Origin of the sequence: Pseudonocardia sp. NPDC049154 (assembly GCF_040648315.1) — a bacterium.
Lineage (GTDB): Bacteria > Actinomycetota > Actinomycetes > Mycobacteriales > Pseudonocardiaceae > Pseudonocardia.
Genome location: NZ_JBEZDN010000065.1, coordinates 1 through 44,821 on the forward strand (window position 1 = coordinate 1; position 44,821 = coordinate 44,821).

40 protein-coding genes and 1 pseudogene are annotated in these 44,821 nt (G+C 74.4%); 25 read left to right on the plus strand and 16 right to left on the minus strand.

Features of this window, described 5'->3' with window-relative positions; translation table 11 throughout:
* Both AB0B41_RS26275 and AB0B41_RS26280 read left to right on the plus strand, forming a co-directional pair.
* Positions 1-1,615 (plus strand): metallophosphoesterase family protein (locus AB0B41_RS26275; protein WP_358207847.1); only part of this gene is annotated, 1,615 nt, incomplete at its 5' end.
* Positions 1,616-1,848: 233 nt separating this feature from the next.
* Positions 1,849-2,946: a TerC family protein gene (locus tag AB0B41_RS26280; protein ID WP_358207849.1), complete on the plus strand. Its 1,098-nt coding sequence runs from the start codon at positions 1,849-1,851 to the stop codon at positions 2,944-2,946.
* Between the two features lie 56 nt (positions 2,947-3,002).
* Here AB0B41_RS26280 and AB0B41_RS26285 read toward each other — a convergent pair whose 3' ends face one another.
* Together AB0B41_RS26285 and AB0B41_RS26290 are read right to left on the minus strand one after the other, a co-directional pair.
* Positions 3,003-3,515: a metallophosphoesterase gene (locus AB0B41_RS26285; RefSeq protein ID WP_358207919.1), complete on the minus strand. Its 513-nt coding sequence runs from the start codon at positions 3,513-3,515 to the stop codon at positions 3,003-3,005.
* A gap of 8 nt (positions 3,516-3,523) precedes the next feature.
* A complete protein-coding gene (locus tag AB0B41_RS26290) occupies positions 3,524-3,898 on the minus strand; it encodes an FKBP-type peptidyl-prolyl cis-trans isomerase (protein ID WP_358207851.1) in 375 nt (124 codons plus the stop codon).
* A 101-nt stretch (positions 3,899-3,999) separates the two neighbouring features.
* Here AB0B41_RS26290 and AB0B41_RS26295 point away from each other — a divergent pair, with 101 nt between their 5' ends.
* Together AB0B41_RS26295 and AB0B41_RS26300 are read left to right on the plus strand one after the other, a co-directional pair.
* The gene (locus AB0B41_RS26295; protein ID WP_358207853.1) at positions 4,000-4,911 is read left to right on the plus strand and encodes an MOSC domain-containing protein; all 912 of its coding nucleotides are present in this window, start codon (positions 4,000-4,002) and stop codon (positions 4,909-4,911) included.
* 124 nt (positions 4,912-5,035) lie between these two features.
* Positions 5,036-6,571 carry an MFS transporter gene (locus AB0B41_RS26300; protein WP_358207855.1) on the plus strand — a complete coding sequence of 512 codons (1,536 nt, stop codon included), beginning with the start codon at positions 5,036-5,038 and terminating at the stop codon, positions 6,569-6,571.
* A 13-nt stretch (positions 6,572-6,584) separates the two neighbouring features.
* Here AB0B41_RS26300 and AB0B41_RS26305 read toward each other — a convergent pair whose 3' ends face one another.
* Complete coding sequence (locus AB0B41_RS26305) at positions 6,585-8,720, minus strand: prolyl oligopeptidase family serine peptidase (RefSeq protein ID WP_358207857.1); 2,136 nt, start codon at positions 8,718-8,720, stop codon at positions 6,585-6,587.
* Positions 8,721-8,800: 80 nt separating this feature from the next.
* Between AB0B41_RS26305 and AB0B41_RS26310 the strand changes: the two genes are divergently transcribed.
* The 3 genes from AB0B41_RS26310 (at position 8,801) to AB0B41_RS26320 (ending at position 11,356) form a co-directional block, all read left to right on the plus strand.
* On the plus strand, positions 8,801-10,306 hold the full coding sequence (locus AB0B41_RS26310; protein WP_358207859.1) for an AMP-binding protein: 1,506 nt from the start codon (positions 8,801-8,803) through the stop codon (positions 10,304-10,306).
* On the plus strand, positions 10,306-11,049 hold the full coding sequence (locus AB0B41_RS26315; RefSeq protein WP_358207861.1) for an enoyl-CoA hydratase/isomerase family protein: 744 nt from the start codon (positions 10,306-10,308) through the stop codon (positions 11,047-11,049). The genes AB0B41_RS26310 and AB0B41_RS26315 overlap by 1 nt, the downstream gene beginning before the upstream one ends.
* A 118-nt stretch (positions 11,050-11,167) precedes the next feature.
* Positions 11,168-11,356: a hypothetical protein gene (locus AB0B41_RS26320; protein ID WP_358207863.1), complete on the plus strand. Its 189-nt coding sequence runs from the start codon at positions 11,168-11,170 to the stop codon at positions 11,354-11,356.
* Here AB0B41_RS26320 and AB0B41_RS26325 read toward each other — a convergent pair.
* Positions 11,353-12,654: an LCP family protein gene (locus AB0B41_RS26325; protein WP_358207865.1), complete on the minus strand. Its 1,302-nt coding sequence runs from the start codon at positions 12,652-12,654 to the stop codon at positions 11,353-11,355. The two genes, AB0B41_RS26320 and AB0B41_RS26325, sit on opposite strands and share 4 nt — an antisense overlap.
* 240 nt (positions 12,655-12,894) lie before the next feature.
* Here AB0B41_RS26325 and AB0B41_RS26330 point away from each other — a divergent pair, with 240 nt between their 5' ends.
* From AB0B41_RS26330 to AB0B41_RS26375, 10 genes are all read left to right on the plus strand, one after another.
* Positions 12,895-13,179 (plus strand): hypothetical protein, encoded by a 285-nt coding sequence (locus AB0B41_RS26330; RefSeq protein WP_358207867.1) that lies wholly within the window; start codon positions 12,895-12,897, stop codon positions 13,177-13,179.
* A gap of 123 nt (positions 13,180-13,302) precedes the next feature.
* A complete protein-coding gene (locus tag AB0B41_RS26335; protein ID WP_358207921.1) occupies positions 13,303-14,550 on the plus strand; it encodes an AI-2E family transporter in 1,248 nt (415 codons plus the stop codon).
* Between the two features lie 53 nt (positions 14,551-14,603).
* Complete coding sequence (locus AB0B41_RS26340) at positions 14,604-15,287, plus strand: GAP family protein (RefSeq protein ID WP_358207869.1); 684 nt, start codon at positions 14,604-14,606, stop codon at positions 15,285-15,287.
* A 145-nt stretch (positions 15,288-15,432) separates the two neighbouring features.
* The gene (locus AB0B41_RS26345; protein ID WP_358207871.1) at positions 15,433-15,798 is read left to right on the plus strand and encodes a hypothetical protein; all 366 of its coding nucleotides are present in this window, start codon (positions 15,433-15,435) and stop codon (positions 15,796-15,798) included.
* Positions 15,799-15,850: 52 nt separating this feature from the next.
* Positions 15,851-16,525, plus strand: a complete 675-nt coding sequence (locus tag AB0B41_RS26350; RefSeq protein WP_358207873.1) for an MBL fold metallo-hydrolase — start codon at positions 15,851-15,853, stop codon at positions 16,523-16,525.
* 432 nt (positions 16,526-16,957) lie between these two features.
* The gene (gene uvrA, locus AB0B41_RS26355; RefSeq protein ID WP_358207875.1) at positions 16,958-19,888 is read left to right on the plus strand and encodes an excinuclease ABC subunit UvrA; all 2,931 of its coding nucleotides are present in this window, start codon (positions 16,958-16,960) and stop codon (positions 19,886-19,888) included.
* Between the two features lie 292 nt (positions 19,889-20,180).
* A complete protein-coding gene (locus AB0B41_RS26360) occupies positions 20,181-21,302 on the plus strand; it encodes an ABC transporter substrate-binding protein (RefSeq protein WP_358207877.1) in 1,122 nt (373 codons plus the stop codon).
* Positions 21,303-21,351: 49 nt separating this feature from the next.
* The gene (locus AB0B41_RS26365) at positions 21,352-22,206 is read left to right on the plus strand and encodes an ABC transporter ATP-binding protein (RefSeq protein WP_358207879.1); all 855 of its coding nucleotides are present in this window, start codon (positions 21,352-21,354) and stop codon (positions 22,204-22,206) included.
* Positions 22,206-23,066, plus strand: coding sequence for an ABC transporter permease subunit (locus tag AB0B41_RS26370; RefSeq protein WP_358207881.1), 861 nt, complete (start codon positions 22,206-22,208; stop codon positions 23,064-23,066). The genes AB0B41_RS26365 and AB0B41_RS26370 overlap by 1 nt, the downstream gene beginning before the upstream one ends.
* On the plus strand, positions 23,063-23,977 hold the full coding sequence (locus AB0B41_RS26375) for an ABC transporter permease subunit (RefSeq protein ID WP_358207883.1): 915 nt from the start codon (positions 23,063-23,065) through the stop codon (positions 23,975-23,977). Before AB0B41_RS26370 ends, AB0B41_RS26375 begins: the two co-directional genes overlap by 4 nt.
* 3 nt (positions 23,978-23,980) lie before the next feature.
* On the opposite strand, the gene AB0B41_RS26380 is transcribed toward AB0B41_RS26375, so the two are convergent.
* From AB0B41_RS26380 to AB0B41_RS26395, 4 genes are all read right to left on the minus strand, one after another.
* On the minus strand, positions 23,981-24,805 hold the full coding sequence (locus AB0B41_RS26380) for an SWIM zinc finger family protein (protein ID WP_358207885.1): 825 nt from the start codon (positions 24,803-24,805) through the stop codon (positions 23,981-23,983).
* The gene (locus AB0B41_RS26385) at positions 24,802-27,858 is read right to left on the minus strand and encodes a DEAD/DEAH box helicase (protein ID WP_358207887.1); all 3,057 of its coding nucleotides are present in this window, start codon (positions 27,856-27,858) and stop codon (positions 24,802-24,804) included. Before AB0B41_RS26385 ends, AB0B41_RS26380 begins: the two co-directional genes overlap by 4 nt.
* Positions 27,859-28,336: 478 nt before the next feature.
* On the minus strand, positions 28,337-28,645 hold the full coding sequence (locus AB0B41_RS26390; RefSeq protein WP_358207888.1) for a GNAT family N-acetyltransferase: 309 nt from the start codon (positions 28,643-28,645) through the stop codon (positions 28,337-28,339).
* Positions 28,642-29,628 (minus strand): pirin family protein, encoded by a 987-nt coding sequence (locus AB0B41_RS26395; RefSeq protein ID WP_358207890.1) that lies wholly within the window; start codon positions 29,626-29,628, stop codon positions 28,642-28,644. Before AB0B41_RS26395 ends, AB0B41_RS26390 begins: the two co-directional genes overlap by 4 nt.
* Positions 29,629-29,717: 89 nt before the next feature.
* On the opposite strand from AB0B41_RS26395, the gene AB0B41_RS26400 reads away from it, so the two are divergent.
* The 3 genes from AB0B41_RS26400 (at position 29,718) to AB0B41_RS26410 (ending at position 31,657) form a co-directional block, all read left to right on the plus strand.
* Positions 29,718-30,239 carry an N-acetyltransferase family protein gene (locus AB0B41_RS26400; RefSeq protein WP_358207892.1) on the plus strand — a complete coding sequence of 174 codons (522 nt, stop codon included), beginning with the start codon at positions 29,718-29,720 and terminating at the stop codon, positions 30,237-30,239.
* A gap of 91 nt (positions 30,240-30,330) precedes the next feature.
* The gene (locus AB0B41_RS26405) at positions 30,331-31,218 is read left to right on the plus strand and encodes an SMP-30/gluconolactonase/LRE family protein (protein WP_358207894.1); all 888 of its coding nucleotides are present in this window, start codon (positions 30,331-30,333) and stop codon (positions 31,216-31,218) included.
* Between the two features lie 16 nt (positions 31,219-31,234).
* Entirely contained in the window at positions 31,235-31,657 is a 423-nt protein-coding gene (locus AB0B41_RS26410; RefSeq protein WP_358207896.1) for a TIGR03668 family PPOX class F420-dependent oxidoreductase, read from the plus strand.
* Here AB0B41_RS26410 and AB0B41_RS26415 read toward each other — a convergent pair.
* Positions 31,635-32,099, minus strand: coding sequence for an ester cyclase (locus tag AB0B41_RS26415; protein ID WP_358207898.1), 465 nt, complete (start codon positions 32,097-32,099; stop codon positions 31,635-31,637). The genes AB0B41_RS26410 and AB0B41_RS26415 overlap by 23 nt on opposite strands.
* A gap of 86 nt (positions 32,100-32,185) precedes the next feature.
* On the opposite strand from AB0B41_RS26415, the gene AB0B41_RS26420 reads away from it, so the two are divergent.
* Positions 32,186-33,235, plus strand: coding sequence for a LuxR C-terminal-related transcriptional regulator (locus AB0B41_RS26420; RefSeq protein ID WP_358207899.1), 1,050 nt, complete (start codon positions 32,186-32,188; stop codon positions 33,233-33,235).
* Between the two features lie 51 nt (positions 33,236-33,286).
* Here the strand turns inward: AB0B41_RS26420 and AB0B41_RS26425 are convergent, their stop codons facing one another.
* From AB0B41_RS26425 to AB0B41_RS26440, 4 genes are read right to left on the minus strand one after another with little or no spacing between them, the layout of a single operon-like run.
* Complete coding sequence (locus AB0B41_RS26425) at positions 33,287-34,030, minus strand: alpha/beta hydrolase (RefSeq protein WP_358207901.1); 744 nt, start codon at positions 34,028-34,030, stop codon at positions 33,287-33,289.
* Positions 34,027-34,380 carry an MmcQ/YjbR family DNA-binding protein gene (locus AB0B41_RS26430; RefSeq protein ID WP_358207923.1) on the minus strand — a complete coding sequence of 118 codons (354 nt, stop codon included), beginning with the start codon at positions 34,378-34,380 and terminating at the stop codon, positions 34,027-34,029. The genes AB0B41_RS26425 and AB0B41_RS26430 overlap by 4 nt, the downstream gene beginning before the upstream one ends.
* 5 nt (positions 34,381-34,385) lie before the next feature.
* Complete coding sequence (locus tag AB0B41_RS26435) at positions 34,386-34,760, minus strand: VOC family protein (protein ID WP_358207903.1); 375 nt, start codon at positions 34,758-34,760, stop codon at positions 34,386-34,388.
* A 10-nt stretch (positions 34,761-34,770) separates the two neighbouring features.
* On the minus strand, positions 34,771-35,625 hold the full coding sequence (locus AB0B41_RS26440; protein ID WP_358207905.1) for an AraC family transcriptional regulator: 855 nt from the start codon (positions 35,623-35,625) through the stop codon (positions 34,771-34,773).
* Between the two features lie 53 nt (positions 35,626-35,678).
* On the opposite strand from AB0B41_RS26440, the gene AB0B41_RS26445 reads away from it, so the two are divergent.
* Both AB0B41_RS26445 and AB0B41_RS26450 read left to right on the plus strand, forming a co-directional pair.
* Positions 35,679-38,093 (plus strand): SpoIIE family protein phosphatase, encoded by a 2,415-nt coding sequence (locus AB0B41_RS26445; RefSeq protein ID WP_358207907.1) that lies wholly within the window; start codon positions 35,679-35,681, stop codon positions 38,091-38,093.
* 37 nt (positions 38,094-38,130) lie between these two features.
* Positions 38,131-38,754 carry a nucleoside/nucleotide kinase family protein gene (locus AB0B41_RS26450; protein WP_358207909.1) on the plus strand — a complete coding sequence of 208 codons (624 nt, stop codon included), beginning with the start codon at positions 38,131-38,133 and terminating at the stop codon, positions 38,752-38,754.
* Between the two features lie 45 nt (positions 38,755-38,799).
* On the opposite strand, the gene AB0B41_RS26455 is transcribed toward AB0B41_RS26450, so the two are convergent.
* Both AB0B41_RS26455 and AB0B41_RS26460 read right to left on the minus strand, forming a co-directional pair.
* Positions 38,800-39,018, minus strand: a complete 219-nt coding sequence (locus AB0B41_RS26455; protein ID WP_358207911.1) for a hypothetical protein — start codon at positions 39,016-39,018, stop codon at positions 38,800-38,802.
* Positions 39,019-39,054: 36 nt separating this feature from the next.
* Positions 39,055-41,463 (minus strand): transglycosylase domain-containing protein, encoded by a 2,409-nt coding sequence (locus tag AB0B41_RS26460; RefSeq protein ID WP_358207913.1) that lies wholly within the window; start codon positions 41,461-41,463, stop codon positions 39,055-39,057.
* A 739-nt stretch (positions 41,464-42,202) separates the two neighbouring features.
* Between AB0B41_RS26460 and AB0B41_RS26465 the strand changes: the two genes are divergently transcribed.
* Entirely contained in the window at positions 42,203-43,423 is a 1,221-nt protein-coding gene (locus tag AB0B41_RS26465; protein WP_358207915.1) for an alpha/beta hydrolase, read from the plus strand.
* Between the two features lie 67 nt (positions 43,424-43,490).
* Here the strand turns inward: AB0B41_RS26465 and AB0B41_RS26470 are convergent, their stop codons facing one another.
* Positions 43,491-43,856 carry a nuclear transport factor 2 family protein gene (locus AB0B41_RS26470; RefSeq protein ID WP_358207917.1) on the minus strand — a complete coding sequence of 122 codons (366 nt, stop codon included), beginning with the start codon at positions 43,854-43,856 and terminating at the stop codon, positions 43,491-43,493.
* Between the two features lie 326 nt (positions 43,857-44,182).
* Here AB0B41_RS26470 and AB0B41_RS26475 point away from each other — a divergent pair.
* Positions 44,183-44,821: pseudogene (locus AB0B41_RS26475) on the plus strand (hypothetical protein); the annotation flags it as partial.

Here is a 44,821-nt window from a genome sequence, read left to right on the forward strand (position 1 = left end):
CGGGGCGCTGGCCGGGCTCGCGCTGGCCCGCGGCCCGTGGACCGGTGTGGCGCGGGCGGCGGGGACCGGGCTCGTCGGCCGGCACCTCGCGTTCGGCGACGACCCCCGCACCTCGATGGCGATCACGGGGGAGCTCACCGGGAAGCCCGCCGGCAAAGTCCTCCTCGATCTCGGCCTCGACACCGGCTACGGCGCGACCGTGCCCGTCGAGCTGCGCGAGCTGGTCAGCCAGGTGCCGCGGGGCGAGGACGTCCGCGGCGGGGAGCAGCTCTTCGCGCACGCCCGGGCCGAGGGGCTGACCGCCGGCACCACCTACCACTACCGCTTCCGCCTGCCCGACGGCTCGACCACCCCCGACGCCACCTTCCGCACCGCACCGGCGAAGGGCGACCGCAGGCCGTTCACGTTCACCGCGTTCGCCGACCAGGGCGTCGCCTCCGGCGACGGCGACGGCAACGGCGGCGCGGCGCCCCCGAACGCGCTGACCGCGCTGATCGCCGAGGACGCCCCGGCCTTCCACCTGCTGGCCGGCGACATCTGCTACGCCGACCGGGCCGGCCGCGGCGAGCGGGACGACTCGTTCAACCCCGGTCTGTGGACGCAGTACTTCGCCGCGATCGAGAAGAGCGCCGCCCACACGCCCTGGATGTTCGCCACCGGCAACCACGACATGGAGGCCCTGTACGACGACGGCGACTCCGACCACGGCTACGGCGGCCACGCCGCCCGGCTGGACCTGCCGCGGACCGGGCCGTCGGGCTGCCCGTCGGTCTACGCGTTCACGCACGGCTGCGTCGGGGTGGTCAGCGTCGACGCCAACGACCTCTCCACCGAGATCCGCGCCAACACCGGCTACAGCCGCGGCGCGCAGGTCGAGTGGCTGAGCGACACGCTCGCGGCCTTGCGCGCCGACCCCGACATCACCTTCGTGGTGGTGTTCTTCCACCACTGCGCCTACTCGACCAGCGACTCGCACGCCTCCGACGGCGGCGTCCGGTCCGCCCTGACGCCGTTGTTCGACCGCTTCTCGGTCGATCTCGCCGTGCAGGGCCACAATCACCAGTACGAGCGCACGGACCCGATCCGCGGCGGCGAGGCGACCCGCGAGGCCCCGGACAAGGCGACCGTCCGCCCCGCCACGGACGGCACGACCTACATCTGTGTCGGCTCCGGCGGGCGGCGGAGCAACGGCTGGCTCGACGACGGTGGCGACCGCTACCGGGGCCGGACCGGCGAGGACCGGGAGATCCGCAGCCGTGTCACGGGCAAGGACGGCGAGAAGTCGGAGACGGTCGGCTGGTCCCGGGTGCGCTACGCCGGCTACGCCTACCTGCGCGTCGAGGTGCAGCCGGAGGTGCCGGGGCGGATCGCGACCATGCGGGTCCACGCCGTGACCGACGACGGCGAGGAGATCGACCGGATCGACCTCGCCCGGCCCGTCCCGGGCGTCCCCGCCGTGCCGCCGCCCGCCGTGCCGTCCGTGTCGCCCGCGCCGCCACCTGCCGTCCCGACCACGCCCGCGGTCCCAGCGGTGCCGGCCGGCTGGTCGCGGACACCAACCGGCTTGTCGGTTCCTGCCGGTTCGACCGGTTCGTCCCCGGTTCGGGGCCTCTGACCGGTGTGGTCGGTCACCCCCGCTGGCGGCCGGTGCGACGGGGCGGGCAGACTGAGCAGGCACCGTAGGGGAGTATCCCGGTCACGGTGGCGCCGTCAGCACGGAGAAGGGCCCGCAGCCCAGGATCGACAATCATGCGGGTCCCGAACCCGGCGCCGTCGATCCGCAGCTGAGCGGAGGGGAGAGACCTCGGGGCAGTCCTGCGCTGCCCGAGACCCCTGGAGGCTCCCCACGTGAACGTGCCCGTCTGGCTCTGGTTCGCCACCATCGGTGGCCTGGTGGCCATCATCCTGGCCGACCTGTTCCTGGTCGACCACAAGCCGCACGCCGTGACGATCAAGGAAGCCACCCGCTGGGTGCTCTTCTACATCGCGCTCGCCGTGCTGTTCGGCCTCGGCATCTGGTACTTCGCGGGCGCCCAGTACGCCGGGGAGTTCTTCGCCGGCTACATCACCGAGTACTCGCTCTCGGTCGACAACCTGTTCGTCTTCGTGATCATCATGTCGAGCTTCGCCGTGCCGGCGATCCACCAGCACCGCGTGCTGCTGGTCGGCATCGTGATCGCGCTCGTGATGCGCGGCCTGTTCATCGCCGTCGGCGCCGCCGCGATCAACGCCCTGAGCTGGGTGTTCTACCTCTTCGCCGCGTTCCTGATCTACACCGCCGTGAACATGGTCCGGCAGGGCATGGGCGGCGACGAGGACGAGTGGAAGGAGCCCAAGGTCGTCGGGTTCGTGCGCCGCGTGCTGCCGGTGACGGACCAGTTCCACGGCTCCAGGACCACCGTGAAGCTCGACGGCAAGCGCTGGGTCACCCCGATGCTGATCGTGATGATCGCGATCGGGCTCACCGACCTGCTCTTCGCGCTCGACTCCATCCCGGCCATCTTCGGCCTGACCCAGGAGCCGTTCCTGGTCTTCACGGCCAACGCCTTCGCCCTGATGGGCCTGCGCCAGCTGTACTTCCTGCTCGGCGGGCTCCTCAAGAAGCTGATCTACCTGTCGTACGGCCTGGCCGTGATCCTCGCCTTCATCGGTGTCAAGCTGGTGCTGCACGCCCTGCACGAGAACGAGCTGCCCTTCCTCAACGGCGGCCAGCCGATCCCGGTGCCGGAGGTCAGCATCGCGGTGTCGCTGCTGGTCATCGTGGGTGTCCTGGCGATCACGACGGTGGCCAGCCTGGTTGCGGTGCGGCGGCGGCCCGAGCTCGCCGAGGCGCACGGCTCCGTCGCGGTGCCCGTCGCGCACACCCGCGAGGAGGCCGAGGCGATGGACCGGCACGACCGGGAGATCGACGAGGAGATGGCCCGCTACGACCGCGAGCACTCCTGACCCGTGACCGTGCGCGGGACGTGGTGCCGGGGCACCGCGTCCCGCGCACGGTCATGTCATGGCAGGTTCTCCAGGTGGACCAGGTCCACCCAGCGCAGCTCGCCCTCCTGCACCCGCGCCGTCATCCACGTGTGCGTGGGCTGACGCCGGCGGTCGGTGGGGGAGCCGGGGTTCAGCAGGCGCAGGCCCGAGGGAGCCGTCGTGTCCCACGGGATGTGGCTGTGCCCGAACACGAGCACGTCGACGTCGGGGAACCGGGCGGCCATCCGCCGCTCCCGGCCCTGCGCCGCACCCGTCTCGTGGGTGACGGCGAACCGCAGTCCGCCGGCCTCGAACCGCGCCACCTCGGGGAGGCGTTCGCGCAGTTCGGGGCCGTCGTTGTTGCCCCACACCCCGACGACCCGGGGGGCCCGCGCCTCCAGCGCGTCGAGGAGCCCGGGGTCCATCCAGTCGCCGGCGTGGACGACCAGGTCGTCCGCGCGGAGCGACTCCACCGCCTCCCACAGCGGTGCGGGCAGGTCCTTGGCCCGCACCGGGACGTGCGTGTCGGAGAGGATCAGCAGCCGCACGGGCGGTGTCACTGCACCGCGAGCAGGTCCACCACGAAGATCAGGGTCTCGCCGCCCTTGATGACGCCCCCGGCGCCGCGGTCGCCGTAGCCCAGGTGCGGCGGGATGACCAGGCGGCGGCGCCCGCCGACCTTCATGCCCTGCACGCCCTGGTCCCAGCCCTGGATGACCTGGCCCGCGCCGAGGCCGAACTGCAGCGGCTGGCCGCGGTTGTAGGAGGCATCGAACTCCTCGCCGGTCGAGTGCGCCACGCCCACGTAGTGCACGGCCACCCGGTGGCCGGCGGTCGCCTCCTCGCCCTCGCCGACGGTGATGTCGGTGATCTCGAGGTCGGTCGGGGCCGGGCCGTCGATCGGGTCGACGTCGGGCTTCTGCGGTGCCATCGTCGGGTTCCTCCTGGGTCTCGCGTCGGTCGCCGCCACCCTGCCAGACCCCCGCCTTCCGGAGGTGGCGCGGGGCCCCGCGCGCCCGCTACGAAGGGATCATGTCCGCACCAGCGTCACAGGCGACGACGATCCACGCGACCGTCACCGCCCTCCACCGTTTCCCGGTCAAGTCGATGCAGGGGGAGCGGGTCGACGCCCTCGACCTGCTGCCCGGCGGGGCCCTCGGCGACCGTGCCTACGCCGTGGTCGACGCCGAGGACGGCACGGTGGCCAGCGCCAAGTACCCCCGGAAGTGGGGCGCCCTGCTCGGCTGCAGCGCCACCTTCCTCGCCGAGCCGGAGCCCGACGCCGCCCCGCCGCCCGTCGCCGTCACGTTCCCGGACGGCCGGATCCTGCGCAGCGACGAGCCCGGGCTCGACGCCGCCCTCTCCGACCTGCTCGGCCGCGCGGTCGTGCTGTCGGCCGACCCGGCGGCCGGGGCCGAGTTCGAGGAGCAGTGGCCGCAGATCGAGGGGCTCGCACCCCAGGCGTTCATCGACGACACCACGGTCGAGCACAGCGAGGAGGGCGAGCCGGTCAGCCGGATCGGCACGGCCGGGCTCACCCCGACCGATTCCTTCCTCGACCTCGGCGTGCTGCACCTGATGACCGGCTCCACGCTGGCCGCGCTCTCCGCGGCCGCCCCCGGTTCGACGTTCGACGCCCGCCGCTACCGACCGAACCTGCTGCTGGACACCGCGCAGGGGCCCGGGTTCGTCGAGGACGGATGGGTCGGGGAGACCCTCGCCGTCGGCGACGCCCGCATCACGGTCACCATGCCGACCATGCGCTGCGTGATGACGACGCTGGCGCAGGAGGGCCTGCCGGAGGATCGGGACACGCTGCGCACGATCGCGAAGGTCAACCGGCGGCGCATCCCGGGCATGGGGACCTGGGCGTGCGCGGGCGCCTACGCCGACGTCGTCGCGCCGGGCGCGGTCCGGGTCGGCGACCGCGTCGGGCCCGCCTGACCACACGGGGCCGTCCCGCCGGCGTCGGCGACTCGGTGGTCCGGCGCTCGGAAGGCGGGTCGCCGGGGCCGGCGGTAACGTCCGACGTCGTGCCCGACCGCTCCCACCCCGTCCGCACCCCCTGATGACCTCGGCCCCGGCCCGCACGGGCGCCGAGGAGGAGTACACCCCCGACCCGCGCCGCTGGCGGGCCCTGTCGGTCACGCTCGCCGCGGGGTTCATGACCCTGCTCGACGTCAGCATCGTCTCGGTGGCGCTGCCGTCGATCCAGCAGGGGCTCGGCACGGACCCGGCGGGCGCGCAGTGGGTGGTCTCGGGGTACGCGCTGACCTTCGGCCTCGCGCTCGTCCCGGCCGGCCGGCTCGGCGACGCGTTCGGCCGCCGCCGGATGTTCCTCGTCGCGCTCACGGCGTTCGTCGCGTTCAGCGCCCTGTGCGGCGCGGCGCCCACGATCGAGCTGCTCGTGGTCGCCCGGCTGCTGCAGGGTTTCGCCGCGGGGTCGCTGGCGCCGCAGAACTCCGGGCTGATCCAGAGCCTGTTCCGCGGCGCCGAGCGGGGCCGGGCGTTCGGGTTCTTCGGTGCCACGGTCGGCATCTCGACGGCGGCCGGCCCGATCGTGGGCGGGCTGCTGCTCGCGGCCTTCGGGGAGCCCGACGGCTGGCGGTGGATCTTCTACGTGAACGTCCCCATCGGGGTGCTGGCGGTGGTGCTGGCGGCACGGCTGCTGCCCAGGGCGCAGACCGGCGAGCGGCCGCACATCGACTGGGCCGGCGCGGCGCTGCTGGGCGGGGCGGTGCTCGCGCTGCTGCTGCCCTTGGTGCAGGCCGAGTCGGGCGGGATCGCGCGGCTGTGGTGGCTGTTCCCGATCGGGGTGGCGCTGGCGGTGCTGTTCCTGTGGTGGGAGCGCCGCGAGGTGCGCCGCGGCGCCGAGCCGCTGTTCGACATCCGGCTGGTCACCGAGACCTCCGGCTACGCGCCCGGCGCCCTGCTCGGGCTCGTCTACTTCACCGGGTTCTCCGGCGTCTGGATCGTGTTCGCACAGTTCTTCCAGTCCGGCCTCGGCTACACGCCGCTGCAGTCCGGGCTCTCGGTCACCGCGTTCGCGGTCGGCTCCGCGGTGTCCGCGGTGGTGGCCGGGCGGCTCGTCGAGCGCTTCGGCCGCTGGCTCACCGTGGTCGGCCTGTCGCTGGTCGCGGTGGGCGTGGCCGCCACCGCGGCGATCCTCGCGCTGGTCCCGGGGGAGATCGCAGGGATCGCCGCCGCGCCGGCCCTGCTGCTCGGCGGGATCGGCGGCGGCTTCGTGATCTCGCCGAACATCACCATGACCCTGCGCAACGTGCCGGTGCGGATGGCCGGCTCGGCCGGCGGAGCCCTGCAGACCGGCCAGCGCGTGGGCGCGGCGATCGGGACCGCCGTCGTCGCCGGGGTGTTCTACGGCGTGCTGGGCGCCGCCGGCGACTCGTACCGGGCCGCCATCGCCGGGGCGCTGGGCGTGGCCGTGCTGACCACGCTCGTCGCGCTCGGCGTGGGCATCCACGACCTGCGCAACGAGCGCCGCCGCGCGGCGGGCGTCGGCGCGCCCGACCCCGACGCCCCGGACACCCGCGACGGCGGGACCTCGTCCGACGACGGGACGCCCCACCACATCTCGCACGACTGAGCGCGCCGGGCGGTCACGCCGGCGGCGCGGGCACCCCCAGCGCGTCGCGGAGGAACTGCACCTGCAGGAGCAGCAGGTTCTCGGCGACGACCTCCTGCGGCGTCATGTGCGTGACGCCGGAGAGCGGCAGCACCTGGTGCGGGCGGCCCGCGGCGAGGAGCGCCGAGGACAGGCGCAGGGTGTGGGCGGCCACGACGTTGTCGTCAGCGAGCCCGTGGACGATCATCAGCGGCCGGTTCGGGCGGTCGTCGGAGGCCGGGGTGGCGGCGTCGGCGAGCAGCGAGGAGCGCTCGTAGGACGCCTTCTCCACGGCCGGGTGCCCGAGGTAGCGCTCGGTGTAGTGGGTGTCGTAGAGCTCCCAGTCCGTGACCGGCGCGCCCGCCACCGCGGCGTGGAAGACGTCCGGCCGGCGCAGCACCGCGAGCGCCGCGAGGAACCCGCCGAAGGACCAGCCGCGGATGCCGACCCGGGTGAGGTCGAGGTCCGGGTTCTCGACGGCGAGGGCGCGCAGGGCGTCGACCTGGTCGTCGAGCACGGGCTGGGCGAGGTCGAGGTGCACGGCACGCTCGAACTCCGGCCCGCGGCCGGGCATCCCGCGGCCGTCGACGACGACCACCGCGAAACCCTGCTCGGCGAACCACTGGCTGGTCAGGTGCGGGTTGCGGGCGGCGTAGACGCGCTGGCCGTGCGGCCCGCCGTACGGGTCCAGCAGCACGGGCAGCGGCACGCCCGGCTCCCACCAGGAGGGCAGCAGCAGCGCGGTCTGCAGCCGTCGTTCGCCGGCGCGGTGCAGCGTGATCCGCAGGTCGACGTTCGGCTCGGCGGCGAAGGAGGCGATCTCCCGCTCGACGTCCGCGGTCCGGGCCGTGGTCGCGGCCGGCGAGGCGAGGTCGGTCGAGGTGCGGACGAACGTGCCGCCCGAGAGACGGCCGGAGTGCACGCCCTCCTCGGGCGACGCGGGCACCAGCCCGCCCGCGGCGTCCCACGTCCACAGCCGGACCGAGGCGGGCGTGGTCGAGCCGCTGATCAGCAGGGTGTCGCCGTCGACGTCGAGCAGGCTGCGGACCTGCAGCTCCGGCGGGGTGACGGGCTCGCCGTCGACCAGCACCCGGTGCGCCCCGTCGCGGTGGGCCACCTTGACCAGCGCGCCGGAGGCGGTGTGCACCCGCAGGCCCGGCGTCGCGTCGACCCACACCGGGTCGGTCTCCTCGTCGACGAGCGTGGTCGCGCCCGTCGCCGGGTCGACCGCGAGCATCCGCAGCGCCTTCTGGTCCCGCGGCTGCACGACCACGAACAGGCCCCGGTCGTCCCACACGACGTCGACGACGTACTCGTCCCGCTCGACGTCCCACTCGATCGGTGTGCGACTGCCGTCGAGGCCGACGACGTCGAGGGTCACGGCGGGGTTGGTGGTGCCGGCCGCGGGATAGCGGACGGCCGTGGGGGTGCGGTCGGGGTTGGCCGGGTCGGCGATGTGCCACACCGGCACCGCGGACTCGTCGACCCGGGCGACGACGAGCGCGTCGCCCTCGGGGGACCACCAGAAGCCGCGCATCCGGTCGATCTCCTCGGCGGCGACGAAGTCGGCCAGGCCGTAGGTGACGTCGTCGCCCTCGGGGACGAGGAGGGTCGTGGTGGTCCGCGCGGCGACCAGGTGCACGTGCAGGGCGCCGCCGGCGACGAACGCGATGCGCGCGCCGGTGGGGTCGAGCCGCGGGTCGATCACCGCACCGTCGGTCTCGATCAGCCGCGGGGTGAGCCCGCCGGCGAACTCGGCCAGGTAGAGCTTGCCGGACAACGGGAACACGGCGCGGGTCACGGTGCCGTCGGTGGCGTAGCCGACGACACCGCCCGCCTGCTCCCGCGCCCGCTCGCGGCGCGCCCGCTCCTCGGCCGGCAGGTCCTCGACGTCGGTGTCGTCGAGCTCGCGCGGGTCGGCGATCAGCCGCTCCTCGCCGGTCTCCACCTCGAGGCTCCACAGGCAGGTCACCGGGTCGGTGCCACCCCGGCTGCGCAGGAAGACGACCCGGCCGCCGTCGGGCGAGACGGTGACGCCGCGCGGGGCGCCGAGGGTGAACCGGCGGGTGCGGGCGTGCAGGCGGGGGAAGGAGTCCGCGGTCGACCGGGAGTCCGTGATCGGCTGGCTCACGGTGCGCAGTCTGCCGGACCGCGCCGCGCCGGACCGGACAGCCTTCCCTGCCAAACGACCGGTGGGTAGCGTCGGCGGGTGTGACGGCCCGGACCATCGGCGACCTGCTGGTCGCCCACCCGCACGACACCGACTGGACCGTCGCGGGCGAGCGCACCTCACCCGCCGCGCTCGACGTGGCCGCGAGCCGGCTGGCCGCGGGCTTCCTCGCCCTCGGCCACGAGCCGGGGGACCACGTGGCGCTGATGATGCGCGCCAGCCCGGCCGCGCTGGCGGTCTGGTTCGGCCTCGCCCGGGCAGGCCTCGTGGAGGTCCCGCTCAACACCGCCACCCGCGGCGACCTTCTGGAACACCTGCTCACGCACTCGCGGGCCCGCACCGTCGTGTGCGACGCCGAGTTCCTGCCGCTCGTGCGCGGGGCGGCGCCGCCGCGCGTCCGGATCGTCGTGCACGGGCCCGGTGACGCCCCGTCCCTGGCGGACGTGGAGCGGGAGCCGGCGGGGTTCCCGGAGGTCGACCCCGACGCGACGACGGTCGTGCTCCACACGTCCGGCACCACCGGCCCGCCGAAGGGCGTCCGGCTCTCGCACCGGTCGAACCTGTGGCTGGCCCGGCGCACCGTCGAGCTGATGGGCTACACCGCCGTCGACCGGCTCTACTCGGTGTTCCCGCTCTTCCACTCCAACGCCCGCTTCTGCTCGGTGCTGCCCGCGCTGCTCACCGGCGCCGGGCTGGTCATGGACCGGCGCTTCTCGGCGAGCGGGTTCTGGGACACCTGCCGCGCCCACGGGATCACCGCCTTCAACTTCCAGGGCGCGATGCTCACCCTGCTGCACAACCGCCCGCCGCAGCCCGACGACGCCGACAACCCCGTCCGCGTCGGCTTCGGCGCCCCGTGCCCGCCGGAGGTCACGGAGGCGTTCGAGCTGCGGTTCGGCGTGGCGCTCACCGAGGTCTACGGCAGCACCGAGGCGTCGCTGGTCGTCGAGGGCCCGCCGGGGGAGCGGCGCCGCGGCTCGCCCGGCCGCGCCGCCGCGGGCTACGAGGTGCGGATCGTCGACGACCGCGGGCACGAGGTGCCGCGCGGCGAGGCGGGCGAGATCGTCTGCCGGCCGAAGGTGCCGGGCATCCTGTTCAGCGGCTACCACGACATGCCGGAGGAGACCGTCGCGGCGTGGCGGGACCTGTGGTTCCACACCGGCGACCGCGGCCGGATGGACACGGACGGCCACCTCTACTTCCTCGACCGGCTCTCCGACTCGATCCGCCGGCGCGGCGAGAACATCTCCTCCTGGGAGATCGAACGGGTCCTCGCGACGCACCCGGCGGTCGACGCCGTCGCGGCCTACGGGGTGCCGAGCCCGCTGTCCGAGGAGGACGTCATGGTCGCCGTCGTCCTCCTCCCGGGGGCCGAGCTCGACGGGCCGGGCGTGGTCGCGCACTGCTCCGGGCGGGTGACCGAGTTCGCGGTGCCGCGGTACGTGCGGTTCGTCGACGCGCTGCCGGTCACCCCGAGCCAGCGGACGGAGAAGTACACGCTTCGGGCCGACGGGGTCACCGCCGACACCTGGGACCGGGAGGCCTGATGGAGCGCTTCGAGATCACCTCGCCGCGGCCCGGCGTCGCGCTGGTGACGATCGCGCGGCCGGAGAAGCTCAACGCGATGGACCCGCTGTTCTTCCGGGAGCTGATCGCGCTCACCGCGGAGCTGGGCGCGGACCCGGAGGTCCGGGCGGCCGTCCTGACGGGCGCGGGGCGCGCCTTCTCGGCGGGCGGGGACATCGCGAGCTTCCGGGAGATCGCCGGCGACACCGCCCGGGTCCGCCGGCACCTGCGCCTGGTGTTCGACGCGTTCAGCAGCGTCGAGCGCTGCCCGGTCCCGGTGATCGGCGCGGTCAACGGCATCGCGCACGGCGGCGGCACGGAACTGACCCTGGCCTGCGACGTCGTCTACGCGGCCGACTCGGCGACCTTCGCCTTCCGCGAGCCCACCGTCGGCCTCACGCCGGGCTGGGGCGTGGTGCGCGGGCCCGAGGTGATGGGGCGGCACTGGACCCGGCTGCTCGCGCTGTCCGGGCGGGTGATCGACGCCGCCACCGCCGCCCGGGCGGGGCTGGTCCAGGAGGTGCTGCCCGCCGCGGCGCTGCTCGACGCCGCCCTCGACCTGGCCGAGGAGATGGCGGCGCTGCCGCCGCTCGCGGTCGAGGTGGGCAAGGCGTTCGTCAACCGCGGGACCGAGCCGGGCTTCGCGGAGGCGGTCGAGGCCACGGCCCTGCTCTTCGGCACCGCCGAGCACCGGGAGCGGGTGGCGGCGTTCCTCGAACGGTGATCCGCTCGCCCCACCGGGGGGACCGCTCGCCCCCCTGATCCCCGCTCGCCCGGCCCGGCCCGTCTCCGTTTCCGGCGGCACGCGTTGGGAATGCATCGCCACCAACGGAGGTGACCGGATGATCAATGTGTACCTCTCGGCCCGGGCGCTGGCCGCGGCCCGGTCCGTCGACCCGGCCGTCTCGCCGGCCGCCGTGCACGCGGCCGTCGAGATCGCCCTGGTCGAACAGCTGCGCGAGGTCGCGACGTGGTCGTCGGACCGGATCCGGGACCGCGCGTCGCGCATCGAGCAGGACGCGAACGGCTAGTCGACGCAGGGCACGGCCGCGGCGTCGATCACCGGGCGGTGCTGCCACGGGTCCTCGGGCGCGGCGACCGTGGACGTCGGCGCGGTGGTCGGGGCCGCTGTCGCGGCGGCGGCGGACGTGGCGGGCGTGGCCGGCGTCGGCCCGGCCACCCGGACCCGCGAGGCGTCCGGGTCGGGCGTCCCGGGCGCGGTCCCGTCCGCACGGGCGTCGGCGAACAGCACGGTGTGCACGAAGTCCCGGACCTGGTCGTCGTCGATCTCCACGGCCACGCCGTCGACCGGGGTCCAGAGGTCCGGACGGATCGAGGGGACGGTCCGGAACACGACGTCGCCGCCCGCGAGCCCGCCGAGCTGACCGACGAGCTGCCGCAGGTCCCACCCCGAGTCGACGACGACGTGCCGGGTCACGACCCCGAGCAGCGCCGAGACCGTGGCGGGGTCGGCGAGGATGCCCGCGGCGAGCACCTGGTGGGCGAGCCCGGCGAGGAAGGCCTGCTGGCGGGTGATCCGGTCGAGGTCGCCGCCGTCGAGTCCGTGCCGTTGTCGGACGAACGCCAGCGCGGCGGCCCCGCTGACCGTCTGCGGGCCGGCCGGCAGGTCCACCCCGGAGTAGGCCCGGTCGTCGACGGGCTGGTTGAGGCAGACGTTCACCCCGCCGAGCGTGCCCGTGAACTCGACGAACCCGGCCAGGTTGATCTCGGCGTAGTGGTCGACCGTGGTCCTCGAGACGGCCTCGACGGTCGCGACGAGGTTCGCCCGGCCCGCCTCTCTGCTGCGCCGGTCCAGCTCGGCGCCGGTGACGCCCTGCGCCTCGAGCCGCTCCTGCGCGGCCCGGTAGGCCCGGCCGTACGCCGAGTTGATCTTGTGCCGCCCGCTGCCGTCGGCCAGCGGGACGTAGGAGTCGCGCGGGAACGAGACGGTGACGACGGGGGAGCGCGGGTTCGCGGGTACGCGGACGAGCATGATCGTGTCGGTGTGCAGCTCCCCGCCGTCGTCGCCGGCGTGGATCTCGGCGAGCAGGTCGGACGGGAGCGGCTCGCCCTGCGCGTCCGTGCGGCTGTCCAGGCCGACCAGCAGTGCGGTGTAGCTGCGGGGTGGTGCGGTGGACGTCGCGGCGGTCGGGGCGCCGGCGCGGGTGGCCAGGACCGAGCTGGTGGTCAGGTCGGCGGCGAAGGCGCGCGACACCACCCAGACGTAGCCGGTGCCGGCGAGGACCGCGACGGCGAGCAGCGCGACGGCCGTACGCCCGGCACCGGCGAGGACGCGGCGAAGCGTGCGGGACCGCGGCGGCTTCTCCATCCGTTCCTCTCACGCACGGGGACCACTGCACGTCCCGACGCTGCGACCGTCCAGAGGAGAGACACGGCCATCAAGGCCGTCGGCCGAGCGTACGGCCCGTGCACGGGCCCGTGGCGAACGAGTGATCACCTTCCACCCGACCGGCCCAACGCCCGTCCGGTCACTCGGGCCGGGTGAGGCGGCGGCGCCCGGGGCGGCGCGACCGTGGTCGCCGAACCGCACTAGAGACAGGAGACCGGCATGAACGATCGTCGGACGGATCCGCACTGGGAGGACCTCGACCACGGGCTGCTGATCGGAGCAGTGGTCCTGCTGGCGGTGGGCGCCCTCGCCGGTCTGGGTGGGTCGTTGCTGGCGGGAGCGGCCGCGGCCAAGGCGGCCCGGAGCTGGCTGCGCCGGGCGGACCTGGGGCCGACCGACCTCGCCAAGCTCAAGTGGGCGCAGGCGCGGGCCGCCGCCGGTGCCGGCGCCGGGGCGTGGCGTGCCGCGGAGCCGGGGGGCCGGCGCGCGGTGCCGATGCCCTGACCAGGGGGAGCACGCGGGGGAGGCGCCCGTTCGCCCGCGGCGGGTGAGGTCTCGTGCTCCGGACGGACCTAGCTTCGCCGCGTGACGACTCCGGTGCCACCTCCTGCTCACACCCCGGATGGCCTGCCGGCGAACGGGGCGGGCCCGCGCAACTCCGCACTGCCGCGCGCCCTGGTCGTGCTGGTCGGGGCCGCGGCGGTCGTCGTGGTCCTGGCCGGCACGCAGGCGGTCGCCTGGCTCATCGGGCCCGCCTTCATGGCGTTGATCATCGTCATCGCCGTCGCACCGGTGCAGAGCCGGCTGCGGCGGGCGGGCTGGCCGGGCTGGGCGACCACGTTGGTGCTGGTCGTGTGCGTCTACGCGGTGCTCATCGTGCTCGCCCTCGGGATCCTCTTCTCGCTGGCGCGGCTCGCGACCGAGGTGCCGAAGTACGCGTCGCAGGCCGACGGGCTCGTGTCCTCGCTGAACGCCAAGCTCGCCCAGCTCGGGGTGGGGCCGGACCAGCTGAAGGAGATGGCGAGCTCGCTGAACCTCGGCAAGCTGGCCGGCGTCCTGGGGGCACTGCTGGGCAGCGTGGCGGGGCTGGCGACGAGCCTGGTCTTCCTGCTGGCGCTGCTGCTGTTCCTGAGCGCCGAGGCGGGCGGGGTCGGCCACCGGCTGGCGTCGATCGCCGCCGACCGGCCGCGCATCAAGGAGGCGCTGGACCACTTCGCGTGGGGCACCCGGCAGTACCTGCTGGTCACGACGATCTTCGGGCTCATCGTCGCGGTGCTCGACTCGATCGCGCTGGCGCTGATGGGCATCCCGCTCGCCGTCACCTGGGGTCTGCTGGCCTTCATCACGAACTACATCCCCAACGTCGGGTTCATCATCGGCGTGATCCCGCCCGCCCTGATGGGTCTGTTCGTGGGCGGCCCGACGCTCGCCGTGGCCGTGGTGCTCGTCTACTGCGCGCTGAACTTCGTCATCCAGTCGCTGATCCAGCCGCGCTTCATCGGCGACGCCGTCGGCCTGTCGTTCACGGTGACCTTCGTGGCGCTGGTGTTCTGGGCCTGGCTGCTCGGCCCGCTCGGCGCGATCCTCGCGATCCCGCTGACCCTGCTGGTCAAGGCGCTGCTCGTGGACGTCGACCCGAAGGCCGGGTGGGCGGACGCGCTGCTGCGGTCGACCCCGAAGAACCCCGAGGAGGCGGCCGCGGACGAGGCCGCCAAGGCCGCGCGCAAGGCCGAGAAGAAGGCCGCCCGCAAGGCACACCGGCACCCGCAGCCCGCCGGCGTCGCGAGCGGGACCGACGGGGGCGAGCCCGTCGGGCCGGGTCCCGCCGAGCCCCCGGAGCCGCCGACGCGCAGCGGCCCGCAGGTCACGCCGTGAGCCGCGGCGCCGCCCGCGCCCGCGGCTGACCGCGCGCCCGTGAGGACCGAGTCGTGAGTGCCGAGGCGCTGGTGCTCGCACTGTCCGCGGTCCTCCGGCCCACCGCGCTCGCCGCGCTGTTCGCGATCCTGGCGTCCCGGGACCCGCGGCGGCTGCTGACGGCGTACCTCGTGGGCGGGCTCGTGTTCACCCTCGCCGTCGGCACCCTGGTCGTCGTGCTCCTGCAGGGTCTCAACGCCCGCACGGCGACGACGTCGAGCAGGCCGGTCCTCGACGTCGTCCTCGGCGTGGCCGCGCTCGTCTACGCGGTGGCGGCCCTGGCGCGGTGGCAGTCGCCCTGGCCGTTGAGCCGGGGGACCGAGCGGCCGCCCGACGAGCCGACCTGGATGCAGCGCCGGCTGCAGGGGCTGACGGTGCGCGGGGCCGCCGGGGCCGGCCTCCTCACCCACCTGCCCGGGCTGACGTACCTGGCCGCGCTCAACGCGATCGTCGCCTCGTCCTCGGGGGCGGTGGTCGACGGGCTGGTCCAGGTGGCCGTCTACAACGCGATCTGGTTCAGCACCGCGATCGTCGCGCTCGTGCTCGCCGCGCACCGGCCGCAGCTCGCCCGGGAGGTGCTCGAGCGGCTGGTCGCCTGGATCCGCGCCCACCGGCGGCCCATCACGGTCGTGTTCTTCGGGGCGCTGGGCACCTACCTGCTCGTCACGGGGATCCTGGACCTGACCACGCGGGCCTGAGCACCGAGCGCACGCGAGCGGACGCGAGCGGACGCGGGCGGTGTACCACGAACGGGTGGACGGCGGCCGCCGGGGTGACCAACCGTGGTTCCACCCACCAGACTGGCGCCGGGCAGCACCGGGTCGCGGGCAGGGGGTTCGACGGGTGAGCACGCACAGGGCGTCGACGAGCGGGAGCGGCGGTTTCCGGGCCGTCGGGCAGAAGCCCCCGGTCCCGTACCAGCGGGCCGCCACGGGCGCCCCGCCGGAGGGCCCGCCGACCACCGTCGGGGAGCAGGCGGCACGCGCCGGCTGGGCGCCCGCGCCGCGGCAGTCGCCCGCCCACACCCCGCCGCGCGGCCAGCGCCTCCCGGGCACCGGCGACGGGCGGGCCCTCACCGTGCTGCGGATCGTCGCGTACGTGCTGACCTCGCTCGCGAGCCTGCTGTTCATCGCGCTGGTCGTGTACGGGTACCTGCTCGTGCAGGACGCGGCGGAGACGTTCCCGCGGCTCTTCACGCCGGGCGGCTGACCGGGCCGGCGGCAGGGGGACGGGCGGGCGCCGGCGGCACTAGGCTGCGCGCGTGGACGTCCTGGACGAGTACAGCGGGCACACCGACCCCGGCGGCGCGGCGATCCGGCGGAGCCTGGCCCCGCTCACGATCAGCAAGGTGTCCGTCGGCCCGATGGACAACAACGCCTACCTGCTGACCTGCACCGCCACCAACGAGGCGCTGCTCATCGACGCGGCCAACGAGCCGGAGCGGATCGCCGACCTGGTCGGGGCCGAGGACGGCAGGCCCGAGCTGCGGCACCTCGTCACCACCCACCGCCACCACGACCACTGGCAGGCGCTGGGGGCGGTGGCGGGAATGTTCCAGACCAGGCAGATCGCGCACCCGCTCGACGCACCCGAGCTGCCGATCCCGATGGACGAGCTCGTGTCGCACGGGGACAGCGTGGAGTTCGGCGACATCTCCCTCGAGGTCATCCACCTGCGCGGGCACACGCCGGGATCGATCGCGCTGCTCTACCGCGGCCCGGACCGCCCGCACCTCTTCACCGGGGACTCCCTGTTCCCGGGCGGGCCGGGCAAGACCTGGTCGGCCGAGGACTTCGCCTCGCTCATGGACGACCTCGAGTCCCGGGTCTTCGGCGAGCTGCCGGACGACACCTGGGTCTACCCGGGCCACGGCGACGACACCACCCTCGGCGCGGAGCGCCCCTCGCTGAAGGAGTGGCGCGAGCGGGGGTGGTGAGCGGCTGGCCGCCTCGACCGATGGAGCCGGCCGCGCGGTCTGCTCGGAGCGGCTCGAGGTCTGATGCCGCCGCAGGCCGGCGGGCCGCTGTAGGGAGCGTCGCGGTCGGGCGCGGAGGCCCCGTGGGAGCGCCGTCGAACATGTGTGCGACAGTGGTCACCTGGTCCGGCGGGCGCCGCCGGGAAGCACCGGGCGGTCCGCGGCGTTGAGCCGGGTGGCCGAACGGGGATCCCGACGGCGACCGCGGTGCCGGTGCGATCCGGCGACCCGTGTTCGCCCGGCGCTCGCCGGTGCGCATCCGCCGACCGGGAACCACGGGCCGGACGGTGCGGACGATTTCTGTCGGACCCCCGGCCTAGCATCGATCGCGGGTCCCCGGTCTGCCGCGGACCGGGCCCGCCGATCCCCGGTGACCCGTAAGGAGGCGCCCTCGTGGCACAGGTCCGCACCCCGCACGACGCTCCCCGGCTGGTCGTGCGCGGCGCGCGCGAGCACAATCTGCGCGGGGTCGATCTCGACCTGCCCCGGGACAGCCTCGTCGTCTTCACCGGCCTGTCCGGCTCCGGCAAGTCGAGCCTCGCGTTCGACACGATCTTCGCCGAGGGTCAGCGGCGGTACGTCGAGTCGCTGTCGGCGTACGCGCGGCAGTTCCTCGGCCAGATGGACAAGCCCGACGTCGACTTCATCGAGGGCCTCTCGCCCGCGGTGTCGATCGACCAGAAGTCCACGAACCGCAACCCGCGCTCCACGGTCGGCACGATCACCGAGGTCTACGACTACCTGCGGCTGCTCTACGCCCGGGCCGGCGTCCCGCACTGCCCGGTCTGCGGCGAGGTGATCGAGAAGCAGACCCCGCAGCAGATCGTCGACCAGGTGCTGGCGATGGAGGAGGGCAGCCGCTTCCAGGTGCTGGCCCCGGTGGTCCGCACCCGCAAGGGCGAGTTCGTCGATCTCTTCACCGCGCTGCAGGGCCAGGGCTACTCCCGCGTCCTGGTCGACGGCACGGTGCACCAGCTCAGCAACCCGCCGAAGTTGAAGAAGCAGGAGAAGCACGACATCGCCGTCGTCGTCGACCGGCTGTCGGTCAAGCCGAGCGCCAAGCAGCGGCTCACCGACTCGGTGGAGACCGCGCTGCGCCTGGCGGACGGGCTCGTCGTGCTCGAGTTCGTCGACCTGGACGACGAGCACCCGCACCGCGAGCGCCGGTTCTCCGAGCGGATGGCCTGCCCCAACGGGCACCCGCTCACGCTCGACGACCTCGAGCCCCGCACCTTCTCCTTCAACTCGCCGTACGGCGCGTGCCCGGAGTGCTCGGGCATCGGCATCAAGAAGGAGGTCGACCCGGAGCTCGTCATCCCGGACCCCGAGCTCAGCCTGGCCGACGGGGCCGTGGCGCCGTGGAACAACGGGCACACCGCCGAGTACTTCGGCCGGCTGCTGTCCGGGCTGGCGAAGAGCGTCGGGTTCCGGATGGACACCCCGTGGCGCAAGCTGCCCGCCGAGGCGCAGAAGGCGGTGCTCCACGGCAGCGACGACCAGGTGCATGTCCGCTACCGGAACCGGTACGGCCGCGAGCGCGCCTACTACGCGAACTTCGAGGGCGTGATCCCGTTCCTCGAGCGGCGGCTGGACCAGACCGAGTCCGAGTCGCAGCGCGAGCGGTACGAGGGCTACATGCGGGACGTGCCGTGCCCGGCGTGCAAGGGGGCGCGGCTCAAGCCCGAGGTCCTGGCGGTCACACTGGCGCACCGCGAGCAGGGCGACCGGTCGATCGCCGAGGTGTCGGCCATGTCGGTGGCCGAGTGCGCCGAGTTCCTCGACGGGATGGTGCTCGACCAGCGGCAGGCGATGATCGCGGGCCGGGTGCTCAAGGAGATCCAGGCGCGCCTCGGGTTCCTGCTCGACGTCGGGCTGGACTACCTGTCGCTCGACCGCGCCGCGGGCACGCTCTCCGGCGGCGAGGCGCAGCGCATCCGGCTGGCCACGCAGATCGGCTCCGGCCTGGTCGGCGTGCTCTACGTGCTCGACGAGCCGTCGATCGGGCTGCACCAGCGGGACAACCGCCGGCTGATCGACACGCTGACCCGGCTCAAGGAGCTGGGCAACACGCTGATCGTGGTGGAGCACGACGAGGACACGATCCGGGCCGCGGACTGGGCCGTCGACATCGGTCCCGGCGCGGGCGAGCACGGCGGCGAGGTCGTGCACTCCGGGCCGGTCGCCGAGCTCGAGTCGCACGACACCTCGCTGACCGGCGCGTACCTGTCGGGCCGGCGGAGCATCCCCGTGCCGGACGTGCGGCGCACCCTCGACCCGGAGCGCAGGCTCACGATCGTCGGCGCGCGCGAGCACAACCTGCGGGGGATCGACGTCGACATCCCGCTCGGCGGGCTCGTCTCGATCACCGGCGTGTCCGGCTCCGGCAAGTCCACGCTGATCAACGACATCCTGGCCACCGTGCTGGCGAACAAGCTCAACGGCGCCCGCCAGGTGCCGGGCCGGCACACCCGGATCACCGGGATCGAGCAGCTGGACAAGCTCGTGCGCGTCGACCAGTCGCCGATCGGGCGCACCCCGCGCTCCAACCCGGCCACGTACACCGGCGTCTGGGACAAGATCCGCACGCTGTTCGCGTCGACCACCGAGGCGAAGGTGCGCGGCTACCAGGCCGGCCGCTTCTCGTTCAACGTCAAGGGCGGGCGCTGCGAGGCGTGCTCCGGAGACGGCACGATCAAGATCGAGATGAACTTCCTGCCCGACGTGTACGTCCCCTGCGAGGTCTGCAAGGGCGCCCGGTACAACCGGGAGACCCTCGAGGTGCACTACAAGGGCAAGACCGTGGCGGACGTGCTGGACATGCCGATCGAGGAGGCCGCGGAGTTCTTCGCGCCGATCACCTCGATCAGCCGGTACCTGACCACACTGGTCGACGTCGGGCTGGGCTACGTCCGGCTCGGGCAGCCGGCCCCCACGCTCTCCGGCGGTGAGGCGCAGCGCGTGAAGCTGGCCAGCGAGCTGCAGAAGCGGTCCAACGGCCGCACGATCTACATCCTCGACGAGCCGACCACGGGCCTGCACTTCGAGGACATCCGCAAGCTGCTGCAGGTGATCAGCGGGCTGGTCGACAAGGGCAACTCGGTCGTCGTCATCGAGCACAACCTCGACGTGATCAAGACGTCGGACTGGGTCATCGACATGGGGCCCGAGGGCGGATCCGGCGGCGGCACCGTCGTCGCGCAGGGCACGCCCGAGGAGGTCGCGGGCACCGAGGGCAGCTACACCGGCCTGTTCCTCAAGGGCCTGGTCACGCCGGCGGTCCCGGGCCGGCGCACCCGGCGGAAGAAGGCCGTCGCCGCGAGCTGAGCGTCGTCGTTCCGACCGGGCGTGCCCGGGACCGCTGCGGTGGTCCCGGGCACGCTGCGTTCGTAGCAGTCGGCGCACGGTGACCGGGTGTGGGTTCACCCACTCGTGTTGCACAAGCGCGACCGACCGGCATCACCGCCGTAACAGCCGCGAAACCGCAGCGAACCCGGATCTTCCTAGATTCTGCGGGTCGGCGCGTCGGGGCCTGAGTGTCGACCACCGACACACCACCGGTGCGCCCGCCGGCCGTCCCGACCCAGGACGCCGACCGTACGTCGTAGGAGAACGCCACATGACGCTGCTCGTCCCGCCGCCCCACCAGCACCCGACCGGCCCGGGCACCAGCCGGCGCGGCTTCCTGCGCCTCGCCGGCCTCGGTGTCGGCGTCGGTGCCGCGGGCGTCGCCCTCGCCGCCTGCGGCGGCGGTGGCTCCGGGAGCGCCCCGGCCTCCGGTGCCGCCTCGGCCGCCCCCGGCCAGTACGGCACGCTCGCCCTGCAGCTGTCGTGGATCAAGAACATCGAGTTCGCCGGCGAGTACATGGCGGACTCGAAGGGCTACTACAAGACGGCCGGCTTCGACTCGGTCGACCTCGTGACCGGCCCGGTCGACAGCGCCGACGCGCTGGTCCTGGCCAAGAACGTCGACGTCGGCCTCTCCGCGCCGGACGCGACCGCCCGCTTCATCACCGAGCAGGGCGCGCCGCTGAAGATCATCGGCAGCACGTTCCAGAAGAACCCGTTCTGCATCCTGTCCATGGAGCAGGGCACCCCGATCCGCACTCCGCAGGACCTGATCGGCAAGCGGCTCGGCATCCAGGCCGGCACCAACCAGCAGATCTTCGCCGGTTTCCTCAAGGCCAACAACATCGACCCGGGCCAGGTCCAGCAGGTCGTCGTCCAGTACGAGCCGACCCCGCTGACCGAGAAGAGCGTCGACGGCTTCATGGCCTACACGACCAACGAGCCGTTCCTGATCAAGGCGGACGGTTTCACCCCGGTCACCCTGCCCTTCGCGGACAACGGGCTCCCGCTGACCGCGGAGACCTTCACCGTGCTGCAGGAGACCATCGAGAACGACCGCGACAAGCTCAAGGCGTTCCTGACCGCCGAGATCAAGGGCTGGAACGACGCGGTCGCGGACCCGAAGGCCTCGGCCGAGCTCGCCGTCAACACCTACGGCAAGGACCTCGGCCTGGACGTCGCCGGCCAGACCGAGCAGATGCAGGCGCAGAACGAGCTCGTCGTCAGCCCGGACACCCAGGCCAACGGCCTGTTCACGCTGACCCCGGCGCTGCAGGAGAACATCGTCAATGCCCTGGGCAACATCGGCATCACCATCGCGGCGGCCGACCTGTTCGACCTGACGCTGCTCGACGAGATCTACGCGTCCGACCCGAGCCTGATCAAGGCCTGACCGGGCCGGCACGAGCGAGCAGACGCGCGAGCAGCGGGAGGAGGCGGCTGTGACGGGGACACACCTCGACCAGCACGCGGGCAGCAGGTCGTCCACCACGGACCCCCGGGCCGAGCCGCGGGCGGCGACCGGGATCAACATCCAGGGCCTGGAGAAGGTCTTCACCATGGGCCGCCGGTCCGTGCAGGCGCTCGCGTCGACGACCCTGGGCACCACGCAGAACTCGTTCCTCTCGCTGCTCGGCCCGTCGGGCTGCGGCAAGTCGACGATCCTGCGCATCCTCGCCGGGCTGGAGACGCCGACCCAGGGCACCGCGCTGATCAACGGCCGGTCCACCCGGGAGATCCAGCGCGACCACCAGCTGGGCATCGCCTTCCAGGAGGCGGCCCTGCTGCCGTGGCGCAGCGTGGCGAGCAACATCCGGCTGCCCCTGGAGGTCGCCGGCATCACGCCGGAGCCGGGGCTGATCGACGACCTCGTCTCGCTCGTCGGGCTGTCGGGCTTCGAGAAGGCCAAGCCGGCGCAGCTCTCCGGCGGCATGCGGCAGCGCGTGGCCATCGCGCGCTGCCTGGCCGTGCAGCCCACCGTCATGCTGCTCGACGAGCCGTTCGGCGCGCTCGACGACATGACCCGCCAGCGCCTCAACGTCGAGCTGCTGCGGATCTGGACCGAGCGCCCGGCGACCACGCTCATGGTCACCCACGGCATCTCGGAGGCGGTGTTCCTGTCCGACGTCGTGGCCGTCATGAGCCCGCGGCCCGGACGGATCGCCGAGGTGGTCGAGATCGACCTGCCGCGGCCGCGGCTCCCGGAGCTCCAGCGCACCCCGGAGTTCCACGAGTACGTCGACCGGCTCTCCGAGATCCTGTTCGGCCGCGGCGGGGCGCCCGCCGACGCGCACTGATGGCGGCGCCCACCGTCTCGCCCGTCACGCCCTCCGTCGCTCCGGAGGAGGGCGGCCGGTTCACCGCCCTCCGCGGGGTGCCGCCGTGGGTGGGCGGGATCGTCGGCGTCGTCGTGATCGTCGCGGTCTGGTGGATCGCGTCGCTGACGCTCTACCAAGGAAGCGGGGCGATCCCGACGCCGCCGTCCGTGGTCGCCAGGTTCGTTGACGCCGGGCAGTGGTCGGCCACCCTGAACAACGCGGGCGGGACGGTCGGCTCGGCCGCCCTCGGCTACCTCTGGGGCAACCTCGCGGCGATCGTGCTGGCCGTGATCGTGCTGCTGGTGCCGCCGCTGGAGGCGCTGGCCAACCAGATCGCCGTGGTCAGCTACTGCATCCCGCTGGTGGCCATCGGGCCGGTGATCGTGATCGTGGCCGGGCGGGACGCGCCGTCGGGCGCGTCGGTCGTGCTGGCCGCGATGAGCTGCTTCTTCACCACCACGGTCGGCTGCCTGCTCGGCCTGCGCGCCGCCCCGCGCACGAGCATCGACCTGATCAGGGCGTACGGCGGCAGCACCTGGACCGCGCTGCGCAAGGTGCAGCTGATCTCCGCGCTGCCCAGCCTGTTCGCCGCGCTGAAGATCGCGGCCCCGGCGGCGTTCCTCGGCGCCATCCTCGCCGAGTACCTCGGCAGCGGCGGCGACTCGACGCTCGGCCGCGCCATCATCGCCGCGCAGTCCCAGTCCGACGCGCCCCAGCTCTGGTACCTGGCGCTGGTCAGCGGGATCATCTCCGGCCTCGGCTTCGTCGTGGTCGGGCTGGTCGCGAAGCTGGTCACGCCCTGGACCACGGGCGCCGACGTCCCGGCAGGAGCGACATGACCGCCACGCCGACCACCACCCCAGCCGCCGTCCCGGTCGGGCAGGAGGCGACCACCACGGCGAGCGGCGGCGCGACCACCCGGTCGCTGCTGCGCCGCGCCGGCCGGGCCGGGGTCACCATCGTGATCGCGCTCGTGGTGCTCGGCCTGCTGTGGCAGGCGCTGCTGCTGGTGTTCGACGTGTCCTCGTTCGTCGGGAAGTCGCCGCTCGACGTGGTGCAGTACCTGTTCTCCGACACTCCGCCGCGCGGGGTGCGGCCCGCGTCGATGAGCGCGGAACAGGCGCGGGCGGACAGCTTCGGCGCGCTCGGCACCACGCTGGTCAACGCGCTGATCGGCTTCGTCGCCGGCATGGTCGTCGCCACGCTGGTCGCGATCGGCTTCGTGCTGTGGAAGCCGGTCGAGTTCGCGTTCATGCCGATCGCCATGCTGCTGCGCTCCGTGCCGCTGGTCGCGATGGCGCCGGTGCTGCTGCTGATCTTCGGCCAGGGCAAGGTCGGGATCGCGGTCATCGCGGCGATCGTGGTGCTGTTCCCGGTGCTGGTGAACGTCGTGGTCGGGCTCAAGTCGGCCTCGCCGCAGTCGCTCGACCTCATCACGGTCAACGGCGGATCGGCGCTGACCGCGCTGGTCAAGGTCCGGATCCCGTCGGCGCTGCCGGAGTTCCTCGCGGCGATGCGGATCTCGATCCCGGGTGCGATCGTCGGGTCCATGCTGGCCGAGTGGCTCGTGGGCTTCGCGGGCATGGGTGGCGTGCTGTCCGGCTACAAGGGCTCGGGCAACTACGGCGGCGTCTGGACGATCGTGGCCCTCGCCGTGATCGCCTCGATCGTGCTGTACGAGCTGGCGACCATCCTCGAGGCCGCCGTGCTCACCCGCTGGGGCCCGAACGCGGGCGTCAGCCCCGGCTGACCGCTACTCGGCGAGCTGTTCGTAGGCGGGCCGCAGCAGGTCGCGGACCTTGCGCCGGCGCACCTCGATCGGCAGCTCCGGCACCTGCTCGAGCAGGGCGCCCGGCTCGGGCTCGGCCGGGGCGAAGCGGGTGAGGTCCAGCTCGCCGGCCGCGTAGAACCCGTCGAGCAGCTCGCCGAGGGGACGTGCCGTCTCCTCGGCGACGGGCTCGGGCGGCGCCGTGCTCCCGCGGCGGCGGCGCAGGTTCGCCAGCAGGGTCTCGCGGTCCCGGCCGCGCAGGGCGAGGACCTCGAACGGGTCCGCGTCGAACCGCTCGGCGAGCAGGTAGAACACCGCCGCGAGGTGCTTGCAGGGGACCGTGGCGTCCGGACACGTGCAGTCCATGGACAGGTCGCGCGGCGACGCGGGGAAGAGCGCCAGGCCGAGCCCGGCGAACAGTTCCTCGATCTCCGGCGGCATCCCGCCGGCCAGCAGCGTGGCGGCGTACCAGGCGTCGTCGGCCAGGGCCTGCTCGGCCCGGGCCCAGTCCTGCTTGCCCCAGGCCGGGATGCCGATGCGGACCTTGTACGGGGTCGGCCGGGTGCCCTGCACCAGCGCGACGACGGCCCCCGCGTCGACCTCGCAGGACACGATCTGTCCGGAGCGGGCGTAGTTCCGCCCCCGCGCCATGCGCCCGCCGACGCCGAGCGCCTCCAGCACCGCGATGAACCGCGCCGACCACCAGGTGCGGGCCACCGTGCCGCGGCTGGAGTGGATCTGGATGCCGCCCTCGACGCGCAGCGGCCGGCGCGGCACGTCCTCCTCGGCCCAGAACGGCTGGTCACTCATTCCTCGGCCACCGCCTCCGCGCCCAGGGCGAAGACGGACCGCAGCTCGCCCGTGGACAGCTCGGTGAGCCACCCCTCGCCGTCGCTGATCACCATGTCCGACAACGCCTTCTTCGACTCGATCAGCGCGTCGATCCGCTCCTCGACGGTGCCGGGGCACACGAACTTCCGGACCTGGACCGTGCGCCCCTGGCCGATGCGGAACGCCCGGTCCGTGGCCTGTTCCTCGACGGCCGGGTTCCACCAGCGGTCCAGGTGGACGACGTGGTTCGCCGCGGTGAGGGTCAGCCCCGTGCCGCCGGCCTTGAGCGACAGCAGGAAGATCGACGGGCCGTCCCCGGCCTGGAAGCGCTCGACCATCGCGTCCCGCTGCTTCTTCGGCGTGCCGCCGTGCAGGTGCAGCACCTCCTGGTCGAACCGGGCGGACAGGTGCGGCACCAGCATCGACGAGAACTCGGTGAACTGCGAGAACAGCAGCACCTTGTCGCCCTCGGCCAGGATCTCGGCCAGCAGCTCCTCGAGCCGCGCGACCTTGCCGGAGCGCTTCCCGATCGCCGAGCCGTCGTGCAGCAGCTGGGCGGGGTGGTTGCAGACCTGCTTGAGCTTGGCCATCGCGGCCAGGACGTTGCCGCGGCGCTGGATGCCGACCGAGTCCTCGATCTTCTCCATCATGTCGTCGACGATCGTGCGGTAGAGCGAGGCCTGCTCGCGGGTCAGGTGGTACTCCTGCGTGATCTCGATCTTCTCCGGCAGGTCGTCGATCACCGTGGGGTCGGTCTTCAGGCGACGCAGCAGGTACGGGCGGGTGATGCGGCGCAACGTCTCCGCGGCCTCGGGGCTGCCGTGCCGCTCGATCGGCACCGAGAAGCGCTGCCGGAAGCGCTCCGGGGTGCCGAGCATGCCGGGGTTGAGGAAGTCCATGATCGACCACAGCTCGGCCAGCCGGTTCTCCATCGGCGTGCCGGTGAGCGCGATCCGGTGCCCGGCGACGATCCGCCGCGCCGCCTTCGACGGGGCGGCGTTGCTGTTCTTGATCGCCTGCGCCTCGTCGAGCACCAGGCGGTGCCAGGGCAGCGACTCCAGCTCCTCGATGTCCCGGGACGCGGTGCCGTAGGTGGTGACCACGATGTCGGTGTCCGCCATCCGCTCGCGCAAGGCCTCCCCGCGCGGCCGGCCGGGGCCGTGGTGGGCGTGGACGCGGAGGTCCGGTGCGAACCGCGCGGCCTCCCGCTGCCAGGTGCCGACCAGCGACATCGGGCAGAGGATCAGGGTCGGACCCGGCGGGTGACCCTCGCGTTCGCGTGCCTCGAGCGCCAGGAGCTGGATCGTCTTGCCCAGGCCCATGTCGTCCGCCAGGCAGGCGCCGAGGCCGAGCGACGAGAGGAACGCGAGCCAGGACAACCCGCGCTTCTGGTAGGGCCGCAGGTCGGCCCGGAACCCCGGCGGCGGGTCGAGCGGCTCGAGCGAGCGGTCCGCCGTGCCGCCGAGCAGGTCGCCGATCCAGCCCTCGGCCGCGACCGAGGTGATCGGCAGGGGAGTGTCGACGGCGCCCTGGGCCAGCGCCAGCGCGTCCGCCGCCGTGCCGGAGCCACCGCGGGCGTTCTGCCGGCGCAGGAACTCCAGGCCACGGGCCAGCGCGTCCGCGTCGACGCTCACCCACTGGCCGCGGATCCGGACGAGTTTGGCCTTCGCCGCGACCAGCGCGGCGATCTCCTCCTCGTCGAGCTCCTCGTCGCCGGCGGCCAGGGTCCAGCGAAAGTTCGCGAGCTCTTCCCGGCCCAGCCCACCACGGGTGACCACGCCCGGTGCCGGGGGCGAGGACACCGACAGCCGCAGCCCGAGCGGGCGGCGCCCGGTCCAACCCGCCGGGAGCTGCACGCCGAAGCCCGCCGCGAGCAGCCGCGCGGCGTCCTCGGTGAGGAAGCGGTGCGCCTCGTCGAGCTCGAGATCGAGCTCCGCGGGCCGGGCCTGGCGCAGCGCGCCGGTGAGCGGCGGGTAGACCAGCGCGGCCCGGCCCAGCTCGGCCAGCAGCAGCTCCTGTGCCGAGGTGATCAGCCTGTCGGCCCGCCCCGCCCAGACGTCGTCGGCCGGGAGGACCAGGCTCGGGTCCTCGGCCGACTGCAGCTGGAACTCCAGCACCCAGCGCGTGCCGTCCCCGGTCTGGTCGAGCGGGTCGTCCCCGGGGTCCGCGGGATCGTGCAGGGTGCCGATCTCGGCGAGACGGAAGGTGGCGCGGGCCGGCCCGGTCTCCTCGGTGGTGACGGCGTCCCACGGGCCGAGTGCGTCGGCCAGCGTGGCGAGCTCCCGCTCCGTCGCCTCGAACCGCGGGTCCGGTCCGGCGAGGGCGGCGAGCCAGGCCTCGGTGGCGGGCAGCGCCTTCGGCGCGCGGCCGCGGCGTGGAGGAACGAGGGCGACGGGCGCGTCGGCCCGGGCCAGCCGCTCGCGGACCGCGGCGTCGACCAGGGTGTCGAGCGCGCCGTCGACCAGAAGGTCGGGGGAGTGGCCGGCGGTGTCGCCGGTGCGCCGCTGCTCGGCGCGGCCCACCGGCGGCAGCGCCTCGACGAGCGAGCGGCGGGCCACGGCGTCGAGCCCCTGGACCACGGGCCGCCACCGCGCCTCCGGACCCGGCCGCAGGGTGGGCAGGACGCGCCCACGGGCGGCCAGGTCGTCGGCGAAGGCCGCGAGGGCCCGCAGGTGCGTGACGGAGGCGCCGTACCGCACGTCCTCGGCCGGGTCGGCCAGCTCGCCCGGCTCGACCACGACCGCCGGCACGGTCCACGGCGTCAACGACACCTCGGACGACCGCCGGCCGGACGCCGTGCGCCGCACCAGCTCGGGCGACTCCACCGGCCCGCTCGCACGGGAGGGGAGCAGCAGCGTGATCGACGTCTGCTTGCCCGGGTGGATCCCGGCCAGCTGCGACGCGGGCACCGCGAACGGGTGCGGCCGCGCGCTCCGCAGCGAGCGGCGCGAGGTGGTGGCCGGGCGCTCACCGTCCTCCGCCCAGAGCACGACGCCCCGGGCGGGGGACCAGAGGGCGTGAACGACCAGCACGCGACAAGGCTACGAGCCACCCCCGACAGTTCCGCACCCCTGGCCCGACCACCCGCGAGTCGGCAGTTCCGGGGCACCGAACGACACATCCCGGGAGACGACGACGTGCAACTCGGTCGCCCGAGAATGCCGACTCGCGCGTGTGTCGAGTCGGCCGGGCAGTGCGGGTGGCGGCGCGACTTCCGCTCTCATGATCGCCGCCGTGGTGCAGCAGGGGTGGTCGGGAGGACCGTGGGTACACCGGGACGACGATCAGCGGCGCTCCAGGAGGCTTCCTCGCGGCCGTGATCATCGTCTGCGTGCAGCAGGTGCAGTCGCGCCCGCCCTCGGTGCACCTCGACGACGATCACGACGCATCCCGAGATCGCAACCCCGGTGACCCGGAAGTGCCGACTCGCGGTGCCGCAAGTCCCGACTCGCGGTGCCGGAACGCGCGACTCGCGGTGCCGGAGCGCGCGACTCGCGGTCCCTCGCGGGGTTACAGGGCGTACTGCGGGCGGGCCTCGACCGGGACGAGGTCGACGTAGTCGGGGTGCTTCTCGATCCACCCCCGGATGAAGGGACAGTTCGGGTAGACCGCGAGCCCGCGCTTCCGGGCGTTGTCCAGCGCGAAGCGGGCGAGCTTGCCGCCCAGGCCCTGCCCCTCGTACATCGAGTCGACCTCGGTGTGCGTGAAGGTGATCTTCCCGGGCTCGGCGCGGTAGTTCGCGAAGCCCGCGAGCCTCCCGTCGACGTGGATCTCGAATCTCGACCACTCGGCGACGTCGAGGATCATGGGCTCGGTCATGCCGTCGATCCTCCCAGGCCCCCGTGCGGGACGTACGAGGCGGGGATCACCCCGAGCTTCCCCTTCTGGTAGTCCTCGAACGCCGTCAGCACCTCGGCCCGCGTGTTCATCACGAACGGGCCGCCCCACGCGACCGGCTCGCGGATCGGCCGCCCGCCGAGCAGCACGACGTCGAGCGCCGGGGTGCGCGAGTCCTGCCCGCGGTTCCCGGCCACCGTGATCAGGTCGCCCGGCCCGAACAGCGCCAGCTGCCCCTCGCGGACCGGCCGCTCGTCCTTCCCGACGGTGCCGGCGCCGGACAGCACGTAGACCAGGGCGTTGAAGTCCCGCCGCCACGGCAGCCGCATGCGGGCGCCGGGGGAGACGGTCGCGTGCATCATCGCCATCGGCGTGTAGGTCGACCCCGGGCCCTCGTGCCCGGCCAGCTCGCCGGCGATCACCCGGATCAGGGCGCCGCCGTCGGGCGTGGTGAGCAGGGCGGACTCGCGCGCCCGCAGGTCCTGGTACTTCGGCTCCAGCCACTTCTGCGCCTTCGGCAGGTTCACCCACAGCTGCAGGCCGTGGAACAGCCCGCCGCTGGCCACCAGCGCCTCCGGCGGCCGCTCGATGTGCAGCAGCCCGCCCCCGGCCGTCATCCACTGCGTGTCGCCGTTGGTGATGTTCCCGCCGCCGCCGTGGCTGTCCTGGTGCTCGAACTCCCCGTCGATGATGTAGGTGACGGTCTCGAAGCCGCGGTGCGGGTGCCACGACGTGCCCTTCGGCTCGCCCGGCGCGTACTCCACCTCGCCCATCTGGTCCATGTGCAGGAAGGGGTCGAGATCGCGCAGGTCGACCCCCTGGAAGGCGCGGCGCACGGGGAAGCCCTCGCCCTCGTACCCGCGCGGCGCGGTGGTGATCGAGCGGACCCCGCGGTCGAGGTCGGTGGGTCCGGGCTCGGGGACGCGTGGCAACGTTGTGACGTCGGCGACGGTGACGGCGGGCATCGGGACCTCCCGAATCGGCGGGCATCTGTTTGAGCTCGCAACTACCTGGCTCAACCGTAGTGCATGCCGTGGTGTTCCATCATTGTCGCGTGCACCGACCCGTCCGGCCCGCTACCCTCGACGACCTGCCCGCCGTCGCGGCGGTCTACGCCCCGTACGTCGAGCGGACGGTCACGACGTTCGACGAGGAGATCCCCGACCTGGACACCTGGCAGGCCAAGCTCGCCGCGCTCACCGCGGGCGCCCTGCCCTTCCTCGTCGCCGAGCTCGACGGCCGGGTCGCCGGGTTCGCGTACGCCTCACCCTGGCGGGGGGCCAAGGCCGCGTACCGGCGGACCGTCGAGAACACCGTGTACCTCGCCGAGGACGCGGCCGGGCGCGGCCTGGGCGGGGCGCTGCTCGCCCGCCTGCTCGACGAGTGCCGCGCGGCCGGTTTCGAGCAGGTCGTCGCCGTGATCGCGGACCCCGAGGGCAACCCGGCCTCGGTCGCGCTGCACCTGCGGGCGGGGTTCCGCGAGGTCGGCGTGCTGCGCGGGGTCGGGCGCAAGCACGGCCGGGTCCTCGACACCGCGCTCTACCAGCGCTCCCTCGACGACGACCGGGCCCCGTGATCGTCGGGCGGTCTCGACCGGCCGCCCGCCCGGGACCAGACTGGCCCGGTCGTCCCCGCACCGGAGCGGGGGCCGGACCGGAGGGGGCCGCGTGGCCGAGCCGACCGTCGTGCTGGAGAAGCTGTCGTTCCTGGAGGGCCCGCGCTGGCTGGGAGGCCGGGTCTGGGTGAGCGACTTCTACACCCACCGGGTGCTCAGCGCCGAGGCCGACGGGAGCGACCTGCGGGTCGAGGCGACCGTGCCCGCCCAGCCCTCGGGTACCGGGCTGCTGCCCGACGGCCGGGTGCTGATCGTGTCGATGCGCGACCAGAAGATCCTGCGCCGCGAGCAGGACGGCACGCTGGTCACGCACGCCGACCTGAGCGGCCTCGCCCGCGGGGTGCTCAACGACATGGCGGTCGACCGGGAGGGCCGCTGCTGGGTCGGGTGCTTCGGCTTCGACCTGATGGGCGGCGCCGACCTGGAGCCCGGGCTGGTCATGCGGGTCGACCCCGACGGCGCGGCGGAGGTCGTGGCCGAGGAGGTCTACTTCCCGAACGGGACCGTGGTCCGGGACGACACGCTCGTCGTCGCGGAGAGCTTCGGCAACCGCATGTCCGCCTTCGACATTCGGCCGGACGGCTCCCTCGGCGGCCGGCGGGACTGGGCCCGGTTCGGCGACCTTCCCGCCTCGCGGAACATCGGCGAGATGCTGCCCGGGCTGTCCGTGGTGCCCGACGGCATCGCCGAGCCCGACGCCGAGGGCGCGATCTGGGTGGCCGACGCCGACCACCACCGCGCCATCCGGGTCCGGGAGGGCGGGGAGATCCTCGACGAGATCACGCTGGGCGAGCTGCAGACCTACGCCGTGGCGCTGGGCGGCGAGGACGGCCGCACCCTCTTCCTGGCGGCCGCCCCGAGCTTCCTCGAGCACGAGCGCCGGGACACCCGGGACGCGGTGCTGCTGTCGACCCGCGTCGAGGTGCCGCTGGCGAGCTGACGGATAGGGTCGGGACGTGCCGTCCCTCGACGAGCGCGCGTGCCGGGAGCGGCTCGCGGCGCACCCCGTCGCCCGGCTCGCCACGCTGCGCGCCGACGGCACGCCCCGGCTCGTCCCGATCACCTTCGCGCTGGTCGACGGCCTGATCTGCTCGGCGGTCGACGAGGTGAAGCCGAAACGGAGCACCCGGCTGGCGCGGCTCGCGGACGTCGCACGGGATCCGCGGGCCGCCGTCGTCGTCGACGAGTACGCCGACGACTGGGCGCAGCTGTGGTGGGTCCGGGTGGACGGCACCGCGGCCGTCCACGAGTCCGGCGCGCTGCGCGAGCGGGCGCTCGACGCCCTGCAGGCGAAGTACCCGCCCTACCGGGACGCGCGGCCCGGCGGCCCGCTGCTCGTCCTGACGCCGGAGAGGATCACCGGCTGGGCGGCGCGCTGACCGCGGCGGGCACCAGCCCCAGCTGACGGAACAGGCCCAGCTCGTCCAGCCGGCCCCAGCGCTCGACGATGCGGTCACCCTCGATCCGGAAGACGTTGATCCCGCGCAGCACCACCGTGGCGCCGGTCGGCGGGACGCCCATCATCTCGCCCCGGTGCGTGCCGCGGGCGGTGAACCGCTCGACCACCACGTCGCCCTCCGCCACCATCTGCTCGAGGTCGCTGTGCCAGTCCGGGAAGGCGGACCGGAACATCGCCGCCGCGCGCCGCATGGCCTCGCGGCCGGACGGGGCGTCCGGTACGGGCGGGTCGTGGTCGACGTAGTCCGGGGCGAGGTAGCGGTCGACGGCGTCGAGCTCGCCCCGCGTGAAGAGGGCCTGGATGAACTCGTCCACGAGATGCTTGGTGCGAGCGAGCCGGTCGGTGGTGGTGTCTGTGCTCATGGCGGGAGAGTCCGCCCGTCCCCGGTCGCGGGCCATCCCACCGATCTGGGATGGCCCCCGGCCACGCGAAGGGCGACACTGCACCGATGGCCGGGCGGGTGGACCGCGGACGGGTCGAGCGCGAGCTCGTCCGGCAGTGCCACGCGGGCCTGTCCCTGCCGGATCTGCGGCAGCGGGTGCTGCGATCGTTGCGCCGGGTCGTGCCGGTCGACGCGGCGTTCGTCGCGACGGCCGACCCCGCGACGCTCCTGTTCACCGGTGCCCACGCGGAGGAGCCGCTGGCGAGTTCGACAGCGCGGTTCCTGGAGAACGAGTTCTCCGCGGCGGACGTCAACCGCTTCGCCGGGCTCGCGACCGCGTCCCGGCACGTGTCCTCCCTCGACCTCGCCACCCACGGGGACCGCTTCGCGAGCCCCCGGTACGGCGAGATCATGCGGCCCCTCGGGCTGGGCGACGAGCTGCGCGCCGCCCTGGTGGCCGGTGCCGAGTGCTGGGGCTATCTGTGCCTGCACCGGGCGGACGGCGGGCAGGGCTTCACGGCGCGCGAGCTCGAGCTGGTCGCCCGGATCGGGCCGCACGTCGCGGCGGGGATCCGGGACGCGACGGCGCGGTCGGCCGGACGGGCCGGGCCGCCGCGGCCGGGCGTCCTGATCGTGTCCGACGACCTCGCGCTCGTCGCGAGCACGCCGGAGGCGGAGGCCCTGGCGGAGCTGATCGACGGCGGGCCCGGGGAGCTGCCCGTGGCGGTGCAGGCGCTGGTCTCCGCCCTGCTGGCGGCGGAGCGCGGCCGTGGGCCGATGCCGCTGGGCTCCACCGTGCGCGCCCGGACCGGGGAGTGGCTGCACCTCAGCGCGTCCCGGCTGAGCGGTGCCGCCGGCCGGTCCGTCTCGGTGGTGCTCGACCCGACGCGGCCCGGCGCGGCGGCGGCGGCACGCCTGGCCGGGCTCGCGCTCACCCCGCGCGAGGCGGAGGTCGCCACGCTGGTGCTGCGGGGACGGTCGACCCGCGAGATCTCGACGGCGCTGCTCATCTCGGCGCACACCGTGCAGGACCACCTCAAGTCGGTCTTCGACAAGACGGGCGTCCGGAGCCGGCGCGAGCTCGTCGGGCTCCTCCTCGCCTCCCCGGGCTCCTGACCGTCGGATCGGCTCGTGAGTGGCGATCGTCGCCGGAGCGACCATTGCCACTCACAGGTCGTTCAGCCAGCCCGCCACCGCGGCGTCGACCAGGGCGGGGCGCTCGAGGTGCGGGGCGTGGCCGCCGCGGAGGAACAGCAGGTCGGTGTCGCCGCGGGCCGCGTCGCGGACCGCCTCGACGTGCACGGCCGTGCCGTAGGGGTCGGCGTCGCCCTGGATCCCCAGCACCGGGCAGGTGATCCCGGCGAGCTCGGGCCGCAGGTCCCAGTCCCGGAACGCCGGGTCGAGCCAGACGTCGTTCCAGTTGCGGAAGCACACCTCGGCGTCCCGGTGGTGGCGGGCCATGCGACGGGCCAGGTCGCCGGTCTCGAAGGCGCGCTTGGCCTCCTCGATCGCCCGCAGCCCGATCTCCTCGACGAGCACGTGCGGGGCCAGCACCACCAGCCCCGACACCGGCAGGGCCGCGGCCGCGAGCAGCGCGATCGAGCCGCCGTCGCTGTGCCCCACCAGGATCGGCTCGCCGACGTCCAGCGCCTCGACCAGGGCCGGGACGACCGTCGCGGCCTCCTCGTGCATGAAGCGGACGGTGCGCTTGGCGGACGGGAGGTCCGAGAAGCCGTGGCCGAGCCGGGAGTAGGCGACCGCCCGGCGGCCGGTCGCCTCGGCGACGCGCCGGTGGAAGCCGCGCCACAGCCCCACCGATCCCAGCCCCTCGTGCAGGAAGAGCAGCGGGGCGCCGGTGCCGGGCACGTCCTCGTACTCGAAGGCGGCGCCGTCGATCTCGACCCGGTTCACGCCCGGGAGTCTAGGATCCCGATCAGCTTCCGCGGGGCCACGGTGCGGTAGGCCTCCGTGACGAGCTCGGCGATCTCGTCCCAGTCGACCTCGACGTCGAGCCGCACGCCCACCCAGCCGCGGGTGCCCACGTAGGGCGGCCGGAAGAACCGCTTCGGATCGGTCGCGACCAGCTCCTCCTGGACCCCGGGCGGCGCGGCGCACCAGAAGGCGAGCCGGTCGTCGTGGTGGTGGTCGGCGAAGGTCACGAAGGTCTTCCGCACGAACCACGTGGGCTCGCCGTGACTGACCTTCTCGGTGACCTCGGGCAGCGCCAGGCAGAGCGCGCGGAGCCGGTCGAGGGGGGTCACCGTGCTCACGGGGCCGCCGGGCGGTAGGTCCCGAAGCACCAGACGTTGCCCTCCGGGTCGGCGACGGCGAACTCGCGGGACCCGTAGGACTGGTCCGTCAGCCCGTACACCAGCTCGGCCCCGGCACCGATCGCCTTGTCGTGCAGGGCGTCCGGGGTGTCGGTGGTGAGGTAGAGGACGGCGCGGCCGGTGTCGAAGCGGTCGTCCCCGCCCGACCGGGTGCCGATCATGACCGCGGTGTCCTCCCAGAACGCCTCGGCGTGCCCGACGGATCCGTCGTCGGACGTCATGACGTGGCCCGGGGTCAGCCCGAGGGTGCCGGTGAGGAAGTCGAGCGCGGCGCGCGGATCGTCGTAGCGCAGTGTCACGTGGATGCCCATGCCGGAGAACCTAGGAGCCCACGACCGGCGTGGCTTGAACGAATGCGCACCGGTAGGCCGTGGGCGTGACCCCGGCCAGCGCGCGGAACTCCCTGGTCAGGTGGGCCTGGTCGGCGTACCCGCACTCCGCGGCGACGGTGGCGAGGTCGGGCTGCGGGCCGGGGGCCCCGAACGGCCCGCCGCCGACGACCAGCCCGGCCGCCCGCTCGAACCGCAGCACCCGGGCCGCGGTCTTGGGGGCCAGACCGACCTGCGCCCGGAACCGGTCGAGCAGGTGCCGGCGGCTCCAGCCCGTCTCCGCGGCCAGGTCGGCGATCCCGACCAGGCCGGCCCGGCGCACCAGCCTCCGCCAGGCCCAGGTGACCTCCGGATCGGGCGTGCGCGCGGTGTCCGCGAGCAGCCGTCCGGCGAGGAACGCCTCGACGTGCGCGAACCGGGCCGGCCAGTCCGGCTCCGCGGCGAGCCGGTCGGGCAGGGCCGCCAGCGCGGGGTCGTCGAGCTCGTCGAGGGCGGGGACCGCGCCGGTGAGCTCCGCCGTCGGCCGCCCGAGCAGCACGAACACCCCGAGCGGCGTGAGATCCACCTGCACGCCGTGCTGGTGGCCGCGGAACTCGGTGTGCACCGCCGCGGTCTGCATCCCGGCCAGGAACGCGCGGGGCGAGGACGGCGGGGACGGCGCGACCGGACCGGCGGGCCCGTGGAGCCGCAGCGGCCCGCCGAAGCCGAGGATCATCGCGCACGACCCGACCGGGGCCTGCAGCCGGCGCAGCGGCGTGGCGCTGAACTCCCGGTACCCCTGCAGGCGGCGGACATAGCGGCGCAGCGCCGGGTGCGGCGCCACGGTCACGTACTCGCCCGCCTCCACCGCCCGAGTGTGGCCCGTATCGCCCGATCGGCGCGAGCCCCCATAATGCGCGGATGCACGGGCCGCAGGCACAGCTCGCGGCGGACGTCGTCGCCGACCTGCCGGTCGGCCTGTTCGCGCTCGACGCCACGGGGGGCGTGCTCCTGTGGAGCGCCGAGGCCGCGCGGCTCACGGGCTGGTCGGCCGACACGGTGGTCGGCCGCAGCGGCCTCGACCCCGACCGGCCGCTCGTCGACCTCGCTGCGGCGCAGGACATGCTGGTCCGCGCCCGCTCCGGGCGGGTGAGCGACCCGCTGCCCGCCGTGGTGCCCACCGGCCGACTCCTCTACGTGCACGCCGCACCCGGGTCCGGCGAGGTCGCCGTGGTCGGGGTGCTGCAGGACGCCACCGACGCGCGCGCCGGGGTCGAGGCGTTCTCGCTGCTCGACGCGCTGTGGCAGAACGCCCCGGTCGGGCTGGCCTACTTCGATCACGACCTGCGGTTCCGGCGGGTCAACTCCGCCGTCACCGCGATCGACGGCGGCACGGCCGACGACCGGATCGGGCGCTCGCTGGAGGAGGTGCACGGCGAGGCGGGGGTCCGGATCGGGCGGCTGCTGCGCCGGGTGCTCGACGAGGACCGCTCGATCACCCAGAGCCCCTTCACCGGGCGGCTCTGGCACGGTCGCGGCCCGGAGCAGTCGTGGATGGTCAACTGCTACCCGGTCCACGACCGGGACGGCAGCGTCCTCGGCGCCGGCCTGGTGGTCGTCGACATCACCGAGGCCGAGCACACCCGGCGCGAGCTCGCCGAGCTGGCCGCGGCCCGCGAGTCGCTGCTGCGCCGCTACCGCAGCCTCGTCGACGCCACGTCGGCCGCGGTGTGGATCCGCGAGCCCGACGGCAGCGCGCGGGAGGACTCGCCGAGCTACCGGGCCGTCGCCGGGCAGGCCCCGCACGAGTACGCGGGCTGGGGCTTCCTCGACGCCATCCACCCCGAGGACCGGCGGCGCAAGCGGGCGGCGTGGGAGGCGGCCGTCGCGCGGGCCCGGACGGGCGAGGACGCGAGCTTCGAGCACGTCCACCGGCTGCGCACGGCCGCCGGCGGCTACCGGTGGTTCCGGTCCCGGGCCGTCCCGGTGCGCGAGGGCGGGCGGCTCGTCGAGTGGGTCGGCACCGAGACCGACATCGACGACGAGTTCCGCACCCGGCACCGGCTCGACGTCCTGGCCGGGGCCACTCTCGCCGTCAACCGGGCGCTCGACCCGGAGACCGAGCTGCTCGCCCTGGCCGACGCCGTCGTGCCCGAGTTCGCGGACCTCTGCCGGGTCTACCTCGTCGACGAGGCCCACCCGCTCGAGCCGGGGCACCCGGTGCACGGCCGTCGTTCGGTCACCCGGGCTGCGCCCGGCCTGCCGCCGGTACCGGGCGACATCGGTGCCGACGGCGCGGCGCGGTTCGTGTTCGGGCCGGACCACCCGCTGGCGCGCAGCGTGCGGACCGGGCGGCCCGAGCTGGAGCTCGACCCGCTCGAGGTCGAGCACTGGGCCGGCACCCCCGAGATGTACTCGTGGGCCCGCGAGGTGCGGATGAACTCCCGGCTGGTCGCCCCGGTGATCTCCGGGGCCCGGGTGATCGCGGGCCTGCTGTTCGCGAGCTGCGGCGACCGGGTGCCCTACACCGCGGACGACCTGGCGCTGGTCACCGAGCTGGCCGCGCGGGCGTCGGCCGCCGTCGAGCACGGGCGGCGGTTCCAGCAGACCCGGCAGGTGTCGCTGGCGCTGCAGGAGTCGATGCTCACCGAGCCGCCGGCGATGGCCGCGGTCGGCATGGGCGGGATCGAGGTCGCCGCCCGCTACCGCCCCGCGGCCGCGGAGCTGGAGGTCGGCGGCGACTGGTACGACGTGTTCCGGCTGCCCTTCGGGGACCTCGCGCTCGCGGTCGGCGACGTGGCCGGGCACGACCTGGCCGCCGCCGCCACGATGGGGCAGCTCCGCAGCATGCTGCGCGCGCTGGCCTTCGACACCGACGGCGCCCCGTCGGACGTGCTGCGCAGGCTGGACCGGGTCGCCTCGCGACTCGACGTCACCCGCTTCACCACGCTGCTGCACGGGCGTGTCCTGCTCCGCGGCGACCAGCGGCTCTTCCGCTGGTCCAACGCCGGGCACCCGGCCCCACTGGTCGTCGAGGCGGACGGGACCCCCCGGTACGCGACCGGCGCGGTGGACGTCGTGCTCGGGGTGGACCCGGACCGGCTGCGCCACGACCAGGAGATCGAGCTGGTCCCGGGGGCCACCCTCGTGCTCTACACCGACGGGCTCGCCGAGCGCCGCGACGACGTCGACGACCGAGGCGCCCGCGAGCTGCTCGCCCTCGCCGGGGCCGGGGCGCACCTGGACCTGGAGGCCTTCTGCGACCACCTGGTGTCCGGGTCGCCCGCCGACACCGGCGACGACATCGTCGTGCTGGCGGTCCGGTACCGGGCGTGACCAGGCCGGGAACGGGCCCGCCGCGTACGCTCCCGGCATGATCGACCCGGTCGCCCGCGCGACGGCCCTCGCCGCGGGCGGGCGGGCCCTGCTCGGCATCGCCGGGGCGCCCGGCTCCGGCAAGACCACGCTGGCGGCGCACGTGGCCGCCGCGGTCCCCGGCGCGGTCCACGTGCCGATGGACGGGTTCCACCTGGCCGACGTCGCGCTCGACCGGCTGGGCCGGCGGGACCGCAAGGGCGCCCCGGACACGTTCGACGCGGCCGGCTACCTCGCGCTGCTGCGCCGGCTGCGGAACGGCGAGCCCGGGCCCGTGTACGCGCCGATGTTCGAGCGGGACCTGGAACAGCCGCTGGCCGGGGCGATCGCGGTGCCGCCGGAGGCCCGGCTGGTCGTGACCGAGGGCAACTACCTGCTGCTGCCCGACGAGCCGTGGCCGGCGGTGGCCGCCGAGCTCACCGAGGTGTGGTTCTGCGACCTGCGCGAGGACCTGCGGCTGCGCCGGCTCGTGGACCGGCACGTGCGGTTCGGGAAGGCGCCCGGCGCGGCCGAGGAGTGGGTGCGGCGGGTCGACGGGCCCAACGCCGACCGGATCGCCGCGACCCGGGACCGTGCGGACCTGGTGGTGCCGAGCGCGGTGCTGGAGACGCTGGGCCCTTGAGGAACCTGGGCCCCTGAGGAACCCTGCCCCTGAGCGGCGGTGGGCTCAGCGCCAGGGGGCGACGCGGGCGCGGCGCGACAGCCGGACGTCGCACTCGATCACGTCCGGGTCCAGGCCGGTGAGCACGGCGATCAGGTCGCGGGCGGCCGCCTCGGCGTCGCGCATGTCCCGGACCGCGGTGGAGGCCTCGATCTCCGGGACGTAGAGCACCAGGCTGCGGTCCGACGGCCAGGCGTCGACCGCGAACCGTCGTGGGGTGCTCACCGGATCCACGGTAGACCCGCGCCGGTCCGGGGGCACTCAGCCGCAGGGCGTGATCGAGCAGTCCTGGCGCTGGGCCGTCGGCGGCGATCCGGGAGCCGTGGTGGCGGGGCCCTCCTCGCCCGGGAACAGGGTGTCGTCCCGGTCGGGCAACGCGCCACTGCCGGGCGGTGGCGCCGTCGTCGGGGTCACCGGCGTCGGCGAGGGCGGCGGGACCTCGGACGACGCGCTCGGCGGCGCGCTGGGCGTCGGCGTGGCGCTGGGGGTCTCGTTGGGCGGGAGATCCGACGCGGGCTCGCCGATCGGGCGGTAGGTGCCGAAGCCGTCCTGCTGCGGCTCCTCCTCGATCGCCTGCTTCATGAACGTCTGCCACATCTCACCGGGCAGGGTCTTGCCCTCGACCGGGGTGCCCGACGCCGTCCGGATCGGCGAGTTCATGTCCGTGCCGATCCACACCGCGGTGGCCAGGTCCGGGGTGAAGCCGGAGAACCAGGCGTCGTTGTTCTCGCCCTCGAACCGGGACTGCACGGTGCCGGTCTTGCCCGCGACCGGCCGGCCGATGCCGAGCCCGTCGTTCGGGACCACGCCGAGCATCGCCTCGACGGTGTTGCGCGCCACCTGCTCGCTGAACCGCCGCTCGCCCTGGGACTCCGGCGCCTCGTAGAGCACCCGGTCGTCCGCGGTCACCACCTTCGAGATGAAGTGCGGCGCGTGCCAGACGCCGCCGTCGGCGATCGTCGCGTAGGCCGACGCCAGCTCCAGCGGCGTGACCTCCTTGTTCCCGAGCGCGAGCCGGGCGTCGGGGTTGTCCAGCGGCGAGGTGATGCCGGCGGCGCGGGCGGCGGCGGCGACGTTCGCCGGCCCGACCTTGGCCGCCAGCTTCGTGAAGATGACGTTGTTGGAGATCGTCATGGCCTGCTTGATGTCGCAGCGTGGGCAGTCGGCGCCGTCGGCGTTGCGCAGGCCGGTCTCCTCGCTGCCGTCGAACACCGTGCCGAGGCCGATCGGCGGGTCGTGGCTCAGCGCGGCGAGCACCACGAACGGCTTGAACGTTGAGCCGGGCTGCTTGCTCACCCGGGCGTAGTCGAGACCCACACCGTTCTCGCCGCCGTAGTAGGCGCTGACCCCGCCGGTCCGCGGGTCGATCGCGACGACGGCCGAGCGGAGGTTGTCCGGCTGCCCGTCGAGCGTCTCCTGGGCGGCCTCGACCGCCCGCCGCTGCTGCTCCGGGTCGATCGTGGTGGTGATCCGCAGGCCGTCCTGCGCCATCTCCTGGTCGGTGATGCCCAGCGAGTCCAGCTCCGCCTTCACCGCGTTGACGACGTGTCCGCGGCTGTCGGAGAAGGACCCGCTGCCCGGCGCGGCCTTGCGCTGCTGGGTGCCGGGGAAGGTGGCGGCGGCGCGGTCCCCGGGGGCGAGCCACCCCTGGCCGACCATGCCGTCCATCACGAAGTCCCAGCGCTGCACGGCCTTGTTCGGGTCGATCGCCGGGTCCCAGCGCGACGGCGACTGGATCACGCCTGCCAGCAGGGCACCTTCGGCCACGGTCAGCTGGCCGACGTCCTTGCCGAAGTACGCCTGGCTCGCCGACTGGATGCCGTAGGCGCCGCGGCCGAAGTAGATCGTGTTCAGGTAGTCGGTGAGGATCTCGTCCTTCGACTTCTCCTGGTTGACCTTCAGCGACACGATGAGCTCCTTGTACTTGCGCCACAAGGAGACCTGGTCGCCCACCAGGGCGTTCTTCACGTACTGCTGGGTGATCGTCGAGCCGCCGCCGACGCCGCCCTGCAGCTGGTTCCACACCGCGCGCAGGATGCCGGTGAAGTCGAAGCCCGGATTCGAGTAGAAGCTGCGGTCCTCGGCCGACAGCACGGCCTCGCGGACGTGCACCGGGATCTGGTCGACCGTCACCTTGGTGCGGTTGCCCTGCTCGGGGACGAGCCGGGTCAGGTCCGTGCCGTCGGCGAAGGAGATCGTCGCGACCTGGTTGTTGACGGCGTCGTCCGCGGTCGGCACGGAGAAGGCGAGCCAGCCGATCCCGAGGGCGAGCAGGGGCAGCACGACGAGCGCCGCGAGCCCCCCGAGGACGCCCCACTTGACGCGTCGGCGCCGGCGCGCGGTGCGCTGCGCCGGGGTGAGCGGGCGGCGGTGGGCCGACCCGCCGAGGCGGCGGCGCAGCAGCTCGAGCGGGCCCTGCGGGGCGGGCGGCTCGGGGGCCGCCGGGGTGAGGCCGGTGGCCGTGGCGGTCGCCTTCCGGGGGTCCGGGGTCTGCCACCAGCCGACGCCGGTGCGCGTGCGGGAGCGGCGGCTGCGGGCGCGGGGGACGGCCGGACGACGGGTGGCGGCGCCGGTGCGGGTCGATCCCGTGGTCCCTGTCGAACCGGTCGTGCCGGCCCCGCTGCGCGCGGCGGTGCCCGTGCTGCGGGAGCGGTCGGACGGGCGGGACACCGCGCCGTTCCGGTCGGTGCGCGCCGCGTCGCCGCGGTCGCCGGTGCGCGGCGGGGTGCTGCGGTCGCTGGTGGCGCCGGTGCGCGGTGGGGTGGAGCGGTCGCCGGAGGATCCGGTGCGCGGTGGGGTGGAGCGGTCGGACCGCCCGTTCCCGTGGGAGGGGGTCGAGCGCGACGGCGGGTTCTCGGCCGCGCGTCGCGGCGGCGGCAGCGGACGCCCGGACCCGGGAGGACCGGCGAGCGGGCCGGGACGGCCCGGGACGTCCGGACGGGCGGGCGGCGGAACCGGCGGCACGGGGCGGACCGGGCGGGCGGTGCGAGGACGCGGCTGCTGCGGCGGCGGGCCCTGTCGGCTCGCGCGCGGCGCCGGTCCGTGACCTCCTCCGGGCACTGTCGCTCGTCCTCCCCGTCGTCCGCCGTTCGTCCCGGCCCGGTGGCCGTGCGGGACGGGCGGCCGGGCCGGCCTCGGCCGTGCGGAGCACCGCCGGAGACCGTTCGGGCCCGCGCGACCGTCTGGGAGGTCAACGGAGCACCCCGCGGGCACGGTGCGGGCGGAGATCGAACTCACCCGAATGACGGCATCACGAGCGCGTGTCGCCCGCCGCCGCGGCGACACTGCGTGACGACTCCGCGGTCGGACTGGGCCGGACGGATGTGAGCGAGGAGGCGGAGGAGATCCGCGGGCCGCAGCGCGCGAGGATCGGGGGATCGACGGCGATCACGGGAGCGAGGGAGCTCGGATGGGGCGTACCGGCACGGTGGCGGGGATCCTGGGCGTTCTGGCGGCGGCGGGTGCGCGCCGGCCGGTGCTGCGGCGCTGGCCGACGTCGGTGGCCCAGATGGCGGCCTGCACGCCCGCGTCGGAGATGCCGGTCGCGGACGCACTCGCCCACGCCGCACTGGCAGCGGGCGGGGTGGTGGAGCTGGTGCGGGGTCCGCGAGCGGGCCGCGTCGCCGCGCTGGCGACGATCGGCACCAACGCCGCCGCCGCGGCGGCCCTGGCCGGGCTGCGTGCCGACGCCCGCCGTTCGGCCGTCGTGCTGCAGGAGGCGCTGTCCCCGCTCGGGGTCACCGGCCTGGACCGGCCGATCCCCGGGGCGGCCCGAAGGGTGCGTGATCGGGCCCGCGGTGCGGGCCGGTACGTCGTGGCGCAGGACGTCGCCTACGGCCCGGAGCCCGAGCACCGGCTCGACGTCTGGGCCCGCCGCGACCTGCACCTGCTCCGCGACGGCGGGCCGGCCCCGGTCCTGCTGCAGGTGCACGGCGGTGCCTGGACGCTCGGCTCGCGCACCCAGGAGGCGCAGCCACTGATGGCGTACCTCGCGGCACGCGGGTGGGTGTGCGTGACGGTCGACTACCGGCTCGCGCCCGCCGCCCGATGGCCCGCCATGATCGTCGACGTCAAGCGGGCGTTGGGCTGGGTCCGCGAGCACGTCGCCGACTTCGGCGGCGATCCCGGGTTCGTGGCGGTGACCGGCGGGTCCGCGGGCGGGCACCTGGCCGCGCTCACCGCGCTGACCCCGAACGACCCGGCGTACCAGCCGGGCTTCGAGGAGGCGGACACCTCCGTGCAGGCCGCGGTGCCGTTCTACGGGGTGCACGACCTCACCCTCGACGACCAGGGCCTGTGGAACCTGCTCGAGGGCAAGGTCATCGGGACCAGCTACGCCGCCGACGAGGCGACCTACCGCGCGGCGTCGCCGGTGCACCGGGCCGGCCCGGACGCGCCGCCCTTCCTGGTCGTGCACGGCGACACGGACACGGTGGCCGGGGTGGGGCAGTCGCGGCGGCTGGTCGCGCGCCTGCGAGCGGTGTCGCGGGAGCCCGTCTGCTACGCGGAGCTGCCGCACGCCCAGCACGGGTTCGACGGGCTGCCCACCGCCCGCACCGCCTACACGGTGCGCGCGGTGCACCGCTTCCTCACCGCCGTCCACACGAGGGCGACGGCGCCGACGGGGTAGGTGCCGGCCAGGGGGTGCGAGCTCGGTGGTGTGTCGGGCTCGGTGCCGCGGGCTCGGTAGGGCGGGCTCAGGGGGTGAGGAGGGCCGCCATCCGCTCGCGCAGCAGGGTGGCGGCGGAGTAGGGCCGCACCATCACAGTCAGCTCGGCGAGGCCGTCCGGCCCCTCGCGCAGGATGTCGACGCCCTCCAGCTCCCGGTCGCCCACCCGGGCGCGGAAGACCAGCACGTGCCCGCCCTCGCCGGCGAACTCGTCGGTGTAGCGGAAGTCCTCGAACACCTGCACGACCGCCCCGAGGATCGCCCGCAGCGCCTCCCGCCCCTCGTACGGCCGGTGGACGATCGGGGAGTGGAACACCGCGTCGGCGGTGAAGAGGTCGGTGGCCGCGTCGGCGTCGCCGCGCTCGACGGCGGCCCGGAAGGCTGCTGCGCTCACGACACCATCCGACCACTCCGGACGGTGGGGCGCCAGGTCGTCGGCACCCGCCGACGGGTGTCGCTCACCGTCGCCCGGCTCGCGGACGGCCGGGCGGACGCTCCGTGCAGGGCCGGATGCGCCGAGCCACGGCGGCCGTTCGCGGTGATCCCCAGGTCGGTGATCGTCCTCGTCCGGTGCCCCGCCCGCCACGAGGTCCGTGGTTGCGCGGACGGCCCTGGCGTCGCTGGGCCGAGAAGCCGAAGCACAGCGGCCTTCCGGCCGCGACGGAATGGGCCGGATTGGTGGCGGAACAATGGTTCTCTCAGCGTGTGAGACACTTTCGCGTGCCTGTTCCGGACAACGTGATCGACACCCTGGCAAAAATGCCAGGGGTGTCGTACGTCTGCGTTCTGGAGCGCGATTCCGGCACGATTCTGGGTAGTTCCGGGAAGGTCGATTCCGGGCTGCCCACCGAGGAGATCGTCAACGCTTTCGACTGCGCCGCGGGCGTCGGCGGGACGCGGGGCGGCGCGGTGCAGACCGTCGTCGTGACCGGCAGCCGGGTCGTGCAGGTGCTCGCGCCGGTCCCGCTCGCGGACGACTCGGCGGGCGTGCTCTACCTCCGCCTCGTCCGGGCCCGCGCCAACCTCGCCTCCGCGCTCCGCGAGGTGGAGGGCGTCACCGGCGGTCGGTCCCGGCGATCGACCGGGCAGCCGGGCGTCGGCGCCCTGCCCTCCGCGACCGGGTCCGCCGCACGCCGCACCGCGGTGCCGGCGGCGCTCCCCGGTTCGGCGTCGGGCACCTCGACGTCGCCGCGCGGGGTGCCGGCCGCGTCGCGGACCGGCGGGTCCACCGCGGGCCCTTCCGCCACGCGACCCGCCCCGCGACCCGCCACGCGACCCGCCGCGGCCGCCCCGCCACCGGCCGCCGCGCCGCAGATCGGCAGAGCGTGGGGGTGGGAATGGGTGGGGTGCGATTCGTGT

Bases quoted from the DNA above. Each gene is read 5' to 3' on its own strand.
- AB0B41_RS26290 (WP_358207851.1), bottom strand. From the start codon at position 3,898: ATGGCACCGCAGAAGCCCGACGTCGACCCGATCGACGGCCCGGCCCCG.
- AB0B41_RS26295 (WP_358207853.1), top strand. From the start codon at position 4,000: ATGTCCGCACCAGCGTCACAGGCGACGACGATCCACGCGACCGTCACC.
- AB0B41_RS26300 (WP_358207855.1), top strand. From the start codon at position 5,036: ATGACCTCGGCCCCGGCCCGCACGGGCGCCGAGGAGGAGTACACCCCC.
- AB0B41_RS26315 (WP_358207861.1), top strand. From the start codon at position 10,306: ATGGAGCGCTTCGAGATCACCTCGCCGCGGCCCGGCGTCGCGCTGGTG.
- AB0B41_RS26320 (WP_358207863.1), top strand. From the start codon at position 11,168: ATGATCAATGTGTACCTCTCGGCCCGGGCGCTGGCCGCGGCCCGGTCC.
- AB0B41_RS26325 (WP_358207865.1), bottom strand. From the start codon at position 12,654: ATGGAGAAGCCGCCGCGGTCCCGCACGCTTCGCCGCGTCCTCGCCGGT.
- AB0B41_RS26330 (WP_358207867.1), top strand. From the start codon at position 12,895: ATGAACGATCGTCGGACGGATCCGCACTGGGAGGACCTCGACCACGGG.
- AB0B41_RS26360 (WP_358207877.1), top strand. From the start codon at position 20,181: ATGACGCTGCTCGTCCCGCCGCCCCACCAGCACCCGACCGGCCCGGGC.
- AB0B41_RS26370 (WP_358207881.1), top strand. From the start codon at position 22,206: ATGGCGGCGCCCACCGTCTCGCCCGTCACGCCCTCCGTCGCTCCGGAG.
- AB0B41_RS26375 (WP_358207883.1), top strand. From the start codon at position 23,063: ATGACCGCCACGCCGACCACCACCCCAGCCGCCGTCCCGGTCGGGCAG.
- AB0B41_RS26380 (WP_358207885.1), bottom strand. From the start codon at position 24,805: ATGAGTGACCAGCCGTTCTGGGCCGAGGAGGACGTGCCGCGCCGGCCG.
- AB0B41_RS26390 (WP_358207888.1), bottom strand. From the start codon at position 28,645: ATGACCGAGCCCATGATCCTCGACGTCGCCGAGTGGTCGAGATTCGAG.
- AB0B41_RS26395 (WP_358207890.1), bottom strand. From the start codon at position 29,628: ATGCCCGCCGTCACCGTCGCCGACGTCACAACGTTGCCACGCGTCCCC.
- AB0B41_RS26415 (WP_358207898.1), bottom strand. From the start codon at position 32,099: ATGAGCACAGACACCACCACCGACCGGCTCGCTCGCACCAAGCATCTC.
- AB0B41_RS26420 (WP_358207899.1), top strand. From the start codon at position 32,186: ATGGCCGGGCGGGTGGACCGCGGACGGGTCGAGCGCGAGCTCGTCCGG.
- AB0B41_RS26435 (WP_358207903.1), bottom strand. From the start codon at position 34,760: ATGGGCATCCACGTGACACTGCGCTACGACGATCCGCGCGCCGCGCTC.
- AB0B41_RS26445 (WP_358207907.1), top strand. From the start codon at position 35,679: ATGCACGGGCCGCAGGCACAGCTCGCGGCGGACGTCGTCGCCGACCTG.
- AB0B41_RS26450 (WP_358207909.1), top strand. From the start codon at position 38,131: ATGATCGACCCGGTCGCCCGCGCGACGGCCCTCGCCGCGGGCGGGCGG.
- AB0B41_RS26465 (WP_358207915.1), top strand. From the start codon at position 42,203: ATGGGGCGTACCGGCACGGTGGCGGGGATCCTGGGCGTTCTGGCGGCG.